The organism is Ignavibacteriales bacterium (assembly GCA_026390575.1).
Taxonomy (GTDB): domain Bacteria; phylum Bacteroidota; class Ignavibacteria; order UBA10030; family UBA10030; genus Fen-1298.
Genome location: JAPLFR010000013.1, coordinates 1 through 57,671, shown reverse-complemented (window position 1 = coordinate 57,671; position 57,671 = coordinate 1). Strand labels below are relative to the sequence as shown.

The 57,671-nt window shown below is 40.4% G+C and carries 43 protein-coding genes (1 of these 43 running past the window's edge); 35 read left to right on the top strand and 8 right to left on the bottom strand.

Annotation, left to right across the window (positions count from 1 at the left end):
* From NTX44_11035 to NTX44_10960, 16 genes are all read left to right on the top strand, one after another.
* A protein-coding gene (locus tag NTX44_11035) for a nucleotidyltransferase family protein (GenBank protein MCX6122135.1) crosses the window boundary here: on the top strand, positions 1–406 show its 3' end. Its footprint begins 677 nt before the window's first position; 406 of the gene's 1,083 nt are visible here — the last part of the coding sequence; its start codon lies beyond the left edge, outside the window; its stop codon occupies positions 404–406.
* Positions 407–595: 189 nt separating this feature from the next.
* Positions 596–2,521, top strand: a complete 1,926-nt coding sequence (locus NTX44_11030; GenBank protein ID MCX6122134.1) for an LIC12162 family protein — start codon at positions 596–598, stop codon at positions 2,519–2,521.
* Positions 2,522–3,661: 1,140 nt separating this feature from the next.
* Complete coding sequence (locus NTX44_11025; protein MCX6122133.1) at positions 3,662–6,808, top strand: PEP-utilizing enzyme; 3,147 nt, start codon at positions 3,662–3,664, stop codon at positions 6,806–6,808.
* A complete protein-coding gene (locus NTX44_11020) occupies positions 6,792–7,496 on the top strand; it encodes a gamma-glutamyl-gamma-aminobutyrate hydrolase family protein (GenBank protein MCX6122132.1) in 705 nt (234 codons plus the stop codon). Before NTX44_11025 ends, NTX44_11020 begins: the two co-directional genes overlap by 17 nt.
* Before the next feature lie 11 nt (positions 7,497–7,507).
* Positions 7,508–8,281 (top strand): phosphocholine cytidylyltransferase family protein, encoded by a 774-nt coding sequence (locus NTX44_11015; GenBank protein ID MCX6122131.1) that lies wholly within the window; start codon positions 7,508–7,510, stop codon positions 8,279–8,281.
* Positions 8,281–8,880 carry a hypothetical protein gene (locus tag NTX44_11010; GenBank protein ID MCX6122130.1) on the top strand — a complete coding sequence of 200 codons (600 nt, stop codon included), beginning with the start codon at positions 8,281–8,283 and terminating at the stop codon, positions 8,878–8,880. Before NTX44_11015 ends, NTX44_11010 begins: the two co-directional genes overlap by 1 nt.
* Positions 8,881–8,905: 25 nt before the next feature.
* Complete coding sequence (locus tag NTX44_11005; GenBank protein MCX6122129.1) at positions 8,906–9,643, top strand: hypothetical protein; 738 nt, start codon at positions 8,906–8,908, stop codon at positions 9,641–9,643.
* A gap of 7 nt (positions 9,644–9,650) precedes the next feature.
* Complete coding sequence (locus tag NTX44_11000) at positions 9,651–10,643, top strand: hypothetical protein (GenBank protein ID MCX6122128.1); 993 nt, start codon at positions 9,651–9,653, stop codon at positions 10,641–10,643.
* Between the two features lie 11 nt (positions 10,644–10,654).
* Positions 10,655–11,635 (top strand): glycosyltransferase, encoded by a 981-nt coding sequence (locus NTX44_10995; protein ID MCX6122127.1) that lies wholly within the window; start codon positions 10,655–10,657, stop codon positions 11,633–11,635.
* Positions 11,636–11,687: 52 nt separating this feature from the next.
* On the top strand, positions 11,688–12,620 hold the full coding sequence (locus tag NTX44_10990; protein ID MCX6122126.1) for a hypothetical protein: 933 nt from the start codon (positions 11,688–11,690) through the stop codon (positions 12,618–12,620).
* A 105-nt stretch (positions 12,621–12,725) separates the two neighbouring features.
* Positions 12,726–13,157 (top strand): hypothetical protein, encoded by a 432-nt coding sequence (locus NTX44_10985; GenBank protein MCX6122125.1) that lies wholly within the window; start codon positions 12,726–12,728, stop codon positions 13,155–13,157.
* Between the two features lie 3 nt (positions 13,158–13,160).
* A complete protein-coding gene (locus NTX44_10980; GenBank protein MCX6122124.1) occupies positions 13,161–14,288 on the top strand; it encodes a DegT/DnrJ/EryC1/StrS family aminotransferase in 1,128 nt (375 codons plus the stop codon).
* Positions 14,289–14,486: 198 nt separating this feature from the next.
* A complete protein-coding gene (locus NTX44_10975) occupies positions 14,487–15,665 on the top strand; it encodes a glycosyltransferase family 1 protein (protein ID MCX6122123.1) in 1,179 nt (392 codons plus the stop codon).
* Between the two features lie 14 nt (positions 15,666–15,679).
* Positions 15,680–16,429, top strand: a complete 750-nt coding sequence (locus NTX44_10970; GenBank protein ID MCX6122122.1) for a glycosyltransferase family 2 protein — start codon at positions 15,680–15,682, stop codon at positions 16,427–16,429.
* A gap of 321 nt (positions 16,430–16,750) precedes the next feature.
* On the top strand, positions 16,751–18,754 hold the full coding sequence (locus NTX44_10965; protein MCX6122121.1) for a tetratricopeptide repeat protein: 2,004 nt from the start codon (positions 16,751–16,753) through the stop codon (positions 18,752–18,754).
* Positions 18,755–18,888: 134 nt separating this feature from the next.
* Positions 18,889–19,674 (top strand): inositol monophosphatase family protein, encoded by a 786-nt coding sequence (locus NTX44_10960; GenBank protein MCX6122120.1) that lies wholly within the window; start codon positions 18,889–18,891, stop codon positions 19,672–19,674.
* Between the two features lie 50 nt (positions 19,675–19,724).
* Here NTX44_10960 and NTX44_10955 read toward each other — a convergent pair whose 3' ends face one another.
* The 7 genes from NTX44_10955 to glnD form a co-directional block, all read right to left on the bottom strand.
* On the bottom strand, positions 19,725–21,071 hold the full coding sequence (locus NTX44_10955; protein ID MCX6122119.1) for a thymidine phosphorylase: 1,347 nt from the start codon (positions 21,069–21,071) through the stop codon (positions 19,725–19,727).
* A gap of 96 nt (positions 21,072–21,167) precedes the next feature.
* Complete coding sequence (locus NTX44_10950) at positions 21,168–21,722, bottom strand: NUDIX hydrolase (GenBank protein ID MCX6122118.1); 555 nt, start codon at positions 21,720–21,722, stop codon at positions 21,168–21,170.
* Positions 21,700–22,818 (bottom strand): mechanosensitive ion channel family protein, encoded by a 1,119-nt coding sequence (locus NTX44_10945; GenBank protein ID MCX6122117.1) that lies wholly within the window; start codon positions 22,816–22,818, stop codon positions 21,700–21,702. Before NTX44_10945 ends, NTX44_10950 begins: the two co-directional genes overlap by 23 nt.
* Before the next feature lies 1 nt (position 22,819).
* On the bottom strand, positions 22,820–23,401 hold the full coding sequence (gene pyrE / locus NTX44_10940) for an orotate phosphoribosyltransferase (protein MCX6122116.1): 582 nt from the start codon (positions 23,399–23,401) through the stop codon (positions 22,820–22,822).
* Between the two features lie 352 nt (positions 23,402–23,753).
* A complete protein-coding gene (locus tag NTX44_10935; GenBank protein ID MCX6122115.1) occupies positions 23,754–25,958 on the bottom strand; it encodes a DUF4954 family protein in 2,205 nt (734 codons plus the stop codon).
* A gap of 130 nt (positions 25,959–26,088) precedes the next feature.
* Complete coding sequence (gene murI, locus NTX44_10930; protein MCX6122114.1) at positions 26,089–26,898, bottom strand: glutamate racemase; 810 nt, start codon at positions 26,896–26,898, stop codon at positions 26,089–26,091.
* A 20-nt stretch (positions 26,899–26,918) separates the two neighbouring features.
* Entirely contained in the window at positions 26,919–29,489 is a 2,571-nt protein-coding gene (gene glnD / locus NTX44_10925; protein MCX6122113.1) for a [protein-PII] uridylyltransferase, read from the bottom strand.
* 483 nt (positions 29,490–29,972) lie between these two features.
* Between glnD and NTX44_10920 the strand changes: the two genes are divergently transcribed.
* The 7 genes from NTX44_10920 to NTX44_10890 are packed head-to-tail and all read left to right on the top strand — an operon-like array spanning position 29,973 to position 37,900.
* A complete protein-coding gene (locus NTX44_10920; protein ID MCX6122112.1) occupies positions 29,973–30,662 on the top strand; it encodes a PTS sugar transporter subunit IIA in 690 nt (229 codons plus the stop codon).
* Complete coding sequence (locus NTX44_10915; GenBank protein ID MCX6122111.1) at positions 30,632–32,641, top strand: proton-conducting transporter membrane subunit; 2,010 nt, start codon at positions 30,632–30,634, stop codon at positions 32,639–32,641. The genes NTX44_10920 and NTX44_10915 overlap by 31 nt, the downstream gene beginning before the upstream one ends.
* Positions 32,638–33,561, top strand: a complete 924-nt coding sequence (locus tag NTX44_10910; GenBank protein ID MCX6122110.1) for an NADH-quinone oxidoreductase subunit H — start codon at positions 32,638–32,640, stop codon at positions 33,559–33,561. Before NTX44_10915 ends, NTX44_10910 begins: the two co-directional genes overlap by 4 nt.
* Positions 33,558–34,193 carry a hypothetical protein gene (locus NTX44_10905; GenBank protein MCX6122109.1) on the top strand — a complete coding sequence of 212 codons (636 nt, stop codon included), beginning with the start codon at positions 33,558–33,560 and terminating at the stop codon, positions 34,191–34,193. The genes NTX44_10910 and NTX44_10905 overlap by 4 nt, the downstream gene beginning before the upstream one ends.
* Positions 34,194–34,216: 23 nt before the next feature.
* A complete protein-coding gene (locus NTX44_10900) occupies positions 34,217–35,626 on the top strand; it encodes a proton-conducting transporter membrane subunit (protein ID MCX6122108.1) in 1,410 nt (469 codons plus the stop codon).
* Between the two features lie 12 nt (positions 35,627–35,638).
* Positions 35,639–37,126, top strand: coding sequence for an NADH-quinone oxidoreductase subunit C (locus tag NTX44_10895; protein ID MCX6122107.1), 1,488 nt, complete (start codon positions 35,639–35,641; stop codon positions 37,124–37,126).
* A gap of 15 nt (positions 37,127–37,141) precedes the next feature.
* Positions 37,142–37,900 carry a hypothetical protein gene (locus NTX44_10890; GenBank protein ID MCX6122106.1) on the top strand — a complete coding sequence of 253 codons (759 nt, stop codon included), beginning with the start codon at positions 37,142–37,144 and terminating at the stop codon, positions 37,898–37,900.
* Between the two features lie 111 nt (positions 37,901–38,011).
* Here NTX44_10890 and NTX44_10885 read toward each other — a convergent pair whose 3' ends face one another.
* Positions 38,012–40,570, bottom strand: coding sequence for a BamA/TamA family outer membrane protein (locus NTX44_10885; protein ID MCX6122105.1), 2,559 nt, complete (start codon positions 40,568–40,570; stop codon positions 38,012–38,014).
* 211 nt (positions 40,571–40,781) lie between these two features.
* Here NTX44_10885 and pruA point away from each other — a divergent pair, with 211 nt between their 5' ends.
* The 12 genes from pruA to NTX44_10825 all read left to right on the top strand — a co-directional run bounded on the left by pruA (position 40,782) and on the right by NTX44_10825 (position 57,538).
* Entirely contained in the window at positions 40,782–42,338 is a 1,557-nt protein-coding gene (gene pruA / locus NTX44_10880) for an L-glutamate gamma-semialdehyde dehydrogenase (protein ID MCX6122104.1), read from the top strand.
* A gap of 84 nt (positions 42,339–42,422) precedes the next feature.
* Positions 42,423–42,932, top strand: coding sequence for a zinc ribbon domain-containing protein (locus NTX44_10875; protein MCX6122103.1), 510 nt, complete (start codon positions 42,423–42,425; stop codon positions 42,930–42,932).
* Positions 42,933–42,956: 24 nt separating this feature from the next.
* Positions 42,957–44,120, top strand: a complete 1,164-nt coding sequence (gene sucC / locus NTX44_10870; GenBank protein MCX6122102.1) for an ADP-forming succinate--CoA ligase subunit beta — start codon at positions 42,957–42,959, stop codon at positions 44,118–44,120.
* Between the two features lie 106 nt (positions 44,121–44,226).
* On the top strand, positions 44,227–45,684 hold the full coding sequence (gatB, locus tag NTX44_10865; GenBank protein ID MCX6122101.1) for an Asp-tRNA(Asn)/Glu-tRNA(Gln) amidotransferase subunit GatB: 1,458 nt from the start codon (positions 44,227–44,229) through the stop codon (positions 45,682–45,684).
* Positions 45,685–45,743: 59 nt separating this feature from the next.
* Positions 45,744–46,097 (top strand): four helix bundle protein, encoded by a 354-nt coding sequence (locus tag NTX44_10860; GenBank protein MCX6122100.1) that lies wholly within the window; start codon positions 45,744–45,746, stop codon positions 46,095–46,097.
* Positions 46,098–46,148: 51 nt separating this feature from the next.
* The gene (gene tpiA, locus NTX44_10855) at positions 46,149–46,907 is read left to right on the top strand and encodes a triose-phosphate isomerase (protein ID MCX6122099.1); all 759 of its coding nucleotides are present in this window, start codon (positions 46,149–46,151) and stop codon (positions 46,905–46,907) included.
* A 121-nt stretch (positions 46,908–47,028) separates the two neighbouring features.
* Positions 47,029–50,292: a PDZ domain-containing protein gene (locus NTX44_10850; GenBank protein MCX6122098.1), complete on the top strand. Its 3,264-nt coding sequence runs from the start codon at positions 47,029–47,031 to the stop codon at positions 50,290–50,292.
* A gap of 259 nt (positions 50,293–50,551) precedes the next feature.
* Complete coding sequence (locus NTX44_10845) at positions 50,552–51,166, top strand: TetR/AcrR family transcriptional regulator (protein MCX6122097.1); 615 nt, start codon at positions 50,552–50,554, stop codon at positions 51,164–51,166.
* 25 nt (positions 51,167–51,191) lie between these two features.
* Complete coding sequence (locus tag NTX44_10840) at positions 51,192–52,217, top strand: HlyD family secretion protein (GenBank protein MCX6122096.1); 1,026 nt, start codon at positions 51,192–51,194, stop codon at positions 52,215–52,217.
* Between the two features lie 2 nt (positions 52,218–52,219).
* Positions 52,220–53,839: a DHA2 family efflux MFS transporter permease subunit gene (locus NTX44_10835; GenBank protein MCX6122095.1), complete on the top strand. Its 1,620-nt coding sequence runs from the start codon at positions 52,220–52,222 to the stop codon at positions 53,837–53,839.
* A gap of 223 nt (positions 53,840–54,062) precedes the next feature.
* Positions 54,063–55,355, top strand: coding sequence for a TolC family protein (locus NTX44_10830; GenBank protein MCX6122094.1), 1,293 nt, complete (start codon positions 54,063–54,065; stop codon positions 55,353–55,355).
* Between the two features lie 152 nt (positions 55,356–55,507).
* Positions 55,508–57,538 carry a M1 family aminopeptidase gene (locus NTX44_10825; GenBank protein ID MCX6122093.1) on the top strand — a complete coding sequence of 677 codons (2,031 nt, stop codon included), beginning with the start codon at positions 55,508–55,510 and terminating at the stop codon, positions 57,536–57,538.
* The last annotated feature ends 133 nt before the right edge of the window (positions 57,539–57,671 follow it).

The following is a 57,671-nucleotide window of genomic DNA, read 5'->3' as shown; positions in this document are numbered from 1 at the left end:
CATGCTGGTCATCAACGGTGATATTCTGACAAAGGTAGATTTCAGGGCGATGCTGGCCTATCATCAGGAACACCGCGCTGTTATGACAGTAGCTGTAAAACAATATGATATACTGGTTCCATACGGAGTCATTAAATGTGAAGGATCGCATGTCTGTGCCTTGGAAGAAAAACCGCAGATGCATTTCCTGGTCAATGCCGGGATCTATTTGCTTGAACCGAAAGCCTTTGAATTTATTCCTACTGGTGAGCATTTCAACATGACCGATCTGATCCAAAGATTGCTCGATTTTGATCATATCGTTGCCAGTTTTCCTGTTATTGAATACTGGTTGGATATTGGGCAACTTGAGGATTATGAACAGGCGCAGAATGATGTGCAGCAGCGAGGGAATCTGAAATCGTGAATTGCGACTAGTAAGCAAACAGGTACTGGTAACGGGATGGGCTGCTTATTGGGCAACCATCTCACGGTGTGGAGCTAACCTTGGACAAGTTTTTATAGGGCAAATTTGTGGATTATACACGAAATAAACACAACGGCGTATTATGCAGAAATATTTGAAAGTCCTCTGATTGCCAAAGGGAAATTTATTGTGAGTACTAAAAATTTTATTATTTCAGCATATTATCCACTATGGGACAAAAGTTCAAAAGATTTATTTATTACCGATCCTTATGTCTATCACGTACTGGAAAAAGAGGGTAAACTAAATAGGTTTGACAATATTGAAGTTGCTCCGCCAACGAGGAAGACGAGGACGGATATTGATAATGACAGCCTCTATGTGGATGTAAAATACAATAAGTATATTGACATACTTTCAAAACGTCTAAATGAGATCCATGGGACAACTCACAACGAATCTTTTTGGAAAAAAGCCTTGTCAATGGCGTTTATCAGATATTTAACCAGTATCCACGATTTATACAAAAAATGTGAACTATATTTTAACAGCGATCTTCATACATGTACTATCCTTGCAGAAGATTCCTATTTCATTCCATTGGATTTTGAGGACCATAGATATTGTTTCGAAGATTCTGACTACGGAATGGAACAAATTTTCAGTTTATATATTAGGCTTTTCTATCCGGGCGTATTCACCGAAATGCATCAGCAAACGGTTCGTTTTGATAGAAAAATTGCTCATTCGGGACTGAAATTTATTGAAGCGGATACCATCAGAAATATGCACAATATTTATGATTTGGGAAGAATGGTCGTGAGCGAGTTTCTAACATCTTTTAAAAGAGATGCGAATACCGGAAGAAAAATACAAAACAGTTACTATCTGGTAAAAAGGGTCATGCGTAAGTTTTTATCTTTGATAAGAACAGAAATGGTTTCGAAAAAGGATATACAGGTGGGGATCATCGGATCTTTTTTTTCGGAAGAGAACTTGTCCAAACTTATAAAGGGAAGCCAGGAAAAGATATACCCTCTCGATTGGACTATCCAACTTGATTACGAAGATAAGGATGTTTTATGGGATAAGAGGAAGCACTTAGCTCAATTTAATGCCGATTTTGACAGGTTTGATGAATTCTTTTTTTCCACAATACCATATTGTCTGCCGAAGGTTTTCGTCGAACACTTTAAAGAGATTGAAATCGCTCATTCATCTTGCCTCAAAAGGTACCAATCTTTGAGATATATAGTTAGTGAGGCATGGATCAGCGAAACGTTTATGTCAATATTCCTGGCAATAGCACAAGAGAAGGGCGTCAAGCATGTAAATAACGAGCATAACTGCTTCTTTCATCCCTGCGCGGGTAGCTTTATTTCGCACGTAATAGATATGTCGGATGTCTATGTAACACTTGGGTGGTTTGATCCTCGTCTAAAAGGGCTTGTGAAAGGTGCCTCATTATTTCCTTTTTCGATAGAAAACGACTTTAATAAAGTCTATAAAATATTATACGTTAGCGTGGCGGCTAGTGTGAACATGTCGCATTATTCCTCTGCATACAGCTCATCTGAAGAAAATGCCATAAAACATTTTGGTTTCTGTAAATCTTTCTTCAAGAACTTGGGAAAAGACACTCTGGAAGAGCTGACCTATAGAGCATATCCTCTCAAAGGTCTGCCTTTTCTTTGCTATGACAAAGAACATATACTTTCATCGTATCTGAATCAAATAAAATCTTTTGCGGATGTTTCTGAACCTAGCAAGATCCAAATGTTAAAATCGCACCTGGTTGTAATAGATTATATTGCTACGTCGTACATTGAAGCCCTGGTTATGAATATTCCAACTGTTTTTTTCTGGAATGCCGATGCATATTATCTGAATGACGAATATTCAGATTTCTTTAAACCCCTTGTAGATGCAAAAATATGCCAGACTGACCCTGTTGAGGCTGCTCGTTTTGTTGAAAGCATAAAAGACAATCCGCAAAAATGGTGGATGCAGGAAACAGTACAAAAAGCAAAAGATGATTTTTTGCAGAAAAATATCGGCAAACCTGAGGTGATGATAGATTATTTGTTGTCATTAGTAACCCAACCTACATCTTAATTGAACCATTCTTGTATTGGTCAATAGAATTATTTCTCATAGTCAATGCCACGATGATGATATCAAAGTTACAAATGGATCTCGTAATCCATTTACAGCCACCATATCAAAGAACGGAAAAAGGAGGACGTAATAAATAGTTTTGAATAATATTATCCTCCCGATTAAATGATTTTCTAAAACCGGGATATGTTTCAAACTATCATTTTGGTTAACAGAACCAATTTTTTATTAGTGCTTATTAGAACGGACTGATTGATGAAGAAAAGTAATTTTAGCTATTGTCCCAATCCCTACGCAATAAATGAAGTTCCATTTATGAGATTGATGTATCGGGGATGTTATCCCTTAGCATTATTGTTAAATTTCATGAAATTTAGTCCTAATTTAGTCACGAGCATTTCCAGCATTCTAGCAATCGTAGCGATATACTGTCTTATTTATTTAGACAACCCGATTTATTTTCCGATATTTTGGTTCTTATCCCTTGTTTTTGATGTTTGTGACGGAATGATAGCAAGAATGACTGACAAAAAAAGTGCGAATGGAGGCTTTTATGATACATTTTCCGATCAAATAAAATTCGTACTCATATTTTATGCAGTTGCGATTAAATATAATCACACGAATATCTGGATAGTGTCTTTTATTGCTACTGCAGTATGGTTATTGAGCACAGCGCTGAATAATGAAAGATCCTATTTACAACTAAAATATGAAAACATCAAAAACATTCAAAACAACCAGAAAGGAACAATGAATGACAAATCAACTAAGAATGAAAATAGTAATAAATCAATCTTTAGTCTTTTGAAAAATAATATGATATTCTGGTCAGTCTATTCCTTTTTCTTCGTTTTATATGGAAATGCATGTATCTTAATAATTCCAATCAGCTTTGGTAGGGAAATAGCATTCTACACATTGATCATGTTTTCGTTAATTGTATTCAAGAATGTAGTTCAATTCCTTCTATCGGTTATTAATTTAAACCGTGAAATAAATTATAGCATAACTAAAAGTGTCTAAGGGAAATTATATTAAAAGGCAACTATCAAGTTTTTTGGAAAAAGTTTGCACCCGTTCTCAATATTTTAATAAATCCGTTAAGGTTAATTTCATAATGGTAATTGAATCCATATGAACTCTAAGAACAATAAAATAAATGCTATTATTTTAGGTGCTGGCTCGAATCCTGAAAAACAATATGTTTTAAATACTCAGCCAAAAACCTTGTTAAGCGATCAGGAGGGTTATAGAGTTTTAGATTGGATATTAGCTGCATTTAATGCTAACAACGTGAATGAAATTACGTTTGTGGGTGGTTACCAAATTGATATGATTGGTAAAAAATATCCAGGGCTCAATTATGTATATAATCCTGAATGGGATAAATCCGGTGTACTTGAATCGTTGTACCATGGGCGAAGAAATATCAAAGGATCACTCCTTATATCATATGCTGATATAGTTTATTATCCAAATGTAGTTAGGAAGTTAATCGAAAATTCCTCTGATGCTATTACAATTGCAATTGACTCGAATTGGAAACAAAAGATAAGAAAAGGGCAAAGTATTTCTAAAAATCTTGTTTTAGGTTCACTGAATTCTGTGACTGATATTGGTTTTTTAAATATTTCCGAAAATATAATAGGTGAATTTATCGGTTTGGCTTACCTTAGCGAAAAGTGTACCGGAATATTATCTGAGTTTCTAAATATAGAATATCCAAAATTTTTAAGGCAGCCATTTGAGCAGGCAAATGACATAAAGAATGGATTTCTAACAGACCTCTTGCGTTATTTAATTAAACAAAAAAATAATATAACAGCTGTCGATATTGGAAAGGAATGGAAGGAAATCGATTCAGCCGGCGGTTTAGTGAGATTTGTTCTGGGTACAAAAAGCCAAACCCTGAGCAGACTATCGCTTTTGCTGAAAAAAGGACTGTTTTGTAAACAAGAATATTTTACAGTTGGAATGTGGAAAAAGAATCCGGATGAAATTGTAGCGGCAATTTCAAAAATGTTTTCACCAGAAAAAATAGCAATAAGAAGTAGCGCAATAAATGAAGATTCATTTGAGGAGTCGTTAGCAGGTGCTTTTGAAAGCGTTTTAAATGTTGATTCGAAAAATCCTCAGCAGATATATGATTCAGTAAAAAAGGTGGTTTTGAGTTATGACTTAAAGGGGAACAATTACTACCTAGAGAACCAAATATTAGTTCAGCAAATGGTTAAAAATGTAGTTATGAGTGGAGTCATCTTTACCCGGGATATAGAAACGGGTGCCCCTTATTATATCATTAACTATGATGATACTTCAGAAATAACTGATTCTGTAACTAGCGGAAGATCAAATCATTTCAAAACAGTGCTTGTCAATCGTTATTCACCAATATATCCTGAAAATATAGGCCTTAAAAAGCTACTAGAGGCCGTAAAAGAAATTGAAGAAATAGTCAATTATGACTCCCTTGATATTGAATTTGCAATTGATAATCACGAATCAATATATATTCTGCAGGTGAGGCCAATAACTAAGTCAGATGAATTTGACAAAAGTGGTTTTTTAAGTGATAATTCCAGTGCTATTGTTAATATTAAAAGTTTTTTGCAAAACAAATTTAATCATACTTCCTTCCTATTTGGTGATAAAACAATTTTCGCGGATATGTCCGATTGGAATCCCGCTGAAATGATCGGAATTCATCCAAAACAATTGGCTTACACATTATATGATTATCTAATAATGAAATCTGCCTGGAGGATTTCTCGAGCTAGAATTGGTTATAAAGATGTTTCACCTGCAAACCTGATGGTTAATATTATGGGGCATCCTTATGTTGATGTCAGGAATAGCTTTAATTCATTTTTACCTGCAGACTTAGAACCGTCACTGTCAAAAAAAATTGTTAATGAATATCTTGTTCGCCTTTCAAATAATCCTGATTTACACGACAAAGTTGAATTTGAGATATGTTTTACATGTCTCGATTTTAATTTTGACAATAAGTTCAATGCATTTTATCAGAACTCATTTTCTTTAAATGAAATAAAGAAGTTCAAAGGTAGTTTATTTGCACTTACCAATAATATTATTAGCGGTAAATTTGACACTATAGAAATACTAATTAATAAAGTAAAGCAACTTGAATTATTGAGGAAAATATATTCGTCAGATATTTCAGATACCTCCAGGATACCATCGATAATTAATATTATGCTCAATTCTTGTATAGAATTAGGTACAATTCCATTCTCAATTCTTGCAAGATATGCATTTATCGGAAATTCAATGTTGCAGTCTCTTGTGGAAAGAGATGCTCTTTCACTTGAGCGTCGAAATGAACTATTGCATTCAATTGAGTCAGTTGCTAGTGATTTAATCTCAGATTTAGATGCGGTTATTGCTGGCGATATTTCCAAAACATTATTTTTAGAGAAATACGGCCATCTCAGACCTGGAACATATGATATAACCTCATTAAGATATGATGAAAATTATGACCAATATTTTGGGACGGGAATAAGAAATAAAGCTACAAGTAAAGGAGTAACAAAGGAAAAATCTATTAAATCATTTCGTTTGACCTCTTTGGAAAAGAAAAATATTGAATCATTAATTGAAGAAAACGAATTCTCTTTTAATGTGGAACAACTATTTAATTTCATCCATGCTTCAATAATCCAAAGAGAATATAGCAAATTTGAATTTACAAAGACTGTCAGCAGTGTGTTGAAAATGATTGTCGAGCTCGGGGAAATATTTTCTTTTACCAGGGAGGATATGGCGTTTGTAGATATAAATACAATTATTGATTTTGCAAATACAATATCTTTTAAAAAATTAGAACATTTATTGTCAGAAGAAATTAAATTATCTAAATATGATTATGATTCTTCACTCAGCATAAAATTGCCATATATAATAAATTCATTAAATGATATATATGTCATTAACATACCCACGTCACGTCCAAACTTTGTTACATTAAAAAAAGTGATCGGTAGTCCTGTACTAATAAGTTCACTGATTGAACCGAGGATTATAACTGGAAAAATAGTTATGATTGAAAGTGCAGATCCAGGTTTTGATTGGATATTTGCACATAATATTAGTGGATTGATAACAATGTTTGGAGGCGCAGCCTCACATATGACAATCCGGGCTAATGAATTTGGTATACCTGCGGCTATTGGTTGCGGTGAAGAATTATTTAATCAATTAATAAAATCCAATTCTATAGAATTAAATTGTGCAGGGAAATATGTTATCTCATTATAGAATAGGTCTGACTTTGAGGAGTTCAAATGCAACCAGCTACTTTGAAGAGAGGGACTCAATAAGTTATGACTGGATCAGATTTTTAGATAAATCAGGTCTCTATCCAATACTGATTCCCAATGCATTACGTGATCCTGTATTATATATTAAAAAAGCCGACATCGATATCCTGGTACTTACGAATGGAGAAGATTTCAGGAGGAAATATTATCATAATCCTAAATACTTTGAACCTAAATTTAATCCTGCAAGAGACAAATCAGAGTTATTGTTGCTTGAATGGGCAATTAAAAACGATATTCCAACTTTAGCCGTATGCAGAGGCTTTCAATTTGTTAATATATATAAAGGTGGAAAACTTATTCCTTTTTTAAAAGAAAACATCGATGGTGGAATAAATCATGTTGCCACGAATCATAGTATTAAGATTCTTGACAATAATCTGGAATTTCTGAACAAGTCAAGGACTTCAAAAGTTAATTCGTTTCATAATCATGGAATAATAAAATCCACCTTGGGATCGGATTTAATACCATTTGCGATAGCCACAGACGGCGTGATAGAAGGATTTTATCTCAAGAATAAACCATTGCTTGGGATACAATGGCATCCTGAAAGAAAAGGATCAAATAATTTTATTCAGAAACAACTATTTAAATATTTTATTGATAATGGTAAATGGTGGTAAAAAGGAATATTATGAAAGCTCTTATATTGGCCGCTGGTGAAGGCAAAAGACTGGCAAAGTATACAAAAAACCTTCCTAAGGGAATGCTTGAATTTAATGGTAAAACTTTAATAGAATGGCAAATTTGCAGATTTAGAAAAGCCGGTATTGATGATATTAATATTGTGACTGGTTATATGAAAGATAAAATAAATTATCCAGGAATAAAGTATTATCACAATCCTAATTACGGTATTACCAATATGGTGGAATCGATGTTATGTGCCAGAGAGATAATGGATTCGGAAATGCTTATCACTTATTCGGATATTTTATTCACCGATGAATTACTTAATTTGACATCTACCTATAAGGGTGATATAGGTGTTGCTGTTGATAAATCATGGAAAGAATATTGGGCGATGAGATATGGTACTACCGAAAATGATCTTGAGTCGCTGACTATCAAAGATGACAAGATCGTCGAACTCGGTAAGCCTGTCGCCTCATCCAAGGGAATTGATTACAGGTATATCGGTATGATAAAATTATCGAAAACTGGTACGATGAAAACGTTAAAAATGTATGAAAATAAAAAAGCGACAAACGAATCATGGATACAATCAGGCAAAACTTTCAGAAACGGTTATATGACCGACCTCCTGAATGAACTCATTTTGGAAGGTAACATTATCCAGCCAATCGTATCAGATGGAGGCTGGTTGGAATTCGATACCAATGATGATTATGAGATTATGCTGAACCAAATACAAGATGGCAAAATCAGCAATAAATTTTTTGAATAATGAAAGCTGACACTTTTTTACGAGACAAATATTCCTTCGCACCAATTGATATTGCTCACTATATCAGTGGCTTCCTTGAAATCAGGAGGAAAAAAGTGAGAGAATGTCATAATATAGACCTTAGAGAGCAGTTGCTAATCTTTAACAATTTAGAGGTGATTACGCGTGCAATATCAAATGAATATTTCACAGGTGTCTCTGAGATATTTGATACAAAGGAAGGTTATGCAACATTTCCGCTACTGAAGAAGTGTTATGTGTATCTTACCAAAAAGGAGCACCAAACATTAGCGGTAAATAATATACTTGATAAGTATCAAAAAAAATTTGAAGTATTTGGTCGAATTTTCAATGTATACAATAAGGAATTCAAAAAGAATTCTGATTTCTTTAAAGACTTAAAAGTATATGCTCTATTGTCGATCAATTTATCAATAAGGTTTATGCAAAATAATAATTATAATGATTTAAATACTGTGGTTAAGCTCAATGATCTGATCCTTTTTTCGGAATGGGAAATCAAACCAGAATATAATAATTTAATTTTTTATTCTATTCTATGTGAACAAAACATTATTAATTCGATCTATGGGCGCTAGTTTGTTAAATATTGGAATGTTACTCTTGCCCTCTGTAAGAAGCATTGCGTATTTAAATGTTTTCCAAGAATTAGGAGTATGGCCAAGCGAAGTTGTTATTATACCTGTGGGGATTCCTGGACTGGACAAATTAATGGAGGAAGACAAACTCTTTAGATATTCTGATGCATTCTTTAGAATAGATCCGGATCTGATCAACAGTATTGAACATACGGGAGCTACGGTAATTAAAGCAAAGTCATCGGATATTAACGATGAAGAAATCCAGGCATGTCTACATCAATGCAGTAACAAATATTTTTTATTTACGGGAGGCGGTATTCTGTCAGAACACATGTTCATGCTGGGGAAAACATTCATTCATTTACATCCAGGTAGCATCCCTGAATATAGAGGAAGTACATGTTTTTATTATAGTATCCTTACCGAGAATACATTGGGCTCGACTGCGATCATTATGGATAAAAACATTGATACAGGTCCAAACATAGCAGCTTCAAAATTCTGCATCAACTATTTAATCAAACCGGAGCAACCATTATTCGTAGACTATATTATTGATCCGTACATAAGAAGTTATACATTAAAAAAAGTACTACAAAAATATAGTGCAGAAAACCGTATTGAAATATGTCCCTCACAACATAAAGAAGGGAATGCATATTTTATAATGCATCCATTATTAAGGCATCTAGCAGTCATCAGAATAAATACGTTGTATGATCCTAATAAACCATCAGGGATATTTGAAATAAACCAATAGAAAAGACATGGAAAAACAAAATTTTTATGGAATGAATAATAATGCATCAATAACATATTTGGAGTTTGGATCAATTGATGTTCCAGCCGGGAAGAAACACATCTGGGATTTTCGTCTTCACGATAAAGCATATGACTGGTTAATGCATGCTCGATATTCAAATGATATCTATGCATATCTTTCTATGCAGGACGCATTGCTCTATGGTTCGCTCGACAAAGCATTTAATATCTATAACGCAGATGTATATCATAAGGATGATGCGGTTATTAATTTGAGTAAGCTCCTTGCGCTATCCACCATTCAGCAATGCTGTCAAAAAGAAACGTTATCTTTTTTTGAACTGGGGCAAACACTTTTTGGGTGTATCGAAGGGATGGAATTTTATCAGCAACTGTTAAAGGCGCTAAAAATTAATTATTATCCCGTTGATTTACATTCAGTTAAATGGTTTGGTGTCGATATTTCTCCCTTTTTTAATCGATTGTCCAAAGTTATGCACCAAGAATATACAATTGACACTTACCTTGAATTGTCTGATATGCAAATAGAAACAGATGTATATTTCGCAAAAGGTGTAACAATGCTATATGCTTGCAATAGTATTAAAAGGATATTCGAAATAATTAACAAGGGAAAATTTCGTGTGTTTGACTATTCAATGTCATTGGATAAAGAGCAAGATGTTGTTATTGGAACCGGTAAACAAGTAAAGTATCTTCCGTTATTTGAGTTTATGGAGGAATTGAATCGCTATGAAGATGTTCTTTATATCAATAGAGCAAATTCAAAATATGATTCTGAAACAAAGCGCGTTTGGCTTGATTGTATTTATGCTGAAGAATCTCTGTGCAAGAAATATATTGAACTTGATATGACGATAAGAAGAGAAGTAATAAAGAAACTTAGGGGAAACATCGGATCATCAAGATTCTTGAATGAAAGCAAAGCTCCGGAATGGATGAGTATCGGCAACTATATCGAAACAATAAAAGCATAAAGTCATTTGTTATGTACAAACTATCTATTGTCTTACCTGCATATAATGGCGAATCACATATTTCGCAAACTCTCGAATCCATTACAAAACAAATTGTTGATAATGTAGAATTAGTGGTTTGCGACGATCGCTCTACTGACCATACGTACCAGATTGTTGATAATTATAGGATTAAGTATAAAAATGTTAGATTATTCCAGAATAGTATTACTTTAGGAATGGATAAAAATTTTGAGAGGGTTGCTGATTTAGCAGAAGGTGAATTTATTTGGTTTATTGGCCAAGATGACATATTAGATGAAGGAGCGGTTCAAAAGGTACTTAATGTTCTTTATGATAACCCTCAAATAGATTTCATTTATGCCAACTATAGTCAGAAATCACATAATTTAGACTCCATTATTGTAAAGAAAATGTTGGACATTGAAGAAGACATTTTATGTAGTAATAAGGAGCAGTTTTATTCCATTACGTCATTAAAGAATTTACCGGGTTTTTTGCCATCTTATATATTGAAGAAATATTGGTGGGACGGTGTTAATAAAAGTCCATTTTATGGCACTCAATTCATTCAAATAGGCGCTTTATTATCCGTAATAAATTATTTGAATTTTTATATAATTGCTCATCCATATGTAATAGGCAGAATCCCAAATGATGGGTGGCAGCAAGATACAATGAAACTATTGGACATATTTAGTGGGGAGCTTGAGGTCATTAAATATTGTCACTTAAATTATCCCCAAAATGTACCAGCAAAACTATTTAAAGAATATTATTCTGAAAGAAAGTTATCATTAATAAATTATGTTCTATTACTCAGAAGCGAAGGAAGGATTCTTAACAAAAAACTGGACAAAAGGTTTAAGTACTTGTTTGGCAAAAGGTATTTACTATTAATCGCATTATTATTGAAATTGCCCCCGACTTTTTACAAAGCATCAAGAATTCAATTTCTATTGCGAAATATTTATAAAACAATCAAAATGTAAACAATGTAATTCACAATTTGAGATAACATAAATATGAAAGTGATTCTCACAAATGAAATTTGACATACCCATATTAGTCATAGCCTTCAATAGACCGCAATCCACAAAAAAAGTATTTGATAAAATTAGAGAATTAAAGCCTAAGGATTTATGTATAGCAGTAGACGGTCCCAGAAATAATAATCCGGAAGATTTAATCAACTGTGAAAATGTTCGTGACATTCTAAGCAATATTGATTGGGAATGCAACGTTAAAACATTGTTCAGGGACAAAAATCTTGGCTGTAAAATGGGTGTAAGTTCTTCTATAGATTGGTTTTTCCAAAACGTTGAAGAAGGAATTATTTTGGAGGATGATTGCATCCCGGACCCTTCATTCTTTCAATATTGTGCTCAGTTATTGAAAATGTTTAGAGACGATAATAGAATATTTTCCATTTCTGGATCCAATACTTTAGGGGAATGGAAGTCGGATACACAGGATTATCATTTTACTCAACATGTTGATGTGTGGGGGTGGGCATCATGGAGAAGAGCTTGGAAATATTTTGACATTAAAATGGAGGACTGGTCAGACCCCGATGTAAGGCACCATATTAAAAAAATGATTGGTAATGATATTCTATATAAGCAAAAAATGAAGCATTTTAATGCAACTTATGGCGGCAAGATTGATACTTGGGACCATCAATGGGTATTTGCACATTATAAGTACTCTGCTCTATCGATTGTTCCTTCTGTAAATTTAATCTCAAATATTGGTTTTGGGATTGATGCAACGCATACAAAATTTTTTTACCCCAATATTAGCAACAAAGAGGTGCATAACATCCACACACCTTTAAGAATAAACCCACATATTGTTGTTGACAGAGCATATGATATTCAAGTAACTAAGTATTTATCAAGTTTACGTATTAAAAATATATTTGGGTTAAAATTTTTACGAAGTGTTTTTGATTATTTGCAATCATTTTTTAGGTAATGTTAAGGAATTAGAAATTACTGGATGAATTAGTACCTCCTGTATTAACTAGACTGCAAAATTCAATATTAACTAGGTACCCTTTTCAAAAAAGAGTAATGTAGAATGGTAGAGTATATAAAAATTGATGGAAAGATTCTTTCGGTAATCGTTAGGAATAATTATTCTGAACCCGGAATTCATTTTTTTACTGGAGACAATTATTCGCAGCAACTAGCATATATGAACCATCCCAAAGGAAAAAGTATTCAACCTCATGTTCACAATTGTATAGTAAGAAATGTAGAGTATACTCAAGAAGTATTATTTATAAAAAAAGGGAAACTGCGTGTAGATTTTTATGATGAGAATAAAATATATTGTGAAAGTAGAATATTAGCTGAAGGAGATATTATTTTACTGGCAACAGGTGGTCACGGTTTTGAAGTCCTCGAAGATATAGAAATGGTCGAAGTCAAGCAAGGTCCATATTCTGGAGAAGGGGATAAAACTAGATTTAATGGTGTAGAAAAATCAAAAATTAATATTATTGAATAAGTAATGGAAATGTTTATACCTGTAAATGAACCTTTGTTGGATGGCAACGAGAAGAAATATCTTCTTGAGTGCATAGACACTGGGTGGATCTCGTCTGAAGGTCCATTTATTAATAAGTTCGAACAACAAATGGCGTCATATGTCAACCGTAAATATGGAATTGCCGTCGCAAATGGTACCGCAGCTTTGGATATTACTATACAAGCATTGGGAATTACTAAAGGAGATGAAGTCATTCTACCTTCTTTTACAATAATCTCTTGTGCCACCGCAATTGTAAGAACTGGTGCTATTCCAGTACTAATTGACGCAGATCCTATAACGTGGAACATGCAGATTAATCAAATTCAAGAAAAGATTACTAATAGAACAAAGGCTATTCTTATAGTGCATATCTATGGTTTACCAGTCGATATGGATCCTGTTTTAGATATTGCTCGCCGACACAATTTATTTATTATTGAAGATGCCGCTGAAATGCATGGTCAAACCTATAAAGGAAATCCCTGTGGAAGTTTTGGAAACCTAAGTACATTTAGTTTTTATCCGAACAAACATATTACTACAGGCGAAGGCGGAATGATTGTTACTGATGATCCTAAATTGGCTGAAAGGTGTCGATCGTTGAGGAATCTTTGTTTTCAAGAGAAGAAAAGATATGTGCATGATGAAATAGGTTGGAATTATCGAATGTCAAATTTACAGGCTGCCATTGGTCTGGCGCAAATTGAAAGAATTGAACAGCATGTTCAAAAGAAAAGGGAAATGGGTAGACTATACAATGAGCTGTTGAAAAATATTTCATGGATTCAAACTCCCTTGGCCAAGATTGAGTATGCTGAAAACATATATTGGGTTTATGGAATTGTTCTTCATGACTTTCTCAATGTAGATAATGATGAAATAATGTCCAAATTAAGAGCAAGAAACATAGGAACCAGACCTTTTTTCTGGCCTATGCATGAACAACCTGTTTTAAAAAGAATGGGCTTGTTTATGAATGAGAGTTATCCAATAGCAGAGCGAATAGCACGAAAGGGTTTTTATCTACCTAGCGGACTTACATTAACAAACGATAATATTGAATATATTGTCAACTCTTTGAAAGAGGTTTTACTTGAGTATATTTAATAATTATTCAAAGTATTATAATCTGATTTAAAAAAACAATATTTACAAAAAGAATCTTCATTTCTCAATAAATTAATTCATACTCGAGTTAGAATATGTATTGTATGATATTAGATTGATAATATTAGATTTTAAGAAATGTATGAGCAAAATAGTTCAAAAGTCTAATAGTTGGGGTGTTTAATGTGTGAGGAGAAATTGAAAAAGAAAATTGGTTTGTTTTTAGGTTGTACTCCTGAATGGGGTGGACAATTTCAATATAATCTTTCTCTTCTTGATGCTTTTAATAAATTGCCTGAAGATGAATATGAAATTTCCATTGCTTATACAGAAATAATTTGGGAAAGCTACTTATCAAATTTAACATGTGATAAATTCTATATCCCCTTTGCAAAATTATCCTATTTATTCGGAATTTTGATCACTTTATTTAATTTACCACTTAAAATATGGTATAAAATATCGCCATTGATAGATCCAATTGCTAATAAAGTTAAAAAACAGAATTGTGATTTATGGGTTTTTTCTTCTTATAGCTTTACAAGCTACCAAATGCCTATCAAGTCTATTGGTGTTGTACATGATTTAATGCATCGATATGAGCGTGGTTTTCCCGAAATATCATCTTTTAGGATATATTATTGGAGAGAAAAAGTATTCAAGAAAATGTGTAAATACTGTCAATATATTTTTGTTGATTCTAATTTGGGGAAAAATCAGTTGATGGAATCATATGATATTGATAATCATAAAATATTTGTCATGCCATTTGTTATACCAGATTATATTTATCAACATAATAATATTCAGAATAAAAAAGGCTCATTAACGCTTCCAGGTAAATTCATCTTTTATCCGGCTCAATTTTGGAAGCATAAAAATCACGAAAATCTTATTTACGCTTTTGCTAACGTGATAAAGAAATATCCTAATATTCATCTAGTATTTACCGGTTCAAAAAAGAATTATTATAATAAAATAGTTACCCTGATACATGAACTAAATATTAAAGAAAACGTTCATATCCTGGGTTATGTTTCAAATGAAGAAATAGTAGATATCTATCGAAAGGCTCATGTGTTTATTTTTCCTTCGTTTTGTGGTCCAACCAATATTCCACCACTTGAAGCTCTTGCACTTGGTTGTCCGGTTAGTGTTTCAGATGTCTATGCAATGAGAGAACAATTATCTGAAGCGGCGATTTATTTTAATCCAAATTCTGTTTCTGAAATCGAAAATTCAATTTTGTCTTTATTGAATGATAACAAGTTGAGAGACAGTCTTAGAATAAAGGGTTATGAAATAGTAAAACACTATACCCAAGAAGTATTTAATAATAGATTTAGAAATACAATAAAAACAATTGTATCAGGATAAGAATCATATTTGAAATGAAAGTAACTATTATTACAATCGTGCTCAATAATGTCGATACAATTATTAGTTGTATGGATAGCGTTATGGGCCAGACTTATAAAAATATTGAATATATCGTAATTGACGGTGGCTCGACCGATGGAACCATTGATATATTGAGAAAATATAATGGGAATATATCCCAATGGATTTCAGAACCTGACAATGGTGTTTATTATGCAATGAATAAAGGCGTTAAGATGGCTACGGGCGATATAATAGGTTTTCTGAATGCCGATGATTATTATGCAGACAATGGAGTGATCCAACATATTGTTGATGAAATTAATCTTAATAAAGTTGATAGTTGTTATGGTGATGTGGTGTATGTTAAGAGGAATGATTTAATGAAGGTGACAAGATATTGGAAGTCTATTTCTTGCAATGTAGATAATTTTAAAAAGGGATGGTTCCCACCGCATCCGACATTTTTTGTAAAGAAAAATATTTATGATAGATTGGGCGTCTTTAACACAGATTATAAATTTTCATCTGATGTGGAATTGATGATTCGATTTCTATGTAAACATTCTGTGTCCACATGTTATATTCCTGACGTTTTAATTAAAATGCGCGACAGCGGCAAAAGCAATAAAAGTTTAATAAATATAGCACGAAGTGTTTGGGAATGTTATTTAGCAATGAAAAACAATAACCTCAATGTAACTCCGCTATATTTATTATCGACGTTGTTGTTCAGATTCAAACAGATATTTGTAAAATAATCGGTTGGTCGAAATTTATCATTTCTTCTTTTATTAACCAGTAGTTATTTGTGTCGATGGCTCGGGGACCTAGTACCGCTTCAAATAAGTAGCATTGCGTTTCGTTCATAGAAATCGCAATTTTTTCGCGGCACTGTGCCGCATGGAATACAAGATCATTTATTAGAATCGGCAATAGAACCAATAATAATCCAATTGAGAGATCGGGTAAAATTCTGATCATTCATTAAACCTGGATTCAATTGATAATGTGGCTTTAAGTGAGTTTTATTTCTATTTTAAATGTTAAGTTACATTTAGTATACCGTCTTAAGGAGTTTCATGAGTAAAAAAAGCGCTAGAAATAAAAGAAAGAATATTGAAGCTTCGAGAATGAACGCCCGTAAAAAACTACTTGTTGGCAATAGGAAAGAAATAGTTATTTACCTCCTATCGATCATAGGAATTATTTCATTAAGCCTAATTGTTTATTCCAATACTCTTCAGTCTGGATTTCAGTATGATGATAACGGCTCTATTATTAATAATTTAGATCTTAGACATTTATCTAATTTCACAGATATTTCGAAATGGACAAGACTTACAAATAGTCGTTCATTTTCTTATTTGACATTTGCACTAAATTATCATTGGAGTGAACTAAATGTTTACGGCTATCATGTTGTAAACAGTATAATTCATACGCTAACTGCACTTTCTGTCTTCTGGTTATTACTATTAACATTTAAAACACCGGTAATGCGTTCTGAAGAGGTAAGTAAATATTCAAAATATATAGCATTATTTGGTGCGTTGATATTTGTAGCACATCCTATACAAACAAATGCAATAACATATATAGTGCAAAGAATGACATCGATGGCAACGATGTTTTATATACTATCACTATGCCTTTATGTCCAAGGAAGGATGATACAGATTGAGGGGAAAAGAAAAGTATTATCATTGGTCTTCTATCTAGGCGCTGTCATTGGATTTGTTCTGGGGATGTGGAGTAAAGAAATAGTTTATTCGCTGCCCGGTGCTCTTATTATGTATGAGTTATTCTTTATTCGTGATAAGGAGAATAAGATTTATTGGAGATACATAATAGCTGCATTAACAATAATTGTGATCGCTTTTTTAAAAATATTTTCCGGAGGATTGCCGCGGGAAACAATCCAGATTTCTAGATTAGATTATTTGATGACACAGTTTCGTGTACTGGTTACATATATTAGATTGTTATTTATTCCTATCAATCAGAACCTTGACTATGATTTCCCATTATCAAAGACCTTATGGGATTTTGCAACAATGGGCAGTTTATTATTGTTAATTGGAATCATAATAGGTGGAATATATTCATTTAAGAAATATAGATTATTATCTTTTGGAATATTCTGGTTCTTTCTTACGCTCTCAATAGAGTCCAGCATATTTCCGATAACTGATGTTATTTTTGAACATCGTCTTTATTTACCAATGTTTGGGTATGTCCTATTTCTGGTAAGTTCCTTTTATTATTTTGTCCTCAGAAAGACGAGCCACCGCTTTGTTGGTATTTCATTACTAATTATTGTGTCTTCATATTCCTATGCTGCTTATTCGCGCAATGAAGTTTGGAAAACTGAAGTTTCTTTTATGACAGACATCATAGAAAAATCTCCTAATAAACCTAGGCCATATTACGGTCGAGCAAAAATATTAATCGACCAAAGGAGATATGATGAAGCAATAGCTGATTGCAATATGGCAATTAAAATAAAGCACGATTGCGCTGAAGCCTATAATAATAGAGGTATGGTTTATGCTTTATTAGGAAAAGATCTAAATATGGCTAAAGCCGATTTGGATAGTGCATTAAAATTTAATCCGATATATCCCGACGCAATGGTGAATTTAGCTAACGTGTATTGTTTAATGAAAAATTATGATTCTGCTCTTGTTAAGTTTGATAGGCTTTTACAGTTATTTCCTACCGCTATGGGCGGATATAATGGACGCGGAGTTTGCTATTTAAATACTATGAGGTACGATTCGGCAATTGCCAATTTTAATGAAGGAATGAAAATAACACCTAATAACTCAACATTGTGGTATAACAGAGGACTCGCGTATGCACGAAAAGGAATGCCCATTGATGCAATAAATGATTATAGCAGATCGTTAGCTCTCAATCCTAATGCGGGCGATGTTTACCTTGATAGAGCAATATCTTATCAAAATATAGGACAGCCAGTAAAAGCATGGGAAGATGTTCAACGATCAATAGCTCTAGGTCATAAAGTCCCTCCTCAGATTATAGAACAATATAAAAATATATTACTAAAAGCGAAAAAATAAATTCCGTTAGAATACTCGCAGGGGGTATTAATGCCCGTGTTCGTGAAATATTCTATAAATCCCACGGCAAGCCGAAGTGTAATTTCTAACGAGATAAATTAATTCAATATTTATTTGTTCCGAATGAAAACAGTATGCTCAATGTAGCAGTTGAAGCCGCGCTCGAAGCAGGAAAATATCTTAAGATGAACGTTGGCAAGATCAGAAAGATTGAACACAAGGGTGGTCAAGAAACAAATCTTGTTACTGAAATTGATAAGAAGTCGGAACTACTTATTATCAGCAAAATCAAACAGCACTTTCCGCATCACGATTTTCTCTGTGAGGAATCAGGTGCCGCGGAAGTGAAATCCGAATACCGATGGATTATTGATCCATTAGACGGGACGGTAAACTACACTCATGCGTTGCCCATCTATTGTGTGTCAATCGGTTTGGAATACAAAGGAGAGATAATTCTAGGCGCGGTCTATGATCCCAGTCGAGATGAATTATTCACTGCTGAAAAAGGTAAGGGTGCGTGGTTGAATAAAAAGCGCATAGAGGTTACTAAGACAACAAAGCTGATTGAAAGTCTCGTTGTTACCGGATTTGCGTACGATGTGAATGAGCGGCCAGAACCCGCAGTTACACACTTTAGAAATTTTCTTGTTGAAGCACAGGCAATTCGGCGGCTTGGGTCGGCAGCGCTTGATTTATGTTACGTTGCAGCTGGACGCTTCGAAGGCTTCTGGGAAGGAGTGATTCGCCCATGGGATATGGCCGCAGGAGTATTGATGGTGACAGAAGCAGGCGGTAAGTGGACCGACTTCCGAGGTTTTCCATCAAGTGTCTATAAAGAAGAAATACTTGCTACGAACGGATTGATTCACGAACAGATGGTCGCAGTGCTGAAGAAGAGAATAGGAAAACAAGGATAACCCTTCCGAAGGTTCTCATTGCTTAAGCTCTGGAAACCTTCGGAAGGTTGCTAAGCTCCCCATTTCCTCACACCGTTCTTATCCACGATATCTAAAATCATTGGTTTGCGTTCCGGCTTAGTGGAAGAGAACTTAAATGCTTTCGTAATTCTTTCGCGCGCAGAAGCAAGAACGTCCTCTCGGTCTGTATAAAAAATAACAAGAGAATCTCCAACATCGACTGCATCACCAACCTTCTTCTTCAATAAAATTCCTGCTTTCATATCGATCACGTCGTCGATCTTTTCGCGGCCGGCACCGAGGGAAATACTTGTCAATCCGAGTTCGAAAGAATCTATTTCGTTGACAAATCCTTGCTCACTTGATTTCACTTCCATAGCGAACTTAGGCAGGGGATAGCGTTCCAAATTTTCAATTGCTTCAACACTGCCACCTTGTGCACGGACGAGGTCGAGCAGTTTATGATATGCCGACCCGTCTTCAATCGTCTTTCTACATTTCTCAATTCCTTCTTCGATCGACTTCGCTTTTTTACCGAGATACACCATCGTTCCTGAAAGCACGTATGTCACTTCCATTAAATCGCTTGACATATCATTTTTCCCAACGGTACCGCGCAGACATTCGACGGATTCAATTACTTCCAGCCAATTGCCGATAGCAACGCCAAGCGGCTGGTTCATATCCGTTATATAACCGATGGTCTCTTTCCCAAATCCATTGCCGATGCCGACAAGTGTCTGTGCTAATTCCACTGCACGTTCGCGCGTCTGCATGAACGCGCCACGACCGGTTTTCACATCAAGCACTAATGCATCAATGCCTTCCGCTAATTTCTTGCTCATAATGCTTCCAGCAATCAGTGGAATGCACTCAACGGTTGCCGTCACGTCGCGAAGGGCATACATCATTTTATCGGCAGGTGCAATCTCTTTCGTTTGCCCGATCATCACCACACCAATTTCGCGAATGACTCGCTTGTATTCTGAAATGGAAAGATCGGTTCGAAAACCAGGAATGGATTCTAATTTATCGAGCGTGCCGCCGGTGTGTCCGAGTCCGCGCCCGGAAATCATTGGTACAGGAACGCCGCATGCGGCAACCATCGGTGCGAGAATAAGCGACACCTTGTCGCCCACACCACCGGTAGAATGTTTATCGACTTTGACGCCGGGAATTTCGGAAAGATCAATCACCTCGCCGGAATGCAGCATCAGCTTTGTGAACGTGAGCGTTTCCTCGCTGCTCATCCCACGGAAGTAGCACGCCATGAGGAATGCAGACATTTGATAATCCGGCACTGTGCCTTCGACGTATCCCGTGATGAGAAATCGGAATTCTTCTTCGGTGAGTGAACTACCTTCGCGCTTCTTCCGAATCAATTCAACAATATTCATAATAACAAGTGACTCGTGATGAGTGAATAATGATCAATGATATGAGATGAATGGGCAGTCATAGATAAGTAAAGGAGCATTCCTCATCGACCATATTCATTCATTGTTCATTGATTTGAGTTTTCGTTCAGCCAACATAATTCCGGCGATGGTTTTGCTGTCGCCGATCTCGCCGCGCACGATCATTTCTACAACAGTGGAAAGCGGAATATATTCAACCGTAAGACTCTGTTCGCCTTCGTCAAGATTTTGGCCGTGCTCGGATTTATTTAATCCGGTGGCAAGATAGATATGAAGCACTTCGCTGCAGAATCCTGGAGTGGTGAACATCGCTGTCAGTTTTTCATACTTGTCAGCAATGTAGCCAGTTTCTTCCTGCAGTTCGCGTTGAGCAGCTCTCAACGGATCTTCGTTCGGTTCAAGCTTTCCAGCGGGAACTTCCAAAATAAATTTTTTGAGCGGATATCGGTACTGCCGTACAAGAATCACATCGCCATTGTCGAGTAACGGTACGATAACACTTCCGCCCGGGTGGCTCACAATCTCACGTTTGCGGATATTACCCGGTGCGTCTTCGACCTCTTCGATAATCAGGTCGATGATGCTGCCGTGATACAATCTTTCGGACTTAATCGTTTTTTGGAGAGACATTGATGATCGGTGATGAAAGTTGAACGACATGCTGTGCAATACCGGAGGAAATTCCTTCCTTCATGAAAGCTGTATATATTTGTTCGCGCAAAACATTCTCTGCGCGGCCCTTTTTCTTCCAATCGTCAGTGCGTCCAATTAACTGAAGCGTGCATGATGATTCGCCCATTGCGCTGAAAAATACACTCGGTTCCGGTTGTTTGAGCAGATCGGAATTTTGACGAGCGAGGTTGAGCATGATTTCTTTTGCCCGCTCGATCGATGTACCGTATGCAACATTTACTTCAACGAGGACACGGATATCGTTTCGAGGATACGAATAATTGATGACCTTGGTTTTCGTCAACTCGGCGTTCGGGCTGACAATGAGATTATTGTCGAAGTCGAGAATCTTTGTGCTGCGAAGGCCAATTTCGAATACATCACCAATTTCACCGGAAGGAAGTTTTATTCTATCACCAAGACGAAACGGCCGATCCAGCATAATAACAAACCCTGCGATCATGTTTGCCAGAGTTTCCTGTGCTGCAAGAGCAACAGCCACTGAACCGCCGCCGAGGAAGACGAGCAAACTGCTGACATCGACGCCAAAATGTCCAAGAGAAATCACGGCTGCGACAAACAGTATCAAAATCATCACCAATCTATTCAAGATTGGAAAGAGCGCTTCATTGACCATCGATTCTGTTTTCTTTGCATGCGTTTCCATGGAATGTTTCAACAGTGTGTCGATGAGACGGATTATCAGCGCGGTGACAAGACAAACGAATGCAATATAGATGATGCCTTCCGAATATTGAACCAGTTCTTCACTAATTCTATCGGTGCGAGCAATGCCTTTGGCAATTTGTTCGATGGTAAGATATAAACCGATGACGATTGCAAGCCACTTGACACGGGGAAGGATGACGGCAAAAATCTTATCGTCTAATTCGGTGTTTGTTCTAGCAATAAGTTTGCGGCCAAGGGTATTGAGAAAGTATTTGAAAAAAAATCCAATAACCATAACGGCTGCGAATGCTACGAAACCGTTCCACAGGTAGAGTGTGAATCCACTGCCGATCAATTGCTGCACATGTTGGAATACATCACCCATATTAATAATTCCCTCTACTGCCGGGTTTTACGACTGCGCTGCCGGATTTGCACAATGGGCAATCTGTCGGCTGATGCGTAACAACTTCCATCTGTAAAACCGCAAATTGTTTTGTGTCAAATTGCACTTTTCCGTTGCTTCGATCGACAATACAGCCGGTACCGACGAGACTGCCTTTTGCGGCGTTCACTAAATCAATAACTTCTTTCGTGGAACCTCCGGTCGTTACAACATCTTCCACGACGAGTACGCGTTCACCGGGAAGAATTTCAAATCCGCGGCGCAGTTCCATCTTGCCGTCTTTCCGTTCGGCAAAAATAGTGCGCGCGCCCAGCATTCTGCCGACTTCCGTTCCAACCACAATTCCTCCGATGGCAGGAGAAAGAACGACTTCCACTTCGTTATATCCAAAGTGGCGTGCAATTTCTCCAGAGAGCAGGTGGAGATATTTCGGAAATTGCAGCACGCGGGCACATTGAAAATACTGCGGGCTATGCATGCCGGAAGTGAGTTGGAAGTGTCCTTCGAGGAGCGCTTTTGTTTCCCGGAAGATTTCAAGAATTTGTTCTTTGGGCAGTTTCATAAGCAAATATTTCTTGTTGTTATGGTTGATAAAAAGATACTGAGAACTCGTCTGAGGTGCAATTTTGGACTGATTATTGTGCCTGTTCCGTTACCTGTATTGCTATGAGGCGTATGTTTCAATCTTCAGCACAATTCTTCTTAATAGAGACATCTGAAATATTCTGGTAATATTGGTAGACGCGAACTTTAGTTCGCGATTGTGTTTAGAAAACGCAATCTAAAGATTGCGACTACCATCAATAATTCTATTTTTCAGATGTCTCTAATAAATTATTCCGTTGTTTTCAAATAGATCTGCCGAAATTTTCTTGAGACAAACCAAATAGAATAATTCAATTTTATTTCCTTCTTCAGTTTCGTTGCTTCATTTCAGCCACAAGTTTTTTAAACTTATCGGTTTCTAATCGTACCTGTTTAATAAAGCTGTTTTCTTCAACTGTGCCGATGGCGGCCGTCATTTCTGCCATGTTCCGATAGGTGTTTTGCCGGAACAGGTTATCGTAATCTTTTTTTCTGGTGATATAGACTTGATCTCGAATGTATTCCTGTATTTTCGCAGCTCGGTCGAGTGCAGCGATCCATTGCTCGTGAGTCAATGTATCCGTTCCAAGCAAAGTGCATAGCGAAGCATAGGCATGTTTTTGTTTCTCCAATGGATACGTTGTCCAGAGTGTGTCGTATCGTTTATGAATTTCTTCCCATGAAGCAAGCTTGCCGGATCCAATATCAGCACGAAGTTGGTCTACATCAGGTGCGGGAATTAATTGTCCGCCGAGATTAATCCATTGAATTTGTCGGCTGTTTTTCAGAGTCTCACGCATAGAAGAAAATGTTTCGTTCGTATTTGTTCTCAAGTAATCCAAAAGATTTTTTATGCCATAATAATGGATCATATCCTTATAAGCATGGTAGGATTTATATGCTTTAAGAATAACTACTTTACGATCGGATTTTTCCATATTCTCGCCGAGCACTTCTAAAAGAGCCATCTGTTTTTCCGGCCCATCCAATAGTTTTTGTCCGATTTGAATTAATTCTTTTTCGCTCTTCCTCTCGGCGGAATTGCCCTGACGAAGAATATCGGCTTTTGCTGTCCAGATTTCGAGAAGGCGCAGCGCGTTAAATATTTCTTCAATTGTATCCGGAGCAAGCGAATCGAATTCAATATTTTGCACTTTAATTTTTCGTTTATCTCGATTCTGAAATTTCCAGGTGTTTCGGGCTAAAGCATACATATTGTACATCCACCAAAATGCAGGCAGGACTTCAAGTCCATCCTTTGCTGCATTATTGTTGATCAACGAGAAAGGAAAAGGAATGTCCATTTCAACAGGATAGTCTGCTTTGGAGAGAAGAACGAAAGAAGCAAAACGGCAGGAATGTTTGATGCTTGTGCAAAGTCCCGGCCAGAATCCGCGTCCTGCCTGAACCTCGTTATCATTAGCACGGCTGTTGTGGTTTGAACCGATTGTAGCGCCTGCGGCCACATTGCTTTGTCCCAATACGACAGAGGCAATAAGGAATGAGTTATTATGATGCTGTTCATGCGCCGGGAAGATGAGGTTGTTCAGTACTTCGCAGCATGAGATCGTGGAGTTGTCACCTAAGAATGAATGGATTAATCGGGCGCCGTATTTAAGATTAGAGTTGTTTCCAAGAACGAAGCGGACAGCTTTCGATCCGTAAAAAATGTGACAGCCGTACCCTATTATTCCGTTAATTAATTCAACGCCCTCGCCGATTTGTGTGGATTCGGTCTCTGAAGAGTTAATGGTCAGGTTCTTAAGTTTATTCGCGCCCTTAATATAACAGCAGTTACCAATTTTTACGTCTTTGAGTATTCCAGAATTTTTGATCACACACTGGTTGCCAATCGTTCCATAGAAACCGCGACGATTGTCAAAACTATGCTGTGTTATCGTAATCAATTTTTCCTGAAGCGCTTTATCGTCACGATATTTTGCCCAGAGGTAAGCATCGGCTGTGATGATGCCGTCAAATGGCAGCACTCTTCTGCTTCCCGTTTCGTTCATCAGGTCCAGCCATACTCTCACATCTTCGGGCTCGCCTTCCTTAAGAATTCCGTTCCCGAACTTGGCGTGATCGGTCGTATGCATTTCATCGATGTTCAATAAAATGCATCGATCACCAATGATGTAATGCGCAAGATACCGTACATTGCGTATAGTTACATTATCTCCGATATCGCACGCTATAACAACGCTGTCAGTTATTCCAACGGGCACCTGCAGATCATGATGCTTGAGATTGACATTCTGAACGCATCCAATTCGAATAATCCCCAAAAAACTGTTGTTTTTGATTTTGTTTGGATCAAATGGATCTGTAACCAGTATATCGCCCCAGTTATCAGATGTATTTTTGTTTTGTACGAGGTGTTCTATTTCGTCTGCACGAAGCTGCCGCCATCGGTCCTTTGGCCATGGAACTTGTGCGTTGCGTTGATAGTATTCGTCTTTGTCGTCCGGGAGATATTCCTTCGGGATGAAATTTCTGCCGATGCTGTCTGAAGGTAGAATTGATACAGTATCCATGTCGGGGCCCTTCTATCCAATCGGAATGGCTATTCAGATAGTTTTAGCGTAATAAATGGTAAAAGAATAGTGAATTATCGGAACGATATCAATTTGATTTTGTATTCCAGGTAACTTCTCTACTCTATCTCTAGTTCAAGAATCCGCTGACGCGCTGTACTTTGCCAAGTTTTGTTCCAAGAAAGCGTTCTCCAATTTCGGCAAATTTGTGCGGGACGTCGCTGACGAAAAATTGCAAGTTCGGCTTTAATGTACTCGTGTTATTCAATTTCAAGTCTGTAAGCATGTTCTTGACAACGAATGCAGTTGCTTCTCCAGAATCAATCAACGTGACACTTTGGTGAAGTACTTTGCCGATGAGGTTTTGCAAGATAGGATAATGTGTACAGCCAAGCACAAGCGTATCAATTTTTTCGAGTGTCAAAGGGAAAAGATATTCTTTGGCGATCAATTCTGTTGCTTTGTGATCGATCCAACCTTCTTCAGCAAGCGGAACAAAAAGCGGGCATGGCTGACCAAATACTTTAATGTCGGAATCAATCTGACGAATGGCGTTTGTGTACGCATTGCTGAAGATAGTACCGACTGTGCCGATAACGCCAATGCGCTTATTCTTTGTTGCTCGTGCGGCAGCTTCTGCACCTGGAAGAATCACACCGACAACCGGAACTTTTGCCCGTTTCTGCACAACATCAAGAGCGACGGCTGATACTGTGTTGCAAGCGATGACGATGAGTTTCACATCGTGTTGAAGCAGCACATCTGTATCTTGAAGGGCATACTCACGCACAACCTGTGGTGATTTGGGTCCATACGGCACTCGTGCCGTGTCGCCAAAATAAATAATATTTTCGTGCGGTAAGTAATGCGTTAATGCGCGGACTACAGTCATACCGCCAATACCGGAATCAAAAACGCCTATGGGGTGTGCAGTATTCATACTAGCTCATCAATGAATTCTTATGCTATAGGCCCCGATTCGGAGAGAGTCTGAATCGTCGCGAGAATTTCTCGCTTTGCCGTTTCTTGTTGTGCGGGATCATCCAACTTATTTCCACTGGCATCTAAAAGATAGAACGAATCCACAATGCCGTCCACGCGAGTGGCTATTTTTGCAAACGAAATATTGAAGCCAAGGCGCGCAATTGTTCCGGTGATTCGGTAGAGAAGACCGAGCATATCCGGTGCATACACATCGATAATTGTAAACTGCGGGTGATCCTCAAATTCCACATCGCAGCGCGTGTTTGGGTTCATTATCCGAGTGCGCCGTTTCCAGCGCATACGATGCCGTTCGATGAGATGCGCGATCTCAGTGCGCCCTTCCATCACTTCTGTCACATCTCGGCTGATCCGTGAACAATGGTCATCGGAGAGTGCTGTATTGGATCCGAATTCCACAACACGAAATTTATCTATGACGATTCCATCGCGTCGCGTGAACACTTCGGCGTTTAAAATGTTTGCGTCGTTTGCGGTCAGTACACCGCAGAACTGAGAAAGTACACCTGGCGAATCATGGGCAATGAATGTCACGTCAGTAAAACTGCCGGATTGTTGAAAAAGGACGGAAACTTTTTCAGCTTGGTGAATAGCTTGCAAATGGTTTGCAATTTCGTCTGGCTTGAATGCTGCAATATACGATGTATCGGAGAATTGCGAAATGTGGGCATTCACTTCGTCTGGAGGAAATGCAGACGCAAGATTATGAATGACATCCGTATGCTTTTCTTCCACAAGCTGAGCGGTCCGCTTATGGACCTCTTCGCTTGTCATTTCTTTTTCCAACACGATGCGTGCTTTGCGATACAAATCCCGAAGTAAAAGTTCCTTCCATTCGGTCCACACATTTTTATTGACTGCAGAGAGATCCGCGTATGTGAGAACGTACAAATAATCGAGTTGTTCGATACGGTTACATGTCCGTGCGAACTCCACAATTGTTTGCGTGTCATTCAAATTGCGGCGGAACGCCACCTGTTCCATAAGCAAATGATGTCGAATGAGGAATGAGACATCTTCCATCAAATCGTCATACATTAATCGTTGAAGGACGCGCTTTGCGATGAAAACACCCTTTATTTCATGCTTGCCGATATGAGACGGCTTGGCGATATCGTGCAACAGGCAGGCGATATACAGAGTGTCTCTTCTCGGCAGGGCGCGAAAGACTGTTCCGAATGAAGAACTTGAATGTTCAAGCGTTTCAGCATTGGCGAGCGCGATGAGCGTGTGTTCATCGGCGGTATAATAATGGTACTGATTATGCTGGAAGAATGAGACCATCGGTTTCCACTCCGGTATCCATCGTTCGAACAGCCCTAGTTCATTCATTTTACGAATCGCGCTACCAACGCCATTTGGTCTATGAAGAAGGAGCCGGAATAATTCTGTTTCCGATGGAGTGCTGAGCGGTTTAAGAAATTGCAATCGGCGATGAATGGCATCTTCCAACTGGAACGAAAACTTGGCATGACGTTCGCTCCGAAACAAAAATGCGCGGAGGAGAAGTTCGTTAGAAATAAGCACACTGCGTTTTGACAGATGGATTCGCCCGTTTTGTATGACCAAAGCACTGCTGAGTTTTGCTGTTTTCGTTATGAGAACAACGGGTGACCAGCGGTCATGCGACCAATCGATGACCCGTGTGCAAAATGACGCCACAGAACGTGAAGCTCTATAGTAATCCTGCATAAAACGCTCAACCTTCGCCCGCTCCGAATTTGTGCGATAGCGAAGGCCGGAAGCAACGTGCTGCTGAAAACTAAATTCCAGTGTGTCGTGGAGAGCGTTGGATTGAATGTGCATTTCGTTACGCACTCGAAGCAGCGTATCAAACGATAATTTTATTTCTTTCAAAGACGATGGTGTGAATTGCAGTTTCACTGCTCGAGATTTAAGAAGATGCAGCGTAGCGGTTTCTGATGTTCCAAGGTTTTTCGGAATCGGTATTGTTCCTGTACCGCGCATTAACCAGAGTGCGGTATGAATATCACGCAGACCGCCGGCACTGTTTTTTATATTCGGTTCAAGAAGTTTTGACGAGCTGCCATATTTGTTATGCCGCATTTGCCGTGACTCGGAAATCCTATGTACGAAAGAATGCTGATCGCCTTCTTTGATCTTCTCTTGGATGGATGAGATAAGTTTTCGAACTATGGTTTCATCCCCACAGATAAACCGTGCCTCGATGAGCGACATACGGGATTCAAAATCTTCTGGGGGAAGGGAGATACATTCATCAATAGTGCGGAAGCTGTGGCCAATATCTAAACCGGTATCCAATAAGTTGTGGATAAATTCCTGAACTGCTGGAGTAGCGGAATTCCGATGTTGTTCATCTGAGATGAGAAACATAACGTCTGTATCAGAAGAAAAGCATAGTTCTTTTCTTCCGTAACCGCCCAGAGCAACGATTGTTACATGGTGAGAGTCACTTGTGAGACGCTTAAAAATCAACTGTAAAAGAGAGTCGCGCTGATGTGTCAACGCAAGACCGACGCGAATACCGCCTGCACCTGCACGATGCATCCGGAGTATTTCTTGTGTTTTCTTTTCGTAGTTTTTTTTAATTGTGCGGAACGTACTCACAGAGTTAATATAATCATTTTTGAGGTTCAGTGTGAAATACTAAAAGACTTTCCTCAGTATCATTCTTTATTGCTGAGCATCACTCGTGAAGAGTGCTCACAGTTGTTTTTATGAACGCGCTTTGAGTTGAAGACATACAAGAACAGTATCAATGCTATCACCTAAGATCATGATCACTTTTACATAAGAGAATGTCATGCAATCAGAATAAGAAATTCAATTGTACGATACACTATTCGCAAAAATTTCAGAAAGCTCTACAGATAATAAAATCTATTTCTATAATTGGAAAAATTATAGAAAACCAATAATTTATTGTAAGAATAATGATATGGACAACTTCGGACATTAAAGGATATTCATATAAACAATATTGGACATTAAGGGAACTATCAGTAAATTTATATTCAAAAAAAGGGATTTATGGAGCTCAAAATCAAGGATATTGTCGATCTTTTACAAGTATCCGAAAAGACTGTTTACCGCTGGATCAAAAATAAAAAAATTCCCTGTTATCGAATCAATCATCAATATCGTTTTAATAGAACGGAAATTAATGAATGGATTTTGAGTAATAAGATAGAGCTTTCTTCTACATTAATTAATTTGACAAATCCAGATAGGCGTGATAGTTTAGAGCGGCTTGTAGAAAAAGGTGGAATTGTTACTCAAGTCTCAGGAGAAACTGTCCGTGAAGTTTTACAAAGTGCGGTTCAAAGAATCATCACACCGCAAAACATATCGAAAGAAGAAATTCTCTCTGCTCTGCTGAGCAGGGAAGAGCTGATGCCGACGTCAGTTGGTAAAGGCATTGCAATTCCTCATCCACGCAATCCTATTATTACCGATTTAAAAAATGCGAGTGTCTCAATTTGTAGTTTGGAAAAGCCGGTTGATTTTGGTTCTTTAGATAATCAACCTGTCCATACTCTTTTTATTTTGCTCACAGCAAGTCCTAAGATGCATTTAGAAGTGCTTTCTAAAATCTCCTATTTATGTCAAGATGATACATTCTTAAACATTTTGAAAGAACATTCAAATACAGAAACGATTTTGGAGTATGTCCGCAAGAGAGAATTCGAATGGCAGAAAAAGGAGGCCGTGAATACATGATTAGCTTGCTCATCGGTACGGCGCTTTTTTCTGTCGGAGGATTCGTTGCTCTTTTTCTCAAAGAAAAATTTAAATCGATAGCGTTCATAGTATTTGCCGTAATTGCTCAATTATGTATTCTCCCAAGCGTCATTGGAATTCTTTTATCCGGTGGACAGATCGATGCGCAATTCTTTTTCTCTGAACCTATCGGAATATCATTTCTTCGATTGGATCCTTTAGCTGCACTTTTTTCTCTCATTATTTCTCTCGGCGCATTGTTTGCCGCCGTTTATTCCCACGGCTATATGAAAATGTATGCTGGAGATACATCAGACCTTTCATCTTACTATTTCTTCTTAGGATTGATGTCATCTTCAATGCTTTTAGTCGTCATAGTTCAAAATGCTCTGCTCTTCCTTGTTGTTTGGGAAACGATGTCGCTTACCTCGTTCTTTCTTGTCAACTTTGAACATAAGAAAGAAGAAGTGCGCAAAGCAAGTATCTATTATCTCGTTGCAATGCAAATTGGTGCTGCTTTTCTCATTGCAGCATTCGGTTGGTCTTCCGCCATCGCAGGTTCGCTCGATTTTAATTCTTTTAAAAGTGTTGTCTGCAATTCGGGCAGTTCTTCAATCTTCATTTTTATTCTTTTCTTTCTTGGATTTGGCACAAAAGCCGGATTTGTGCCTATGCACACGTGGCTGCCTAAAGCGCATCCCGCAGCTCCGACTGGTGTGTCGGCGCTCATGTCTGGTGTAATGATTAAAATGGGCGTTTACGGAATTCTGAGAATTCTTTTACTGGTCGGTGTTCCAGACTATCGTTTGGCGTACGGGGTTATTGTCATGTCGATTGTCACCGGTATCTATGGTGTGGCAAATGCTATAGCACAGCACGATCTTAAAAAATTGCTTGCATATCATAGCATAGAAAACATCGGCATCCTCGGGATGGGAATTGGCATTGGTATGCTTGGTTTAGTGTATAATAACACACCTATTGCGGCACTCGGCTTTCTTGGAGCTTTGTTGCACACGATCAATCATTTTACTTTTAAGAGTGTTTTGTTTTATGGAGCTGGAATAGTGTACTCACAAACTCATACAAGAGATATTGATAAACTCGGCGGTCTAAGCAAGTATTTGCCATTTACATCTATCCTGTTTTTGATTGCCTCACTCGCAATTAGCGGCATGCCGTTACTGAACGGATTTATTAGTGAATTTGTAATATTTCTTGGCCTCGCAAGAAGCTTTTCAATCAACAACATTGCATTCAATATTGCTGCTCTCATGGGACTATCCGGCTTAGCGCTTATTGGCACAATGGCTCTTTTATGTTTCACCAAAGTTTATGGAATTTGTTTTTTAGGCACACCTCGATCAGAGTTGCACTTCACACCAGAAGAAAAAGAATATTCACTCCTTCTCCCAATGGCCTTTTTAGTCTTCGCCATGATCGTGATCGGTGTTTTCCCTGTATTTGCAATCAAGTTGCTGTCATCCGCCGTCGGACAATTTCTACCAGATGCATCTCATACAGCAATGCCGGAAATTATTTCGTTGATGACGACAATATCGACCTCACTCTCTATCTTCATTATTTTGATTGGGTCCTTTTTTACCATAAGAACTGTTTTACTGAGAAAAAGGTCTGTGCAAGTTTTCAAAACTTGGGATTGCGGATACCAAAAAGAAAGTAGCCGTATGCAATACACGGCTAGTTCTTTCGCTCAGCCGTTCTTACAGTTGACTGCCGAGTTGGTCCCGCAAAAAGTGCAAGTTCATAAAGAACAGGTGTTGTTCCCAACGCGCGCTTCGTTTGAAAGTCATGCGCAAGATTTTTCGGAGCGAGTACTTATTCAACCATCCATACGGTTATTGAATAACTTCCTCAATAAATTCTCATGGATTCAAAGTGGAAGAATGCAGCAGTATATTATTTACGGGTTAATCTTCTTAGTCTTTCTTCTTCTTTGGATTTGGGGCGGCAAATGATGACGAAGATATTTGTTTTTGCGATAACCTGCGTTTTGCCTTTTCTTTTTATTGGCATTATCAATAAAACCAAAGCCCGATGGGCTGGCAGAAAAGGCGCGTCGGTTTTTCAACCGTACTATGATTTCCTGAAACTCCTCCGCAAAGGAGAGGTCATAAGTAAAACAACTTCCTTTATATTAAAGATTGCCCCTTCTGTAAATATTGCGGCAGCACTCTTTGCGATGTTGTTTATTCCAATTCCATTTATTGGGTCGATCATCCATTTTCCGGGAGATTTCATTGTATTCACATATACACTTGGATTGGCAAAATTTATGCTGGTGCTTGCAGCGTTAGATACCGGCAGCAGTTTTGAAGGAATGGGAGCGAGCAGAGAGGTTACATTTTCAACCTTGGTAGAGATGGCATTCTTTATTGTTCTTGGCACACTTGCCTTATTGACCAATCAGATCTCGTTCGAGGCAATATTTGCGATGCTGACTGTGAGCGCTGGTTATTCACTCTTGGTAAAAATTCTTTTAGTGGCTTCATTGTTTATTATGCTCTTAGCTGAAGGCAGCCGAGTTCCGGTTGATGATCCCAACACGCACCTCGAACTTACCATGATTCACGAAGTAATGATTCTCGACTACTCCGGCCCTGATTTAGCTTTTATGGTTTATGCTGCCGGGATGAAAATGATGCTCATTGCAATGTTGATTGCAAATTTATGTATTCCGCCATATTTTCCATCGATCGCTGCGCTCTGCCTCTTTTTCGGGGTTCTTATCTTTATATATATAGCCGTTGGAGCGGTTGAATCGCTCATTGCGCGTTCGAGAATGTCGCATGTTCCACAATTCATTTTCCTTATGACAGCTCTTTCTTTGACAGCGTTTGCAGTCGTTGCATTCTTTCTGCGCGGAGGTCTTTCATGACCGATATCCTGATCATTCTTCTCGGTACAAGTATGCTTTATGTCTTTGCCGTCAGTCGCATTGAAGCGTATGTAAAAACATTAGCATTGCAAGGATTCCTTCTTTTTCTCCTTGTCATAGTGGATATTCAAGAAATCAATTGGTTGAACATTGCATTTCTCAGTCTGGAGACATTAGTGATCAAAGCTATTGTTATTCCATACTTTCTCTTAACAGTCATCCGCAAAAATGAAATTGCACGGGAAGTAGAGCCTTACATTACTCAATTTTATTCGCTTATTTTTGCAAGCGCAATTTTTGCTTTTGGATTTGTTGCTGCATTCTGGGCAGCAAAAACAAATGCCGGCATCAAGCCGCTCTACTTCGGTGTATCCATTATGTTGATTGTTTCAAGCCTCTTCCTCATTATTAACCGCAAAACAATCATTACGCACATCCTCTGCTATATGATGCTGGAGAACGGAATCTTTCTGCTCTCACTTTCTGTCGCCAACGAATTGCCCTTCCTGGTGAATCTTGGCGTCTTGCTCGATCTTTTTGTCGGTATTTATCTCTTCGTTATTTTCTTCAACAAAATTCAAGAGATGTACGACGGCAGTCATATTGATGAACTTACAGAATTAAAGGATTGATGATGATTGGATTAGTACTTTTTATGCCGATACTATTTGGATTATGGAGTGTGATAGCAAGAAATAAACTTGTGAATCGCATTGCTTTGATCGGTTCTGCCGTTCTGTATGTTGTCATTGCTGCGGCACAGTGGATGAATATTGAATGGTACGTGCTGCCGACATGGTTTTTAACATACTTTCAATTTGATACGATAGGACTCTACTTCTTTTCAATTATGACACTCGTCTTTGGCAGCGCCGCAGTGTACAGTCTTTTTTATTTTAAAATACATGCGCTCTCTGCAAAGCAAGAAGCTGTCTATATTATTGAAATTCTGTTTTTTATTGTCTCTATGAGCGGCGTCATTCTTTCAACACATTTAGCCTCGCTTTGGGTTTTTATTGAAGCGTCGACATTGACAAGCGCAATGTTGATTTATTTTGAAAAGAAAAAATCATCCTTAGAGGCTGCGTGGAAGTACATTTTCATTTGTTCCATTGGAATTGCGCTGGCGTTTGTCGGCATCATCGTGCTTTCTATCGGCAGTCGGCACATTGATTCGTTGTTCTTCAAGGATCTCTATGCTCGCGCTTCTGAAATAAATCCGTTTTGGCTCAAGGTCTCGTTTGCATTCATTTTTGTTGGATTGGGAACGAAAATTGGTGTTGCACCAATCCATGCATGGCTGCCGGATGCCCACTCCGAAGCACCTTCGCCTGTCTCTGCGCTGCTTTCCGGGGCACTGTTGAATTCCGCTCTTCTTGGTTTGCTTCGTGTTCAGGAAATATTTATTCATGCTCGGTTAGACGACTTCTCGAATTTTCTTTTTCTCATTACCGGTTTTCTTTCTTTGATGGTGAGTGCTGTTTTCATGCTGCGATTAAAGAATTACAAGAGAATGCTTGCGTATTCTTCCATCGAGAACATGGGCATCCTTTTCATTGGAATTGCACTTGGCAAGTACGGAATATTCGCCGCTCTTCTTCATACGCTTGCTCATTCACTCTCAAAGGCATCATTGTTTCTGACGTCAGGCAATATCCTGCAATTATATAAAAGTAAAAGGATTGAAGAAGTGAATGGATTGCTTCAAACAGATCCGCGGACCGGCTGGCTTTGGATTATTTCCATGCTTGCTATCATCGGCTTCCCGCCGTTTCCTGTTTTCATCAGCAAATTTTTAATTGTAAGGGCTTTTTGGTTAAGTGGAATGTCTTGGCTTGCAATCCCATTCTTCTTGTTTCTCGTGATTATCATGTTTGGTATGGGCGGCACTGTATTCAAAATGGCTTTTAGTGATGTACAAACAGCCAATGCGGGAAGTAAAAAATTTGCTGCCTATGCTTATGCGCCTCAACTGGTGCTGCTTCTCATTCTTTGTATCATCGGAATAAATATGCCGAAGCAAGTCCTTGATTTGCTCAATGGCGCTGTTGGATTTTTTCAATAATTGGGGTTTCCATTGAATTGGGCCGAAATAAAAAATTTACAATCAATCTCATTGAATGAGATACCGCGGCTGCATATTGACGATTTACGAAATCAGCTCATAGAGAAAATTAAAAGCGGTAGGCGATTGGTGCAATATTTCGCCGATAAAGAAACCGACGGAATTGCGATGTACGCGATCGTTGCTGATGATAATAACTCAAGATTGAGTGTCGCTTCCTCAAAGATTAATTTTCAATCACACTATCACTCTTTTACATCCGAGATACCTTCCGCATCGTTGTTTGAACGTGAACTATTTGAACAGTTTGAAATCACACCGGAAGGACATCCCTGGCTCAAACCCGTCCGGCATGGAATTGCCGGAATTGATCAGCGTGAAACACCCTACGAATTCTTTAGCATGACCGGCGAAGAAATTCATGAAGTGGGTGTAGGCCCAATTCATGCAGGCATTATCGAACCCGGCCATTTCAGATTTTCCTGCCACGGTGAAAAAATATATCATCTTGAAATCGAGCACGGCTTCCAGCATCGCGGGGTTGAAGCGCTCTTCATAAAGAATAACAATCGCCCTGTCTATCTCGAAAAGTTATCGGAATCTATTGCCGGCGATACAGTTATTGGTCATTGCGGTACATTTGTCCGTGCGATGGAATCTGCTGGAAAGATATCGGTTTCGCGAACAGTAAAAACGATACGTACGATTGCCCTTGAACTGGAACGGATCGCTGTTCATCTTGGCGATTTGTCCGCACTCTCTGGTGACGTTGCATATCTGACAGGTAATTCTGTGTTTGGCGCGCTTCGCACAAAAGTTATCAATACAACAATGTCCATTTGCGGCAACAGATTCGGCAGGGGATTGTTAGCAATTGGCGGTGTTCATTATACGATCTCTTCGCAGTTGCAAGACAAAATATTGGCAACAATCAATGAACTTGAAGATGACGTGCTTTTGGCGGGTGAAGTCTTGTTCACGTCAGCATCTACTCTGGAACGATTTGAAAAGACCGGAATTATAGAAAAAGAAACAGCAAGAGAAATTGGCATGGTTGGTCCTGCGGCACGAGCAAGCGGTGTCGCAATCGATGTACGTGCAGATCATCCGTTTGGTGCCTATGAATCTTTTCCCGTTCATAAATTAACGCTGGACAACGGGGATGTATTTGCAAGAGCATATATTCGTTTTGTAGAGATTCAGCAATCCGTTAAAATAATTCGTGACCAATTGAATAATCTTTCAGAAGGTGAGTCAAAGAATATTGTATCCTCGCTTCAGCCAAACCGTTTCGTCGTTTCCCTGACCGAAGGATGGCGCGGTGAAATTGCTCACGTACTGCTCACGGATAATGATGGGAACATCAAACGTTTGAAAATCAAAGATCCTTCATTTAATAACTGGCTTGCTTTGGCATTGGCTGTCCGCGATGAAGGGATCTCCGACTTTCCGTTATGCAACAAGAGTTTCAACCTTTCCTATTGTGGTATTGATTTGTAATACTATTGGTGAAGAATGCTCGACCTCATAAAACTTAGAATACGTCATGGCTTTCAAGCGATTGCAGATATTCGAAATGCTGCGTTGATGGAAACGCATCGTGGCTTTCCAATTATTGACGAAACGAAACACACAAACGATTGGCAAGAAGTTGTCGATATGTGCCCAACGAATGCAATAGCGAAAAATCCGTTGGCAATCGATCTTGGAAAATGTATTTTTTGCGGTGAATGCGAACGCGCATCGAATGGAGCAATCCATTTCAGCAATAATTATAAAATAGCGGCCTCAAAGAAAGATCATCTCGTTGTCGCACCGGGAACGGATTATACTGATTATGTTGCATCAGCAATCGAAGCACGGAAAAAAATACATACAGTGTTCGGCCGCTCCTTAAAACTGAGACAGGTTTCCACCGGCGGGTGTAATGGATGTGAGATGGAATTATCTGCCTGCGGAAATGTCAATTTTGATATGGGACGCTTTGGCATCGATTTCGTTGCCTCGCCGCGCCATGCGGATGGCATTGTCATCACCGGGCCTATCACAAAAAATATGGCGCCGGCTTTACTGGATGCCTATAAAAGTATCAGCGAGCCGAAAATTGTTATTACCGTCGGCGCCTGCGCAATTAGTGGCGGTGTGTTTGCTGAATCCAACGAATTGAATCGCGAATTTGTCAATACGGTAAAAATCGATTTGTTTATCCCCGGCTGTCCGCCACATCCTCTCACTATCATCAATGCTATTTTGGATTTTATCGGGAAAAAGTAAGACACTCAATGGATTTGTTGAGGTAATGGCAAGGGTTTGTTCTCGATACTTCAATTCACTTGTTCTGTGCCTGTCAGGACGCAACTCCTGAAAGCACATTCAAATCCAGCTTCAAAACGTAAATCCAAGTGTTGCATAGAACGTAACTTCATCCTTCGAACGGGCAAAACTAAAACTGACGAGATATTCCGGTTTTATGATTGAGAACCATACCCCACCACCGACAGCGTTATGCCAGTTGTGAGATTGTTCACCATCGATGAAGACGCTGCCTGTTTCAACAAATCCCGAAATTCCTGCCCAGAGCGGAACGAGAAATGGAATCTGTGCTACGCGCGCGCGAAGCTCCATGCCGCCTTGCAACGAAGCATCGCCTGCAAAACGTTGACGTTCGAATCCGCGCAGCGATTCGTTGCCTCCAAGAAAAGCAGACTCAAAGAAAGGATGGTTTCCCCATATCTTTTCCCCGGCTGCTCTTACAGCAATTGTTAATGCTTGAATGTTCACAGGCGTAAAGTATGTCCGAGTTTCACACCGGAGTTTGTAGAATGTGTTTGCATTGTCGAACATTTTCGGAAGATAGGAAACCTCTGCTTTCATAAACAAACCGCGGGTCGGTAACTTGTCTGCATCACGGCTGTCTGCTTGAATACGGGCAGAAAGGTTTAAAAATGTCAGACTTTTATTATAATAAGAAAGTTGGAGAGCGTCGAGGAGTGTGCCCGGTTTTGGGTTGTTGTCGATAAGCTTGATGGTACTGCCGAATTCTGCAGATGTGTTGGCGGCGATTGCGAAGTCGACTGTAGCGCGAAAAAATACCTGCCTTTGGTCAACTTTATAAAATTCAGAATGGTCGAGTGATGGGCTGTACGTCGTTTCATTGCCCAGTCCGAAAAAATTTGATAAATCGAGCTGTGAAGCATGGAATTGAAGGAATGTACTTATACCGCGAAACCAATCCCGGAATTCTCCAGTCGCATCTAAGCGGTAGCGTCCGGTTTCCGTTGCAACTCCGGCACGCACACTAATTTGTTTAGTGTATGGTTCCATACGATAGCCATATTGCGTATAGACAGGTCCACCGCCGATGAACAGCCCGTCATCAGGATTGATATCCAGCCACGGACTGAACGACCACTCACTGCCCCAATTGCGGATCACTGGAGTATTGCTGCCCATTTTGGTACGCAATACTGAATTATTATTATAAAAAACTGCACCTGCAGAAGCAAAAAGATTCAAGTTGGAGAATACTCTTCTGCTTTTGCTCATATCGACAAGTTCATTCTTCCCGCTACCGCCATCGACAATAATTTTCATAGTGCCGTTTTCTTCTCCTTCGATTGTCGCCTTATCATCACCATCAAGGAGCAGCAGACGAATCTCTTTTGTGAAATCATCGTGGAACAATCGCTGGTAGAGAGGTGTCTGTGATGTGTCGACACGATCATATAGTGCAACGGAAACCATATGCCTACCGATCCTGCGAATTTCTACGCGTTCTGCTTTATTGCTGCCATGGATTTCCACGTATGCCGATGACAACTTGTAGAATTCACTCGCTGCCATCGGCAATTGTGCGCGCCGAGCCTGAAGAATCTGTAGAATCGATTTTCCTTCCTTTTCTAATATCGGGACAGGTAATTTTGATATTGACTGTATGAGAACGGAATCGGATATCTGAATCTGAATCCAGTTCGCCAACGAGTCCCAAGTTTGTTTTGGAAAAGATATTAATAATCTGCGATCGAGAGTACGTCCTGTGAGCGTGGTATTCTCGACGCTGGAAATATTCTCACCGCAATGTTCCAGCTCTGGAAACGCAAGGTCGGCTATAAGAGGGAGCAAACCATTCAACCGAACAAGTGCTTGTCGATGTGCAAGCGGTACGGGTTCCCAAATGATGCTTGTCGGGGTTTGTACTTTGAGCCATTGCCATTGATCCGCCGAGCGATCCCAGTCGCCAAGGAGAATATCGATAAGCCGAGCTTTGAGATAATGCAATTCATCAACTCTATTGTGGAGATCATTCTCCAGCGATTCCAGAATCGACGATGTTTCAAATAATTCACTCTGAGGAGATGCGATGTTTGTAAATGGAATGCGCCATGGTCCTTCAAGAATTCCAAGCCTTCCTCCGGCTTGCAGATTATTCTTGTCAAAGTCTTTGTTGTCTGGTAGAGAGATAAGACGTGATTCTCGAAAAGCCAGCCCCGCTGCTTGTAGAATTGGGGCAACGACGAGTGATGCAAATGGATTTAATGTACTCATTTGGTCATCGATAATATCTCGCGGCAACAGAATTGATAACTCTTGAGGGAGTGAAGAAGCGGAATCCTGATAGTTCGGCGTAAATGTTTGCGCGTTTCCGTTCTTGTCTTTAAAGAGTAGTGAGCGAGTAACGATCCCCTGATGTGATCGTATGAGCAACGTGTCGAAGGTAAGAATGCCGGCAGAAGAATCCAAATTCAGAATTTCTACTTTTACCGGTGTTGTCCACGTATCGCGCCAAAGTGAACCGAATAAAAACCGATGGAGACTGCTTGCTTGAAATTCCGGATTGGCGGCTATCGTTACACTATCGGGTTGGAAAAGAAAGACGCTGGATTGTGCATCTGCGCTTTGAGTAACAAGGAATGTTAGAAAAAGAGCGTATTTCAATCCAGGCATTGTTGTGATTTTGAGCCAGTGGTGTCTTCGATTGATGTGAAGTAATAATACGGAAAACTTTCTGTTTTATCAGTACATACATATGAAAATTGCATCAATGTGAATGATCAAGTTGAGATTAGTCTTAACAAGGAAGGCAATTTTTCAAAAAAATCCGTAAGTTATACACACTAAAAATTATTCTATGATTATTGCTGAAAGGACTGGCGCTATGCCGCACAAACCTTTTAAGAATGAACCATTAACCGATTTTTCCAAACCGGCAAATCGGAAAGCGATGGAAAAAGCGCTCGCCAACGTGAAAGCGATACTGGGAAAGGAATATCCTCTCGTTATCGGCGGAGAAGAAATCCGCACTGACGACAAATTGCAATCCATAAATCCATCCAGGCCGAATGAAGTGATTGGAGTGTTCTCGAAAGCGAATCCCGATCTCGCGAATAAAGCCATCGAATCTGCAGTAAAGAAGTTTGAAGAATGGAAATGGGTTGATTCGAAAAAACGAGCCGAGTATCTTTTCAAAGCCGCCAAGCTCATGCGGAGGCGCAAGCACGAATTCAGCGCGATGCTGATTTACGAAGTCGGTAAGACGTGGCCCGAAGCCGATGCTGATACGGCAGAAGCAATCGACTTCCTTGAGTTTTACGCGTGGGAGATGCTGCGTTATTCTAATAAGCAGCCTATTACAAAAATTCCTGATGAGAAAAATGAACTAAGGTACATTCCGCTCGGTGTCGGTGTTGTTGTGCCGCCATGGAATTTTGCACTTGCAATTCTTGCAGGTATGACATCAGCCGCTGTCGTTGCCGGCAATACAGTCGTGCTGAAGCCATCCAGCGACTCACCGTTTACCGGTTGGATGTTTTTTAAGTTGATGCGTGAGGTTGGATTACCGGCGGGCGTTATTAACTTTATAGCTGGCTCCGGGGCGACGGTTGGCGATGTGCTTGTTGCACATCCGAAAACAAGATTTGTATCGTTTACCGGATCAAAAGAAGTCGGTATTCATATCAATGAACTTGCGGCAAAAGTTCAACCCGGACAACGATGGCTCAAGCGCGTCATTGCAGAAATGGGCGGTAAAGATTCTATCGTTATCGATGATCAAACTGATCTCGATGCGGCAGTTCATGCGGTCATGGTCTCGGCGTTCGGTTTTCAGGGACAAAAATGTTCTGCTTGTTCCCGTGCAATCGTGGTGGAAAAAGTATACGATAAATTTCTCGATTTATTAAAAGTAAAAGTTGATAAACTCAAAACCGGTTCGTCGGACGATCCGGCAAATTATTTAGGTCCGGTGGTCAATAAAAGTGCTGAAGAAAAAATTCTTTCGTACATCCAAAAAGGAATCCAAGAAGGCGGCCGATTGATTTGCGGCGGCGGGAAAGCTGAAGGAGACGGGTTCTTTATTAAGCCGACAGTTATTGCCGATGTCGATCCTCTGGGAACGATTTCACAGGAAGAGATATTTGGTCCGGTGCTTGCTGTCATCAAAGTGAAAGATTTCGATCAAGCACTTGAAGTGGCAAACAATACAGAATTCGGTCTCACCGGCGGCATTTGGACAAAGAATAGAAAAAAGATTGAAAAAGCGAAGAAGAGGTTCCATGTTGGCAACTTTTATGTGAATCGAAAAATCACCGGCGCGTTTGTCGGCGTGCACCCCTTCGGCGGATTTAATATGTCCGGTACGGACTCAAAAGCCGGAGGGCGGGATTACTTACTGCTCTTTATGCAAGCAAAGTCGTTATCCGAGAAGATCAAGTAAATTGCGAAATGCGAATTGACAACTTCGAATCGAAAAAAAATTAACTCAATCGCGAGATTTTAAACCATAAATCATTAAATCAAAATGTCAGAATATATTAAATGTTCGTATTGCGGCGAAGAAATTACAGATGACAGCGATTTCTGCCCACATTGCGGAGTGCTGTTCACGAAAGCCGGCCAGGAGTTCTGCGATTTGCATACGCTGGAACCTGGAGCAGGTGTTTGTATTATCTGCCGTAAACTTTGTTGTGAAGAATGCGGTACTAAGGTTCGCGGACGTTTTCTTTGTTCTGCGCATCGAAAAGTGAAAGTGGAACAAGATTGGGCGGAAATATTTCGTTCGACAGAAATATCCGATGCAGAGCTGGTAAAATCGATTTTGGAATCAGCCGGACATAAAGTATTAGTGCAGAATTTTAATTCCATCGGATTTATTTGGGATGGCGGAGGCGATTCGCCCATCTCGCGCAGCAACATCAACAAACCGGCGAAAGTATATGTCCCTATTCCGGAATTTTTAGATGCAGTGGAGGAAATTATAGAGTGGAAATCATCGGAAACTGATATGAATGACGCAGAATCTGAACTATAGATCAGAACGAAAAAGGAATTCAACATGAAGATTCATGAATATCAAGGAAAAGAAATTCTCAAGAAGTTTGGAGTTCCTGTACCGAAAGGTGAAGTGGCATTCACGATTGATGAAGCAGTGAACGCGGCTGAGAAGATCGGCGGAAGCGTGTGGGTTGTGAAAGCGCAAATTCATGCCGGCGGACGCGGCAAAGGCGGCGGCGTAAAACTTGCGCGAAGCTTAGAAGAAGTTCGCGAGCGCGCCGGAGAAATTCTTGGCATGCGTCTCATAACGCATCAAACAGGATCGGAGGGACGCATTGTCCGCCGCTTGCTTGTTGAACAAGGTATGAATATCGCAAAGGAAATGTATGTCGGTATTACGCTGGATCGTCAGCGCTCGCAAAATGTGGTGATGGTTTCTACGGAAGGCGGAGTGGAGATTGAAAAAGTCGCTGCCGAAGCACCGGACAAGATACTGAAAGAAGCAATCGATCCCCTCATCGGATTTCAACAGTTTCAAGCGCGAACACTTTGCTTCGGTCTCGGGTTAACAGGCGACGCATTGAAGAATGGAGTAAAATTTTTATTGGCGCTTTACAAAGCATACGAAGCAACCGACGCATCCCTGGCCGAGATAAATCCGCTTGTCGTTACGCAGGAAGGACATGTTATTGCGCTCGATGCCAAGATCAACTTTGACGACAATGCACTTTTCCGCCATCCGGAATATGAACAGCTGCGCGATATTGATGAAGAAGAACCGCTTGAAGTGGAAGCCGCGGCATCCAATCTCAATTATATAAAACTTGATGGGAATGTCGGGTGTATGGTCAATGGCGCAGGGCTTGCAATGGCGACAATGGATATTATCAAACTTGCAGGCGGAATGCCTGCGAACTTTCTTGATGTCGGCGGCGGAGCCAGCGCAGAAACGGTGGAAGCCGGATTCAAAATTATTTTAAAAGATGAGAATGTAAAGGCCATCCTCATTAACATTTTTGGCGGGATTGTGCGGTGCGATCGTGTGGCAAAAGGAGTAGTGGAGGCCGCGAAAAATGTCGATGTGCAGGTTCCGATCGTCGTTCGTCTTGCCGGTACAAATGCCGAACTTGCAGCAGAGATTTTAGAAAACTCCGGAATAAAATTTCTTGTGGCGGGCACGTTGAAAGAAGCCGCCGAGAAAGTAACAAACGCGATTGCGGCGTGAGGCAGTTGATCAGTGATCAGTTGTAAGTGATCAGTTATCAGTAGTCAGTAATGAATTTTTCTTTTATCTCAACGGCTCAGATACTTATAATCTCATAGACTTTTTTATGCCCTGGAATGATAATTACGAACCTGTGATTGGACTCGAAGTTCACGCACAGCTCTTAACCAAATCGAAAGCGTTTTGCAGCTGTTCCACAAAGTTTGGGAATGATCCTAACTCCAATGTCTGTCCGGTTTGTCTTGGTATGCCGGGAGTGCTTCCGGTGTTGAACAGAAATCATGTCGAGTTCATTATAAAGATGGGTCTGGCGACAAATTGCACCATCGCCCCTCAATCTATTTTTGCTCGAAAAAATTATTTCTATCCGGATTTGCCAAAGGGCTACCAGATATCACAGTATGAAGAACCGATTTGTGCAAACGGCTGGCTGGATGTAGAATTGAAGGATGGAACAACACGGCGGATCGGCATAACGCGCATTCACATGGAAGAAGATGCCGGCAAGTCGATTCATGATCAGGACACCGATACGCTTGTGGATGTGAACCGGTGCGGCGTTCCGCTTATTGAGATCGTGAGTGAGCCCGATATGCACACACCGCACGAGGCCTATCAATATCTCTCAATGATTCGTCAGATTGTCACATATCTTGGCATCTGTGATGGTAATATGGAAGAAGGAAGTCTTCGATGTGATGCGAACGTCTCGGTGCGGAAAAAGGGCGAAACGAAATTAGGCACGAAGCTGGAAGTAAAGAATTTGAATTCCTTCCGCTTCGTCGAGAAAGCATTGGAATATGAAATCACCCGTCAAATCGAAGCGCTCGAAAGTGGTGAAACAATAGTTCAACAGACATTATTGTGGGATTCTGATAAAGGAATATGCGTGCCGATGCGCTCGAAAGAAGAGGCGCATGACTATCGCTATTTTCCTGATCCTGATTTAGTGCCGGTTCTGGTAAACGAAGAGTGGATTGATGAAATCAAAGCGCAACTACCGGAATTGCCGACTGTTCGCCGCGACCGCTATATCAACGAATTCAAATTGCCGAAGTACGATGCTGATATTCTTACCGTTGACCGCGAAGTAGCGGACTATTTCGATGGAATCGTTTCAAATCTTAAAAAGAAAAACGAAGAGACTTATAAAATAGCAAGCAATTGGACGATGGTGGACGTTCTGCGTGTCATTAACGAGCGGCATATCGCTGTCTCTGATTTCCCGATTACTCCCAAAAATCTCTCCGACATGATCAGTCTCATAATCGACGGAACGATCAGCGGCAAGATTGCCAAAGATGTGTTTGAAGAAATGTTGAAGACACAAGAATCGCCCAAAGCGATTGTCGAGAAGAAGGGTTTAATGCAAGTAAGCGATGTCTCTGAAATTGAAAAAGTAATTGATGAGATTCTCGCAAACAACCAAGGACAAGTTGAGCAATATAAAAGCGGAAAGCAGCAGGTATTTGGTTTCTTTGTCGGACAAATAATGAAGGCAATGAAGGGAAAAGCGAATCCCAAAGTGGTGAATGAATTACTGTTGAGGAAACTGAGTCTTTGAGTCTTTAAGTCTATGAGTCATTGAGTTGTGAGTATAAATAATGAGAATGGACAGATCGAATGAATCGATTTAAGAACTTGCGAGTTTATGAGAAGTCGCTTGATTACTCATTTGCTGTCCGTCAATGTGTACGGAAATTTCCTAAAGAAGAAATGTTTGGATTGACCTCTCAATGGCGGAGAGCGGCAGATTCCATTGTTTTGAATATTGCAGAAGGTGCAGGAAATTCATCGAAATTAGAATATGCCAGGTTCTTGGACATTGCTATTCGCTCCGGATTTGAGTGTTTAGCTTGTTTAGATATCGCAATTCGGAGTAAATATGTAGAAAAAATAAATTATGACGAACTCTCATCTCAGACAAATGAAATTATTGCAATGTTGGATGGATTAAAAAAAGCAATCAAGAAATAATACTCATAGACTCATCGACTAATAACTCAAAGACAACATAAAGGATCATCAATGCGAAACAAAGTAATAGCTGGTAACTGGAAAATGTACAAAGACCTGAACGAGTCGGCAGAACTCCTTAACGGTCTTAAAACGAAACTTGCAGTCCTTCCAAACGGTGTGAAGACGATTGTATGCCCGCCGTATACGTCGCTTGCACTTGCACAGAAACTGCTCGAAGGCAGTCCCATCGCGATTGGTGCACAGAATATGTATCACGAGGATGAGGGCGCTTTCACGGGTGAAGTCTCGCCGAAAATGTTGAAATCTGTTGGATGCCAATATGTTATACTCGGACATTCAGAACGGCGGCAGTATTTCAAAGAGACAAATGAATTTATCAACAAAAAAGCAAAGAAGGCTCTTGCCTCCGGACTGATTCCAATCATTTGCGTGGGCGAAACATTGGAAGAACGCGAGAAGAACATCACCGATCAAATCGTATCGGTACAGGTAAAGGGATGCTTGAAAGATATTCCAGCCGCAGATGTTGAGAAGCTGATCATCGCGTACGAACCGGTGTGGGCAATTGGTACCGGCAAGGTTGCAACACCGCAGCAAGCGCAGGAAGTGCACCAGCTTATTCGCAAACTTATCGGGCAATTATATAGCTGGGCGATTGCGGAGAAAGTTATTCTTCAATACGGTGGCAGTGTGAAACCGGAAAACGCAAAAGAATTACTCCATCAGCCGGATATCGACGGCGCGCTTGTCGGCGGTGCATGCTTAAAAGCAGATTCATTTGCTGCAATCGTGCAAGCAGCGGCGTAAGCATCTATAAAAAATATTTATGAAGAAAGGCGATATCTCAGCTATATCGCCTTTTGTTTTTCCAATACTATTCGGTAGATTTGATTACAATTGACCATCACATATCTCTTGAGGTACTCTCATGACACACCGTCTCATTGTTCAGTTCTCATGTCTGATGTTGATACTATCGAATCTATTTGCACAGGAATCCCGCTTGCTTCGATTCCCTGCAATTCATGGGAATCAGATTGTTTTTACTTATGCAGGAGATCTCTATTCGGTACCGGCAACGGGAGGTATTGCCCGAAAATTGACAACCGATATTGGTTTCGAGATGTTTGCTCATTATTCACCCGATGGAAAACAAATCGCTTTTACCGGACAGTACGATGGCAATACAGAAGTCTATCTCATGCCGGCTGAAGGTGGAGTGCCGAAACGGCTCACATTCACAGCGACGCTCGACCGCGATGATGTTTCCGATCGTATGGGACCAAACAATATTGTTATGGGCTGGAAGGACGACAACCATGTTGTCTTTCGTTCGCGGCGGATTGAGTTCAATGATTTCAAAGGACAGTTGTATCTCGCATCGGTCAATGGAGGCATCCCCGAACAGTTACCGCTGCCGCGCGGAGGATTCTGTTCCTATTCTCCCGATGGAAAAAAACTTGCTTATAACCGTGTCTTCCGTGAGTTCAGAACCTGGAAAAGATATCGCGGCGGCCAAGCCGATGATGTTTGGATCTACGATTTTGAAACCAAGCAGACAACTGACATCACCAATAATCCTGCGCAAGATATTTTTCCGATGTGGAGCGGGAATACGATCTACTTCATTTCCGATCGGGATGAGAACAAGAGGATGAATCTCTACTCTTACGATCTGAACACCAAGGAAACAAAGAAGGTTACGAATTTCACAGAATATGACATCAAGTTTCCATCGCTTGGTGATAATGCGGTCGTATTCGAGAATGGCGGCTATATCTACAAATATGATTTCGCCAGTGGAAAGGCAGAGAAAGTCACAATTTCCATCAATGATGATTTCGACGGCGGGCGCGGCAGCCTGGTGGATGTAAGCAAGAATATTACAAATTATGAAATCGCACCTGATGGCAACCGGGCGTTGTTCGGTGCGAGAGGTGATATCTTTACAATACCTGTCAAGTATGGCAACATTCGCAATTTGACGAAAACCGCCGGTGTACATGAGCGTAATTCCAAATGGTCACCTGACGGTAAATCGATTGCATACATCTCCGATGCGACCGGTGAAGATGAAATCTATATAATGTCGCAAGACGGAAGCGGAACACCGACCCGGCTGACCACAAACGGCGATGTGTACAAGTATAATATTATCTGGTCTCCGGATTCAAAGAAGATACTGTGGGCCGACAAACAACAGCGATTGCTGTATGTTGAAGTAGAATCAAAGAAAGTAACACTGGTGATGCAGTCGGATCAGTGGGAGTTTACCGATTATGCGTGGTCGCCCGACAGCAAGTGGATTGCATTTGCAAAGCCGGAAGAGGAAGTCATGACGAAGCTCTGTTTGTACTCCTTGGAAACTCAGAAAGCCATTGAAGTAACGGACGGCTGGTTTTCGTCGTATGAACCCTCATTCAGCTCGGATGGGAAATATCTGTTTTTTGTCTCCAATCGTACATTCAATCCATCATACAGTCAAACAGAATGGAACCATGCCTACTTCGATATGGCAAAGATATACTTACTGACACTCTCAAAGGAGACAAAATCACCATTCGAACCGAAGAGCGATGAAGTGAAGATGAAGGAAGAAAAGTCCGGGAAGTCGGAAGAAAAATCCGACAAAAAGAAGGACGAGAAAAAGGAAGTTGTTGTGAAGGTTGATGTCGATGGAATTCAGGGACGCGTTACAGTACTTCCTGTTACTGCATCGCGTTATCGGAATCTCCAATCGGTCGGAGAAAAAGTTTATTATATTCGCAGCGGCACCAAAGATGAGAAAGCAAAACTATTCTTCTATGATCTGGAGAAGCAGAAGGAAACCGAGCTGGGCGAGTTCAACGGTTTCGAAATTTCTGCCGACGGAAAAAAGATGCTGGTGGGACAGGAAAAATCTTATGCGATTATCGATCTCCCGACGGCGAAGATCGAGATCAAGGAAAAACTCGACCTTTCCGACATGAAAGTGAAACTCGATCATCACTCCGAATGGACGCAAATCTATAATGAGTGCTGGCGGCAGATGCGGGATTTCTTCTTTGCTCCCAACATGCATGGTGTCGATTGGGTCGGAATAAGAAAAAAATATGAAGTATTGGTACCGTTTGTCAATCATCGAGCCGACCTTACCTATATTCTCGGCGAAATGATCGGTGAATTAGATGCGGGACACACGTATGTCGGCGGCGGGGATATGCCGAAAGCAGAACGTATTCAGACCGGATTGCTGGGTGCAAAGATTGAACGTGATGCAACATCGGGATACTACCGCATCGTCAAAATTCTTAAAGGTCAGAACTGGGATCAGCGTGTTCGCTCGCCATTAACGGAAATCGGTGTCAACGCAAAAGAGGGTGAATACATACTTGCCCTGGATGGCAAGCCGACAAACCAGATGACAGACATCTATGAATCGCTTGTCAATACTGTCGGGAAACAAGTGAAGTTGAAGCTCAATGCAGAGCCGAAGGAAGCCGGTGCCCATGAAACGACCGTTATACCAACCGGCAACGAACAACCGCTCTATTATTATAACTGGGTACAGACAAACATCGAAAAGGTGTCCAGGGCAACGAACGGAAAAATCGGGTATGTGCATGTGCCGGATATGGGTGTGCCGGGCCTGAATGAATTTGTGAAGTACTATTATCCACAGCTTCGCAAAGAAGGCCTCATCATCGACTGCCGCGGAAACGGCGGAGGGAATGTGTCACAGCAAATTATAGAACGCTTGCGGCGTGAGATCGCGATGATTGATATAGCACGCAATGGAGCTCCGTCCATCGATCCGGGTGGAACGGTTCTGGGTCCAAAAGTCCTGCTCCTCGACGAATTCTCGGCGTCTGACGGCGACATTGTCGCTTATCGATTCCGGCAGGCGAAGTTGGGAAAGATTATCGGGAAACGGTCGTGGGGCGGCGTGGTAGGAATTCGTGGAACACTGCCGCTGCTCGATGGAGGGTTCCTCAATAAACCGGAGTTCTCCCGGTACGATGTTGAGGGCAAAGAGTGGATCATGGAAGGCCATGGTGTTGATCCTGACATCGTCGTTGATAACGATCCGGCGAAGGAATTTTCTGGCGAGGACGAACAACTCAACCGGGCAATTCAGCAGGTGCTGGATGAAATGAAGACGAAGCCGGCAAAACTTGCGCCGCCGCCTCCGTATCCTGATAAGAGTAGGTGATTATGAGAAAATACTTCGAGGTCTTTCCGAATCTGAAAGAAGAGAGACTTCGTAGATTTCATTACGAATAAAATAAGTATTGTACAAGTAGAAAAATAATTTATCATACATTATCATTTATTTAATGAGAGGCACCATCTGAATATAAGATGTTGCCTCTTTTTTAAATCTCCAATATCTCGCGAAATGGATTAGCAACATATAAAGGGAACTTTTCGTATCTTTCGACTGTTTAACTCCTAAGGTCGAAAGGTCAACTATGGGAAATATGCTTTCGAGAGACAAAGAAAAGCTCATTTTGGATGCCGCTCAACACCGCTTTGCCTCGTACGGATATTCCAAGGTAACAATGGACGAGATCGCGGAAGATGTTGGTATGGCAAAGGCATCGCTCTATTATTATTTCCCAACAAAAGAAGCTATTTTCCGCTCGGTGATCCAGCATGAACAAGTGGAGTTCCTTTCCTGTATCAAGACGGTCATTGAAGGTTCACTCTCTGCCGGCCAAAAATTTTTAGAGTACATTCAGCTTCGAATCAAACTGACGGAGCAATTGAGCAATCTGAGCCACTTTCATAAGCAGGGCTGGAATGATGTCAAATCGATTTTTAAAGATCTCTTTACCGAATTTCTCCAGCAGGAACTTCAGCAGATCGCACACATACTGCAAGAGGGGAAAAAGAACCATGAGTTCCGGCTCGATCACCCGCAAAAAACCGCATCGATGATTTTGCATATTCTTCAAGGGCTACATCTCCGGTTTTTCCGCGGGTACGATCACCAGGCAATCGTTGAATCTGACCGCGTTTCCTATGAACAGGAGACGCTTCTTTTTGCCGAGACCATTCTTCATGGCATCAGCAGTAAATCATAGCATATAAACGAAAGGATAATCTTTCATGAAAAAGAAAGAGGAGAAACCACAAGTTCATAATTTAGAAGAAATAGAAAGGGAGATGGTAGTTGGAAAAAAGGGGGAGATGGTAGGCGGCGACGAAGAACCTATTGAAACCGTTCCGCTCTACAAAAATGTGAAAGTCGTCATTCCTCTGTTTCTCGTTGTCTTAGCGATCTCAATTTTCGCGTGGATGTACTACATCCAGCTCCGTGATTATGTATCGACGGACGATGCCTATATCGATGCAGATCGCGTTTCGGTGAGTGCAAAAATACTCGGGAGAATTGATCAGTTGACAGCCGATGAAGGCGACTCAGTTCAGCAGGGACAAATCCTGGTGCGGATCGATGACAGCGATTTACGCGCTCAGGAAACTCAGGCAAAAGCGTCTCTCGCGTTTGCTCATGAAAATATTCTCCTCGCGAAGGTGAATTTAGAAAAGGCGGAAACCGATTTCAAACGTGCGTCCACACAATTTCATCAAAATATTATCCCAAAAGAACAATACGATAATGCTCAAAGTGAACTAGCATCATTCCAGGCACGCCTCAATATTGCAAATGCGCAGGTCGTTTCGGCGCAAGCTCAACTGGGGGTGATTCAAACTCAATTGAAAAACACGATCATTGCATCGCCTATGACAGGTGTGATTTCAAAAAGGTGGGTTCTCACGGGCGATGTTGTACAGCCCGGTCAATCCATTTTCACAATCTATAATGTAAAAGATGTATGGGTGACTGCAAATCTGGAGGAGACCGGAATAGGAGCATTGCGTCTTGGCGATACAGTCGACATTAGCGTGGATACCTATCCGCACGTGAAGTTTGGAGGAACAATTCTTCGCCTGGGATCAAACACCGCATCACAATTCTCGTTAATTCCTCCGAATAACGCTTCCGGAAATTTTACAAAAGTGACGCAGCGGGTCCCTATAAAAATATCCATTGAACGATTTTCCGGCACACATCCAACGCCGGTAAAATTGCTTCCGGGGATGTCTGTTGAAGTGAAGGTAAAGGTCCGTTGACTATGTTTGAAGGAATAACACATCGTTTGAAACTAGGGTTCACTCGTCGTGTGCCGTCGCTGCATCACGAGCACGATTCGTACCGCTGGTGGGTACTGGCAAATGTCATGATCGGAACGTTTATGGCGGTTCTCGATGCAACCATTGTCGATGTGTCGTTGTCCAAAATCATGTCTTCATTTGGCATCGGCGTGGATAAAGTGGAATGGGTTGTCACAGCGTACATGCTTGTGTTCGCCGTGATGCTTCCGACCTCCGGATGGATTGCAGATCATTTCGGATACAAGCGGACATATTTTTCCGCGCTTGCATTGTTTACATTCGGTTCATTTCTTTGCGGCCTTGCCTGGAATGAAAACGTACTGATCCTTTTCCGCATTGTGCAGGCGACCGGGGCGGGACTCATCATGCCGACAGGAATGGCTATCGTCACCCGTGAATTTCCTCCGCAGCAGCGGGGGATTGCTCTCGGATTTTGGGCGATTGCCGCAGCGGCTTCCGTTTCGCTCGGACCGATGATCGGCGGTTACCTTATCGATAATATCAACTGGAATGCAATCTTTAATGTTAACGTGCCGGTTGGTATTATGGGTTTATTTGCAACAGCTGTTATTCAGCGGGAATATAAAACGGAACGTGTACGATCGTTCGACGTGATCGGGTTTGTTTCGATGGCTGCGTTTCTCTGTTCACTCTTGTTAGCTTTAACGGATGGTAACGCTTCATGGAATACGGGGGGATGGACATCACCCTTTATCGTTTCTTGTTTTGTGATCGCTTCTCTTTCGCTAATTATTTTCTTTATCACGGAATTAACTGTCGAGCATCCGTTGATCGATTTGAGCTTATTCAAGGATTTTAACTTTAGCATTGCAAATGGAATTCTCTTTATCTTTGGATTCGGCATGTTCGGCAGCACGTTTTTACTGCCGCTTTATCTGCAGCTCTCACTCGGGTATACGGCATTTCAAGCCGGGTCGCTGTTTCTTCCTGTCGGGATTCTTCAAGCAATCACTGCTCCGATTTCCGGATATTTATCGGACAAAATCGATCCGCGAATTCCGGCAGGCATCGGCATAACACTCCTTGCCGGCAGTCTGTTTATCAACAGTTCATTGTCTCTTTATTCAGAACATCACCAAATTATGCTCGCGTTGTATATTCGAGGATTTGCCATGGGATTGATGTTCACGCCGCTCTCCATGTCGGCGCTCTCGAATGTTCCGAAACATAAAATCGGACAGGCCTCCGGCTTGTTTAACATCATCCGGCAATTGGGAGGAAGTTTTGGAATAGCATTTATGAGCACGTTATTGCTTCGCCGTACCATTTACCATATGTCGATTTATGGCCAGGCCGTCAACCCGCAATCGGATGCATACCATATGGTTGCACAGCATTTAACTCGCTTTAGTATGAATGCGCTGGCAGGAAATCAATCTCTCGCAACGATGCGTGCAAATGCGTTGATTGCATCCCATATTTCGACACAATCATTTATTCAGGCTGTCGGAGATGATTTTCTGGTGGCATCGATCATCACCATTGCGGCTCTTGTTCCAATCCTTTTTATTCGTACGAAGAAAAGGCAGAAATCGGAACATATAATCGTTGCAGAATAATTACTATTATTTGTAGTGGATTATTTTTACATAGTGGATTATTTAAAAGTAAGATTCCCGCTTACAATCCGCGGGAATGACATTTATCCTTTTGTCATTCCCAGCCGGAGGCATAAAATTGAATCACGCGAAGCGTGATACATTATTAGGCTTCCAGCTATCGGGAATCCAAAATAGCACACATATATATTTTTAGAATGATGTACATCAAGGATACGCTACTATGAAATTACTGATTCCCATAAGTTCTCTCGTTTTGTTTTTTATCAATATCTCAATTGCGCAAGATTCTTTAACAGTCGAGCAAGCCGTTCAACGAGTTCTTCAAATCCATCCGGCCATAGAACAAGCGTTGGCAAATACTCGTGCAGCAGAAGCTCGTGTTTCACAAATATCCAGTGCTCGAGTGCCGGATATAACAACAGAAGCTTCTTACACGCACATTGGTCCGGTGCCGGCGTTTTTCTTCGGCGGGCAAAATTTAGTATTAGCACCTGAAGACAATTATGATGCACACATTGTCGGAAGGTATACGGCCTATGATTTTGGAAAGACGAGTGCAAGCGAAGAGCTGAGCCAGGCAAGAGTTCAGAGTTCACGCGATATGGTCGGTTTGACAAAAAGTAATCTTGCATCACAAACTATCCGCACATTCTATACAATCGTTTTGTTAAGGAAAAGCTTACTGGTGCAGGACGAACAAATTGAAGCGCTCAACCAGCATATCACGGTGACACAGAAACGAGTTGCTGCAGGAAGTGCAACAAATTTTGACGTACTAACGACACAAGTACGCGTCGCAGCGTCCCAAAATCAAAGAGTGGAAATTCTCAATTCGCTTCAAAAGCAAGAATCAATACTACGTCAACTGCTTGGTTTCCAGGCAAACACTCTTCTTCTCATTCGAGGTTCTTTTGAGCAAACATCCATTGCCCTCGACATCGATTCTCTTATTCAGGTTGCGATGCAACAACGACCTGAGGTGAAGCTTGTGCGTGATGCTGAACAATCTGCGCAGTTCCAGAAGAAATTGAGTTCGCGTGGTAATATGCCGTCACTCAATGTGAGTGCGGCGTATGGACTCAAGAATGGATATGAACCCAATATTTATGCACTGCGTGGAAATTGGATGTGGGGAGTACAAGCCCGAGTACCTCTGTTTGATGGCGGCCGAGTGAGTCATCAGGAAGAAGAAGCGCAGGCTTCTCTTCAGGCAGAACAAGCACATGGTCTAGATGTTGAACGTCAGATTCGTTCCGAAGTAGAACAGGTCATCGCAGACGTTCAAGCAGCTATTGCAAAAGTTCAAATTTCCGAAGTGCAGCTGCAACAGGCGCAAGAAGCAGTAACCATCGCACGCACTCGTTACGAAACCGGTTCGATTACAAATCTGGACTTGTTGGATGCAGAGACTGCCGAATCATCTGCAAGGTTGATGAATTTGCAGGCGCTCTATCGCTTTGTCATCAGCAAGTATGAACTCAGCCGTGCGGTTGGTGCATCGTATGAGAATTGATACATTGTCACCCTGAACTCGTTTCAGGGTCTATAGTTGCCGAAATCTGCCAAACAAACGGCGGACAGGCAAGTTCGGAATGACAATCCTTCAAGATATAATCGAATGGGCAGGATTTTGTGATTGTAACAAGACATTTAAGGTCATGAAGTATGAACCATTTTATCTATAAATATATAGTGCTCGGATATTTGTTTGGAGCCGGACTGGCAATGGCACAAGATTCATCGTCAGTTGAGATGGAAAATCTCCAACGTATGGAAAAAAGCCGGTATACATCTTTCATGCATCTCATGCGAAAAAGTACTCGCATCCCTCGTCCTTTCGCTGTGACATATTATAAACTTAATTTGTCTTTCGTGAAGCCCGGAATCTCCGGGTCCGTGACCGCAATTGGTAAAAGCCTTCAAAATAGTTTGAGTCAGATTTCACTCGACTTTTCAGATGCTATGACTGTCGATTCTGTTATTATCGATGGACAACGAACTTCATTTTCTCATACATCCGATCTTCTGAACATTGCATGTCTCCGTAGTTATAATTCGGGGGAGCCTTTCACTGTACTCATCTATTATTATGGAACTCCTGCCATTACTGGTTTTGGAAGTTTTGGGGATATTGTACGGTCGGATGGCGCTCAATGGATCTGGACACTGAGCGAACCTTATGGAGCAAGCGATTGGTGGCCCTGCATCAATCATCCGTCCAGCAAGGCAGACTCTGTTGATATCTGGATCACATGTCTTAACGCCTATAAAGCGGTATCACAGGGGAAACTTATCGAAGTGCTTTCCAATGGAGACGGCACAACGACCTATAAGTGGAAACATCGCTATAAGATTGCCACCTATCTCGTTTCTGTTACCCTGACGAATTTCAACACCGTATCCTATTGGTATAAGTATTCTCCAACCGATTCGATGGAGGTCGTCAATTATGTAACACCTACGCTCGATACGGTATATCCCAGTTATCGAAATAATATTTCCCGGACACCGAGAATGTTGGAAGTCTATTCCGGATTATTCGGACAGTATCCTTTCATAAAAGAGAAATACGGTCATGCGGAGTTCGGCTGGGGCGGCGGAATGGAACACCAAACACTTACTTCGCTTGGCACGTACGCATTCTCAGAAATAACAATCGCCCATGAACTTGGACATCAATGGTTTGGTGATATGATCACCTGCCAAACCTGGCCCGATCTCTGGCTGAATGAAGGATTTGCTACATATTGCGAAGCCCTTTATCGCGAAAAACAATATGGATTTCCTTCCTACGCTTCTCGAATGAATGGATATGCAAGCAGTGCTAAACTCTCCAGTGGATCGCTCTATGTACAAGATACGGCAAACGTCAGCAACCTGTTTAACGGAAGCCGCGTGTATAATAAAGGAGCCTGGGTTTTGCATATGCTTAGACACGTTTTGGGAGATTCGACATTCTTCCGCGCCATGAGATCATATGCGAACGATCCGCAATTTATGTACGGCACTGCATCGACAAGAGATTTTCAGACAGTGTGCGAGCAAGTTTCAGGAAATGATCTCAACACCTTCTTTAATGAATGGGTCTATGGCGAACGATATCCGAAGTATTATTATTCGCTTTCCGTTGTTCCGCAAGGGCAGAATTATTTATCGACAGTCCGGATTCAACAGACAACCGGTACACCAGATCCTGATTATTTTACCATGCCGCTTGATTTACGATTCTTCGGACCCGGACTTGATACAACATTCACGGTGATCAATAACATCGGTAATCAGTCCTTTACCTGCACAACTTCAATGCGCCCCGATTCGGTACAACTTGATCCTCAAAACTGGATACTCAAAGACTATCAACAAGTTCCAACAGGCGTGGATATGTTGATTCAGGTGCCCCGTTCATCAGTTCTCTACCAGAATTATCCCAACCCGTTTAATCCAACTACAAAAATCGGTTTCCAAATTGCAAAAGCCGGATTTGTACATCTGAAAGTGTATGATGTGCTTGGGAGAGAAGTGGCGGCTCTTGTTGGTGAAAAATTGGAACCAGGCTATTATTCGCGTCAATGGAATGCGTCGGCGGTACCAAGTGGTGTTTACTTTTATCGTTTGTCCGTTGTACCGTCAGTCGATAGTCAGAATGGGCAAGTTGATGAAATACTTGAAACCAGGAAAATGGTTTTGATGAAATAAGGACATTTGTCCTCCTACTTTTCTTGCAGATGGTACCCAGAGTTTATACTTTGGGTACCACAGCGAGAAGAATCCAAAGGAGGATAGATGGAAAGAAGTCAGCGACATCGATCACGCTATCGCCGAGCAGAGT

Bases quoted from the DNA above. Each gene is read 5' to 3' on its own strand.
- NTX44_10950 (MCX6122118.1), bottom strand. From the start codon at position 21,722: ATGTCTCTCCAAAAAACGATTAAGTCCGAAAGATTGTATCACGGCAGC.
- NTX44_10995 (MCX6122127.1), top strand. From the start codon at position 10,655: ATGTACAAACTATCTATTGTCTTACCTGCATATAATGGCGAATCACAT.
- NTX44_10875 (MCX6122103.1), top strand. From the start codon at position 42,423: ATGTCAGAATATATTAAATGTTCGTATTGCGGCGAAGAAATTACAGAT.
- murI (MCX6122114.1), bottom strand. From the start codon at position 26,898: ATGAATACTGCACACCCCATAGGCGTTTTTGATTCCGGTATTGGCGGT.
- NTX44_11015 (MCX6122131.1), top strand. From the start codon at position 7,508: ATGAAAGCTCTTATATTGGCCGCTGGTGAAGGCAAAAGACTGGCAAAG.
- glnD (MCX6122113.1), bottom strand. From the start codon at position 29,489: ATGCATCGTGCAGGTGCAGGCGGTATTCGCGTCGGTCTTGCGTTGACA.
- pyrE (MCX6122116.1), bottom strand. From the start codon at position 23,401: ATGAAACTGCCCAAAGAACAAATTCTTGAAATCTTCCGGGAAACAAAA.
- NTX44_10840 (MCX6122096.1), top strand. From the start codon at position 51,192: ATGAAAAAGAAAGAGGAGAAACCACAAGTTCATAATTTAGAAGAAATA.
- NTX44_10980 (MCX6122124.1), top strand. From the start codon at position 13,161: ATGGAAATGTTTATACCTGTAAATGAACCTTTGTTGGATGGCAACGAG.
- NTX44_10915 (MCX6122111.1), top strand. From the start codon at position 30,632: ATGGCAGAAAAAGGAGGCCGTGAATACATGATTAGCTTGCTCATCGGT.
- NTX44_10825 (MCX6122093.1), top strand. From the start codon at position 55,508: ATGAACCATTTTATCTATAAATATATAGTGCTCGGATATTTGTTTGGA.
- NTX44_10990 (MCX6122126.1), top strand. From the start codon at position 11,688: ATGAAATTTGACATACCCATATTAGTCATAGCCTTCAATAGACCGCAA.
- NTX44_10960 (MCX6122120.1), top strand. From the start codon at position 18,889: ATGCTCAATGTAGCAGTTGAAGCCGCGCTCGAAGCAGGAAAATATCTT.
- NTX44_10955 (MCX6122119.1), bottom strand. From the start codon at position 21,071: ATGAATATTGTTGAATTGATTCGGAAGAAGCGCGAAGGTAGTTCACTC.
- NTX44_11025 (MCX6122133.1), top strand. From the start codon at position 3,662: ATGAACTCTAAGAACAATAAAATAAATGCTATTATTTTAGGTGCTGGC.
- NTX44_10935 (MCX6122115.1), bottom strand. From the start codon at position 25,958: ATGGATACTGTATCAATTCTACCTTCAGACAGCATCGGCAGAAATTTC.
- NTX44_10905 (MCX6122109.1), top strand. From the start codon at position 33,558: ATGACCGATATCCTGATCATTCTTCTCGGTACAAGTATGCTTTATGTC.
- sucC (MCX6122102.1), top strand. From the start codon at position 42,957: ATGAAGATTCATGAATATCAAGGAAAAGAAATTCTCAAGAAGTTTGGA.
- NTX44_10970 (MCX6122122.1), top strand. From the start codon at position 15,680: ATGAAAGTAACTATTATTACAATCGTGCTCAATAATGTCGATACAATT.
- NTX44_10965 (MCX6122121.1), top strand. From the start codon at position 16,751: ATGAGTAAAAAAAGCGCTAGAAATAAAAGAAAGAATATTGAAGCTTCG.
- NTX44_10890 (MCX6122106.1), top strand. From the start codon at position 37,142: ATGCTCGACCTCATAAAACTTAGAATACGTCATGGCTTTCAAGCGATT.
- NTX44_10845 (MCX6122097.1), top strand. From the start codon at position 50,552: ATGGGAAATATGCTTTCGAGAGACAAAGAAAAGCTCATTTTGGATGCC.
- NTX44_10885 (MCX6122105.1), bottom strand. From the start codon at position 40,570: ATGCCTGGATTGAAATACGCTCTTTTTCTAACATTCCTTGTTACTCAA.
- NTX44_10985 (MCX6122125.1), top strand. From the start codon at position 12,726: ATGGTAGAGTATATAAAAATTGATGGAAAGATTCTTTCGGTAATCGTT.
- NTX44_10830 (MCX6122094.1), top strand. From the start codon at position 54,063: ATGAAATTACTGATTCCCATAAGTTCTCTCGTTTTGTTTTTTATCAAT.
- NTX44_10860 (MCX6122100.1), top strand. From the start codon at position 45,744: ATGAATCGATTTAAGAACTTGCGAGTTTATGAGAAGTCGCTTGATTAC.
- NTX44_10835 (MCX6122095.1), top strand. From the start codon at position 52,220: ATGTTTGAAGGAATAACACATCGTTTGAAACTAGGGTTCACTCGTCGT.
- NTX44_11000 (MCX6122128.1), top strand. From the start codon at position 9,651: ATGGAAAAACAAAATTTTTATGGAATGAATAATAATGCATCAATAACA.
- gatB (MCX6122101.1), top strand. From the start codon at position 44,227: ATGCCCTGGAATGATAATTACGAACCTGTGATTGGACTCGAAGTTCAC.
- NTX44_10920 (MCX6122112.1), top strand. From the start codon at position 29,973: ATGGAGCTCAAAATCAAGGATATTGTCGATCTTTTACAAGTATCCGAA.
- NTX44_11010 (MCX6122130.1), top strand. From the start codon at position 8,281: ATGAAAGCTGACACTTTTTTACGAGACAAATATTCCTTCGCACCAATT.
- tpiA (MCX6122099.1), top strand. From the start codon at position 46,149: ATGCGAAACAAAGTAATAGCTGGTAACTGGAAAATGTACAAAGACCTG.
- NTX44_10900 (MCX6122108.1), top strand. From the start codon at position 34,217: ATGCCGATACTATTTGGATTATGGAGTGTGATAGCAAGAAATAAACTT.
- NTX44_10945 (MCX6122117.1), bottom strand. From the start codon at position 22,818: ATGGGTGATGTATTCCAACATGTGCAGCAATTGATCGGCAGTGGATTC.
- NTX44_11020 (MCX6122132.1), top strand. From the start codon at position 6,792: ATGTTATCTCATTATAGAATAGGTCTGACTTTGAGGAGTTCAAATGCA.
- NTX44_10850 (MCX6122098.1), top strand. From the start codon at position 47,029: ATGACACACCGTCTCATTGTTCAGTTCTCATGTCTGATGTTGATACTA.
- NTX44_10910 (MCX6122110.1), top strand. From the start codon at position 32,638: ATGATGACGAAGATATTTGTTTTTGCGATAACCTGCGTTTTGCCTTTT.
- pruA (MCX6122104.1), top strand. From the start codon at position 40,782: ATGCCGCACAAACCTTTTAAGAATGAACCATTAACCGATTTTTCCAAA.